Below are 57671 nucleotides of genomic sequence, written 5' to 3'. Positions count from 1 at the left end.
GGGCAGCACCACCATTTCCGGACAGTCCTTGCAGTCCTTGAACACCTTGCCCGGCTGGGGCGAGGCGGCGGCCTGGGCGGCGGTCGGCAGGAACAGGCTCAACAGCAGGGCCAGGGAGAAGCTGGCCAGGGGCGGGCGGAGGGCGGTGCTCAGTGAATGCTGTTTCATCATGACTCTCTTTTTAAAAGTGACGCAGGGCGCAAGGAGGAGCGGTTTCAGACCTTTTTGCGCAGCAGGTCCATGAAGCGATCGATCTGTTGTTCGTCGTTGAGCAGGCCAGGCGCGGTACGGATCACCGGACCGACGTCGCGGTCCACGGCATCGACCACCACCCGATTGGCCATCAGGTAGGCGGCGAATTTGTCGCAGTCCTGATTCTTGATCCGGAAGAAGGTGAAGCCCGCTGACAGCTCGGGGCTCAGGGGGGTGACCAGCTCCACTTGGGGCAGCTCCTGCAGACGTTGCTTGAGGTAGCTGTTGAGGGCGTGGATGCGCGCCTGGACCTGGGCCTTGCCCAATTGCAAATGCAGCTTGAAGGCTTCATCCAGGGCCCAGCGGTGTTCAAAGGCGTGGTAGCCGCCGGGGGTCATGCTGGTGGCGAAATTGTTGTCCTCGGAAAAGGTCGGCACGCTGGGGGTAACGTCCTTGAGCTCCTCGGAACGGGCACAGATGATCCCGGTGCCGCGAGGGCCGAACATCCACTTGTGGGTGCCGGAAATGAAGTAGTCGCAGTGCATGTCGGGGAAGTCCAGGTTGTCCACGCCAAACCCGTGGACCCCATCCACCACATAGATGATTCGGTCTTTGTCGTCGCGGTTGCGGTTGAACTCGTCCACCAACTGGCCGATCTCGCCGATCGGCAGTTTCACGCCGCTGCCCGACTGCACCCAGGTCATGCCCAGGACTCGGGTATTGGGGCGGATACTGCGCTTGATCGAGTCGAGGATTTCATCTTTGGACACCCGGTGCGGGTCCTTGAACAGGCTGATCTTGCGCACCTGGGTGCCTTGCTTGCGCACCCGGTATTCCAGGCTGTACTCGGTGGCGTAGTGTTCGTGCACCGTGGTCAGGATCTCCTGATCGGGCCGCACGTGAAGGCCGCCATAGATCATCGCCAGGCCTTCGCTGGTGCTGCCGGTGAGGGCGATCTGGCCGGGCTTGGCTTGCAGGTAGCGACCCGCCCATCGACGCACCTCGGCCTCGCGTTTCCAGGGTTCCTGCAGGTCCCAGTCCATGGCCAGCCCGGGGTTGCGGTCGATATTGGCGCGATGCCGTTCGATGGCTTCACGCACGGGCCTTGGGTGCGAGGTCACCAGGAAGTTGGAAAAGTGAATGGAGTCCGGGTCCTGGTCGAACAGCAGGCGCAGTTGCGCCCATGGGTCCTTGGGCGTGGGCGCCGGGGCGCTAGCGCTGGTGCCGGACGCGGCCAGGGCGCCGGCGCCCAGAGGCAGGCCGGCGGCGAGGATGCCGGCCTGTTTGAGAAATGTACGGCGATCGGTCATGAGCTCATTTCACTGGTTGGCAAAAGGGGGGATCAGCGATTGGCCAGGGGCTTGGCGGATTTCTGCACCTGCTCCCAGACCCGCAGGAAGTTGCCGCCCCAGAGCTTGGCGATATCTGCTTCGCTGTAGCCGCGCTGCAGCAGTTCGGCGGTGACGTTGCGGCCCTCGCTGACATCCTTCCAGCCGTCCAGGCCGCCGCCGTCGTTGAAGTCCGAACTGATGCCGACGTGGTCGATGCCGATCTTCTTCACGGCGTAATCGATGGCGTCGCCGAAGTCCTTGAGGGTGGCCTTGGGTTCCGCTTCGACAATGCTGTACAGCTCGCCGGCGTATTCGCCGAAACGCTGTTCGGGCCACACGGTGATGATGGCGTCGCCGGGCATCAGGGCCATTTCCAGCCCGGTCAAGGGTTGCAGGTCGAAACGCGCGCGCAGGGCGTTGAGCTTGTCCCGGGTCGCTTGGCTCAGGGGGCGCAGGTAGGTGGGGAAACCGACGATCTGCACCACGCCGTCGCTGTCCTTGATCAGCTGCATTTCCTTGTCGCTGAGGTTGCGCGGGATATCCACCAGGGCCCGGGGCGCCGAGTGCGAAGCGACGAAGGGCGCGCGGCTGAGCTGGCTGACCTGCTCCAGGGCCTTGGTCGACATCTGCGAAACATCGATGATCACCCCCAGGTCGTTGAGCCGGCGCACGGCCTGCCGGCCCAGGTCGGACAGGCCGCCGAGGGCGTCCGGGGTGTCGTTGAAGAACGGCAGCGGGCGCGAGGAGTCGGACCAGGCGTTGTTGCCCACGTAGCTGAAACCGAACATGCGCATGCCCCGGGCCGCCCAGAGATCGAGCTGGTCGAGATCGGTGCCCAGGGGGTAGGCGTTGAGCATGCTGAGGAACACCGCGAACTTGCCTTCACCATTGAGGCGGCGGAACTCTTCCGGGGTGTGGGCAATGGCCACCTGGTTGGGGAAGTCGCGGACCATGCCGGTGAGGATCTTGTAGCGCGCTTCCTGCTCGTTGCGCGCGGCGTCGACAAAGCCCGCCGTGGGACGATGAGGGGCATTTGCGCCGTTCCAGATTTCCGGCCAGCCAAAGATCGCCAGGGCTGCGCCGGACAGGCGCCCGCGTCCGGCCTTGGCTAGGTCGAACTGGCCGCTGCCGTCCTTGTCGGCCTCGTTGCCGGCACTGCCGAAATCGAGGGGCACGGTAATGTGGCTGTCGAAGGAGAGGATGCGCTCCTGCAGTTCTTCTGCCTGCTTCATCACCTTGACCGGGTAGCCCGGGTTGTCCCTGAACCAGTAGTCCCAGGCCAGGAAGCCGGCGCCGGCGCCAATCGCCAGGGCCAGCGGCAGGCCGATGTAAAGAGCCTTCTTCGAACGTGGTTTTGTCATTGCCATCTCAGTCGGTTTCGCCGTCAAGGTGCAGGCACAGGGGCCTTTGCTATCTGGGAAGAACGAGCCAGTGACGAAGAAATTTAAGCCCCCTGCGCGGGCGGTAAATTTCCGTGGGCAATAAACGTTCTAGCTTGGATAAAGCCTGCATCAGGGCTGACACAGGTAGGGCAATGACGATTTCTCGACGAGGGTTCATGGCGGGCTTGGCGCTGACTGGCGCTGCAGTGCCGGCGGCGTTTTATGTGCATCGCGAGTTGACGCGTGAGGAATTCCCGATCACCCCGGGCGAGGCCACAGTGGAGCTGGCGGATACCGCCGGGCAACGCCTGGCGGACCAGTTGCGGGGCATCTGGAGCATTCGCTTTGAAGGTGCCGATGCCGGGCTCGATGGCTTGGGGCGCCAGGACTTGGAAGTGTTTCTCGACATCGCCCAGCGCGGGCGTGGCCTGCGCGGTTACCTGGACACCGCCGAGGGCCTGCGCGGCGCCGCCGAGCCGCGCTACCGGATCGTTGCCGACCTGGTGAACCCGCAGCCGGGTGAAATGTACTGGCGGTTGATTCCTGCCACGGCGGTGGACGGTGCCGCCACTTATGAGTTCAAGATGAGCCTGGATGAAGTCTGGGCCGATTTCGCCAACGCCGGCAGCGGCACCCTGAGCGGCCGGGTCGAGCGCCTGGACCGGCCCCTGGCGCTGCCCGCCTTGGACAACCGCTTTGTCGCCACCAAGCAGATGTTTCCCGAAGCCCGCCAGCGTATCGGCCTGAACCCGACGCTGCAGGCCTGGCTGGTGTCGCCCGAGCATCGGTTGTTCCACCAGCTGTGGCACGCGACCCGGGACAAGTGGCACCGGCTGTCCGAAGAGAAGCGTGACGCCCTGCGCGGCATCGGCTGGCAGCCCGGTCCCCGGGGGCAGGAGCGCGATGCGCGCGGTCCGAAGAAGGATCGCAACGGCTCTGGCATCGATTTCTTCTTCATGCACCGGCACATGCTGGGCACGGCGCGTTCCATGCAGGATTTGCCGTCCTGGCAGCATTTCCCCCTGCCGCAGCCGGAACTGCTGCGTGATCGCCTGGGTTTCGCCCGCTATTTCGACAACCATGACGGCGGTTCCCTGCCGCCGGCGTGGCTGGCTGATGACGATGACGACTACAGCCAGTGGGTCAGCGACATCAAGGCCGGCGAGACCTACCACAGCAACTTCCAGGTCTGGGAGTCGCAGTATCGCAACCCGCGCTACCTGGCGAACCTGACCCTGGGGCAGTTCGGCTCGGAGATTGAACTGGGCCTGCACGACTGGCTGCACATGCGCTGGGCCTCGGTGCCGCGTGATCCTTCCAGCGGTGCACCGGTGCCCATGGCCCGCGATCCGGCGGACTTTTCCCCGCGCTGGTACCAGCCGGAAAACGACTTTCTCGGCGACCCGTTCTCCTCCCATGTCAGCCCGGTGTTCTGGCGTTTCCATGGCTGGATTGACGACCGCCTGGAGGACTGGTTCCGCGCCCACGAGCGTTTCCATCCCGGCGAGCTCAAGCGTCTGGAAGTCAATGGCGTGCCCTGGTTCGCCCCGGGGCGCTGGGTCGAGGCCGGCGATCCCTGGCTGGGGCCGGTGACCCACGGTTGCAGCACTATCCCTGGATTGCAGACCGGCAAGACCGTGGAGATGGACCCGGAAACCATGAAGCTGGCCCTGCGCATCACCTTTATCGAGGATGAAAAGCAGTTGGCCGATCTGCTGCGCAAGGTGCCGCGCCGGCCCTGGTATGCGCGGCATTTGAAGGTCAGGCAGCGGCTGCTGTAGTGGCGCCGGGCTGATCGCGAACTTCGAGTCTGGAGGTCGTTGCTAGGGGTGTTCAGATCGAAAGGGCCACTTCCGCCAGGAAGCTGAACAGTTCTGGGTATCCGGTCTGCTGCCATGCTTGGGTTTCATGATCAAAAAAGCACACCTCTGCCAGGCATTGGTTTTTTTCAATCCGGAATCCGTAGAAGTCGCCGCAGCCGTTCTCTGAAAACAACAGATGACACTTGCCAATCAGTGGGTGTTGTCGATTGATTCTGGCCAGGTTGAAATCGCTGTCTCTGTCCAGTGAGTAGACGATTCCCAAGGCAAAGTAGCCGCCCCCATATTTCTGCAGGAACTGGCTGTACTCGACAGGAAGTTGCAGCGCCAAGTCATTTTGAGTCTCGGTGATGTCCTCCTCGGTGGCGGCGCTGTCCGAAGGGAGCTCAAACCAGATCGGATGGAGGTTCTTCTTGGCATTCAGCAGTTGTTCAAATTCACTGAAGTTCATTGTCCTGGTCTTCTTGAGGGGCGAGGCATCAGGTGTCGGCCAGTGTTTCAGACGCTCCGTGATGGTTCAGGAGCCGAGTTAGCGATGCTATCTCCTGAGCTTTCGGTTTGTTGCTGGTCACGGCCTCGTAGATCTCGTTGAGGACCAGATCCGGGTCCTTGTGGGTGAGCTGTGAGATGACATTCGCCAGGTTTCGATCTGACAGATGTTCATATAGCGCTGCCAGAAGAGGGCGGTAATCGGTTGGGCTGACTCCGTTCGGGAATGCTCTTTTCAGCATCGACAGTACGTCTGCCAGGGAGGCGTCCAGCTCGGTTCCGATGGGCATGGTGGGGGTGTTGCTCGCGTCTGTTGGTGGTCGGACGATTCTAGGTCATCAGCGCCCTGGCCGTCGCTGCGACGATGGCCAGTGGTGATACCGCCGGCCATGCGAGACTTTGGTGATTCATTGATTCCAGCCGCCGCCCAGGGCCTTGTACAGGGCAATGCTCGACTGCAGCCGTGACAGCCGCAGTTGCACGTTCTGATCCTGGGCGGCGTACAGGGTGCGCTGGGTTTCCAGCACGGTCAGCAGGTCTTCGGCGCCGGCCTGGTAGCGGCTCTGGGCAATCTCGAAGGCCCGTTGCGCCTGATTCAACTCCTCGCTCTGCCACTGGCGTTGCTGGTCCAGGCCGCGAATGCTGTTGAGGGCTTTTTCCACATCGGCAAAACCATTGATGATCGCCCCCCGATAGCTTTCCAGCAGTTCTTCTTGGCGGGCCGTGGCTTTGTCCCGTTCGGCGCTCAGGCGTCCGGCGTTGAAGATCGGCGCCACCAGCCCGGCGCCGAGGTTGTAGAAGGGACTGCGCAGCAGATCCGGGGCGTGGCTGGCACCGGAGCCGAGGCTGGCGCTCAGGGTCACGCTGGGCAACATGGCCGCCCGCGCCACTTTGACGTCGGCCTGGGCTGCGGCCAGTTTGGCCTCAGCACTGGCAATGTCCGGGCGCCGGGTCAGCAGGTCGCTGGGGACGCCGGCATTGATGCTCGGCCATTGCAGTTGGGCGAAGTCCTGGTGACCCAGGTTGAGCGCCTGCACCGGTTGCCCGAGCAGGGCGGCGAGGGTGATCCGGGCTTCCTCGGCCTGTTGCTGCGCCAGGGGCAACTGGCGTTGCTGGGCGGCGACCAGGCTGCGTTGCTGGGCCAGTTCCAGGGCGGTGGCCGAGCCCGAGTCGTAGCGGGTCTGCACCAGCTTGAGCACGTTCAGGGCGTTGTCCAGATTCAGCTGGGCGATCCGGCTTTGTTCGCTCAGCGCCAGGGCCTGGGTGTAGCTGTTGGCGACGCCGCTGAGCAGGGTCAGTTCCACGGTGGCCCGGTCGAACTCGCTGGCCTTGACCCCCAGCAGGGCGCTGTCGCGGGCGGCGTGGCGGCCGCCCCAGAAGTCGATCTCGTAGCTGGCGCTGAGGCTGGCGTCGAAATAGTCCACGGCCTGGTTGTCGCTGGTGGCGTCCAACTTGCTGTAGCCCTTGCCGCGCAGCAGTTTCTGCCGGTTGGCGTTGAGCCCGCCCTTGAGCTCGGGCAGCAGTGGCGCGCCGGCGATCACGGCGCTGGCCTGGGCCTGGCGTACCCGCGCCATGGCCGCGGCGAGGTCGAAGCTGCCATCGCGGGCCTGGGCGATCAGGCGGTCCAGGTCCGGGCTGGCGAACTGGCTCCACCATTGCCGGTTGTCGGCCTGGGCGGCGGGGGGGGTGGCTGTTTGCCAGGTGGCGGGTGCGTGCAGGCCGCTGTCCGGGCGCGGTGCGGGGCTGCTGCAGGCGGCCAGCAGGATGCAGGCGGCCAGAAGGCTCAGGGGTGTTTTCATCGATCGATCATTCACTGGTAAGGGCCGTGACCGGGTCGAGCCGGGCAGCTTTGCGGGCCGGCATGAAGCCGAAGATGACGCCGGTGACCAGGGCGCAGCCGAAGGCGCCGAGGACGGCGACCAGGGAGAAGGCGATCGCCACTTCACTGAGGATCAGTACGCCACCGATCAGCAGTGCCAGGGCGATGCCGGTCAGGCCGCCGACCACCGAGAGCATCACCGCTTCGGTGAGGAACTGGCGCAGGATGTCGCGCTGGCGAGCGCCGGTGGCCATGCGGATGCCGATCTCCCGGGTGCGTTCGCGCACGGTCATGAGCATGATGTTCATCACCCCGATACCGCCCACCAGCAGCGAGATCGCGGCAATGGCGCCGAGCATCAGGGACAGGGTGTTCTGGGTGCGGGCCTCGGCCTGGATCATCGCCGCGTTGTTGGTCAGCTCATAGTCGCGCTTGCCGTTGTGCAGGCGCAGCATCAGTTGGTCGATGGCTTGCTCGGCTTCCTTGACCTTGCTGGCGTCCGCCGCGGCGATGGCCACGTACTCTGGATTGCGACTGCCGAACAGGCGGGTGCTGGCGGCGGAGTAGGGCACGGCGATGCGATCGTCGCTGTCCTGGTCGCCGGAGCTGGCGCCTTTGCCCATCAGTACGCCGACCACCTGGAAGGGGGCGTTTTCGATCAGGATGTACTGGCCGATGGGGTTGGCAACGTCCTTGAGCAGTTTTTCCCGGACCTTCTTGCCGATCACCGCGACCGCGGCGCCGGCTCGTTCGTCGGCCTCGGTGAAGTAGCTGCCTTCGACCACCGGCCAGTTGAAAATGTGCGGGAAGTTGGTGTCGTTGCCCCCTACGTAGCTCATGTGATCGGCATTGCCGAAACGCACCACGGCTTCCGATCCATTGACCGGCATGATGCGCTTGACCTGGGGCAGGGTGGCCACGGCGGCGACGTCGTCGAGGCTGATGACGCCTTGCGGTGCGCGCGGGTTGGGCGCGTGTCCGCTGAGGTAAAGGATGTTCGAGCCGAAGGCGCCCATCTGTGCCATCACCTGGCGTTTGCTGCCTTCGCCCACGGCCAGCATCACCACCACCGAAGCGACGCCGATGACGATCCCCAGCAGGGTCAGGGCGGTGCGGAAGCGGTTGATCCACATCACCCGCCAGGCGGCCTGCACTGCTTCCAGCAGCTCGCCTTTCCAGGCGCCGGTGGCTTCGCTGCCGTCGGCCAGGCGCTGGCGCAGGTCCACTGCCTGCAGGGCGCTGGCGTTGGCGCTCTGTTGCACCGACGGGTCGTGGTGGGCGGTGTCGCTGATGATTTCGCCGTCGCGGATTTCGATGATGCGCTTGGCCCGGGCCGCCACTTCACGGTCGTGGGTGATGAGGATCACCACGTGGCCCTGGCTGGCCAGTTCGTCCAGCAGGGCCATGACTTCGGCGCCGCTGTGGCTGTCCAGGGCGCCGGTGGGTTCGTCGGCGAGGATGATGTGGCCGCCGTTCATCAGGGCGCGGGCGATGGACACCCGTTGCTGCTGACCGCCGGACAGTTGATGCGGGCGGTTGCCGCTGCGACTGGCCAGGCCCAGGCGTTCCAGCAGGGCGGCGGCGCGGGCGTGGCGTTCGGCGGTCGGGGTGCCGGCGTAGATGGCCGGCATCTCGACGTTTTCCTGGGCCGAGGCCGAGGGGATCAGGTGGTAGCCCTGGAACACGAAGCCAAAAGCTTCGCGGCGCAGCCAGGCCAGTTCGTCGCTGTCGAGCTGGGCGACGTTCTCTCCGGCAAACAGGTACTCGCCGGACGTCGGACGGTCCAGGCAGCCGAGGATGTTCATCAGGGTCGACTTGCCGGAGCCCGAGGCGCCGACGATGGCGACGAATTCCCCAGCGTGGATCGACAGGTCGATGCCGCGCAGGACATCGACTTGCGGGCTGTCGCCACCGCCATAGGATTTGCGGATGTCTCTGAGGTCGATCAGCGGAGTCTGCATTCAACCCTCGCTGCTGTTGGCCGGGCCGATCAGCAGGTGATCACCTTCGTTCAAGCCGTCGAGGATCTGGATGCGCAGGCGGTCACTGATACCGACCCGGACCTTGCGCTCGTCGATCGAACCGTTCTTGGCCACCACCCGGGCAATCTGCAGGTCCGGCTCAGTACTGCCCTGCAGGGCGGCGATGGGGGCGGTGAGGACATTTTTTGCCTGGTTGGCGACGAAAAACACCTGGGTGGTCATTTCCGCCATCAGCGCGTTGTCGGCGTTGTCCACGTCCAGCAGCACGGTGTAGAGCACCACCCGGCCGCTGCCGCTCTTGCTGGTGCTGGTGGGGCTGCCGCTGCCCTGGCTGGTTTCGTTCAGCGGCTTGGGCGGAATGGGCAGGATCTGCCGCACGGTGCTGGTCCAGCGCCGGTTGCCACCGCTCAGGGTGGTGAAGTAGGCCTGCATGCCGGGTTTGACGTGGCCGATATCGGCTTCCGAGACTTCGGCCCAGACGGTCATGGGCGAGAGTTTGGCGATGCGCAGGATCAGCGGCGTCTGCTGCTGGGCGTTGAGGGTCTGGCCTTCGCGGGCATCCACCGCCACCACGGTGCCGGACATGGGGGCGTAGATGCGCGTATAGCCCAGCTCCGCCTGGTCGCTGCGCAAACTGGCCTGGGCCTGGCGGATCTGCGCCTTGTACATGTCGATGCGTGCCTGGGTGGCCTTGAGTTCGGCCTGTGCGGTCTGTACGTCCTCTTCGCGAGTGGCGCCGCCGGCCGCCAGGTTCTGCTGGCGCTGGTATTTCTGCCGGGCCAGCTGGTTCTGGGCGTACTGCTCCTGCAACTGGGCCTGCAGGTTCTCGATGGCGAAACGGCTGGCGTCGAGCTTGGCCTGTTGGGTGGCGGGGTCGATCTCCACCAGCAATTGTCCTTCCTTGACGGTGTCGCCGGCCTCGACGTGGATCTTGCGGATCTGCCCGGAGGCCTGGGCGCCGACGTCGACATAGCGTCGGGGCTGCAGGGTGCCCAGGGCGGTGACGCTGCTTTCGATATCGCCACGGCTGACTTGCACCGTCGCGAACTGATCGCGTCCAGGGGGAATGAAGGTCCAGGCAGTGATGGCTACAACGGGAATCAAGCAGAGTGCTGCAAGCAGGGCGCGTCGGGTATGTCGGGGACGTTTCATGCAGGGTTCCGGCCAGGGGAAATCGGCCCGTCATCCAGCCGTTGCTGCTTCATGAGGCAAGGCCGGGCGCTGCCGTCGGGGCGGCAGATACGGGGAGCTGTCAGGTAAACGAGAAGCGCGTGGGGGAATTTAACTCCCGACACATGGGGTTACAGCTGCTTGAACACGAAATATCAGCGTATCGCAGCAGCAGTACTTTAAATCTATATGAGAATTACTATAAATTACGTCGCTCCTAAACTGCCATCATTGAATGACTGGATCAGTCCACTTGCCACGGATCTTGTTCAAGGACAGAAATCACCCACCTGGGTCGGGAGTCATGTTGGAAAGTTACTACCGCGAGCTGATGGGCTTCCTCAACGCCAGGCTTGGCAACCGCCAGGTCGCCGAGGACGTTGCCCATGACGCCTTTGTGCGGGTGCTGGAGCGCCCCAGCGCTCCTCCCATCGAGCAGCCGCGGGCCTTCCTTTATCGCACGGCGCTGAATCTGGTGATCGACGACCATCGGCGTAACCAGCTGCGTCAATCCGAACCCCTGGAAGCACTCGACCAGCAAGAGCACTGCTTCAGTCCGTCACCGCAGGCGAGCCTGGATCAGGGGCAGCGCCTGGAGATGCTCCAGCGAGCCCTGGCGGAACTGCCCCGGCTGTGCCGCGAGAGTTTTCTGCTGCGCAAGCTTGAAGGTCTGTCCCATGTGCAGATTGCCGAGCATCTGGGCATTTCCCGCAGCCTGGTGGAAAAACACATCGTCAATGCCATGAAGCATTGCCGGGTGCGCCTGCGTCAGTGGGAAGCTCAGTGACCAGCGGCGCACGCTGGCGGCGCTGAGCCTGGTGTAGTGGCGGCTGACTTTTGTTTGCCGGACCGCCGGGGCAGTGGGTTAAATTTTTTTTCATCGTCCTCGTTCCTACTCAACAGACGACCTGTTGGCCCTCAGGGGCCGGCCAGGTCACCGGCGTAATTCCCCGCGTTGAGGGGCTTCTCCAGAGGACACTGGACATGACACAGGCAATGGCATCGGCCATCGTTCACGATTTGATTGGTATCGGTTTTGGTCCCTCGAACCTGGCGCTGGCCATTGCGCTGGAGGAGCGCGGCCAGGTTCAGGGTCCTCTGGACGTGCTGTTTCTCGACAAACAGGCCGATTATCGCTGGCACGGCAATACCCTGGTGACCCAGAGTGAACTGCAGATTTCCTTCCTCAAGGATCTGGTCACCCTGCGCAACCCCACCAGCCCTTACTCGTTCGTCAACTACCTCAAGCACCATGGACGCCTGGTGGACTTCATCAACCTCGGGACCTTTTATCCGTGCCGCATGGAGTTCAACGACTATCTGCGCTGGGTCGCCGCTCAATTCAAGGACCAGAGCCGCTACGGCGAGGAGGTTCTGGCCATCGAGCCGCTGCTGCACAACCAGCACGTCGAGGCGCTGCGGGTCATCTCGCGCAATGCCCAGGGGGAAGAGTTCATCCGCAGCACTCGCTCGGTGGTGGTCAGCGCCGGTGGAACACCGCGGATTCCCGAGACCTTCAAGGCGCTCAAGGGCGACCCTCGGGTGTTCCACCATTCTCAGTACCTGGAGCGCATGGCTGAACAACCTTGTGTCGCCGGCAAGAAGATGAAAATCGCCATCATTGGTGGCGGTCAGAGTGCGGCGGAGGCCTTCATTGATCTGAATGACAGTTTCCCGTCGGTGCAGGTGGAGATGATGATCCGTGGCTCGGCACTCAAGCCAGCCGACGACAGTCCCTTTGTCAACGAAGTGTTCTCGCCCGAGTTCACCGACCTGGTGTTCCAGCAAGCCAGCAGTGAACGTGAGCGCCTGGTCAACGAGTACCACAACACCAACTATTCGGTGGTGGACATCGACCTGATCGAACGCATCTACGGGATCTTCTATCGCCAGAAAGTCTCGGGGATCGCCCGTCACGCATTCCGCACCCTGACCCTGGTGGAAAAAGCCGTGGCTACCGATCAAGGCATCGAGTTGGTGCTGCGCAACAATGCCACCGGCGCCTGCACCACTGAAAACTACGACGCGGTAGTGCTGGCCACCGGTTATGAGCGCCAGATGCATCGGCAGTTGCTGGCGCCTCTGCAGGAATACCTGGGCGACTTCGAAGTGGACCGCAACTATCGGGTGATCACTGACGAACGCTGCAAGGCCGGTATCTACATGCAGGGCTTCAGCCAGGCCAGCCATGGCCTGAGCGACACCTTGCTGTCGGTGCTGCCGATTCGTGCCCAGGAGATCGCCGATTCGCTGTACGAACATGGCAAGACCCGCGGTCACAGTCGCTCGGTCCGCGACCTGCTGCTGGCCACCGCCAGCTGACCGGCGCCACGGCCGCTCTTGCGTGGCCTGCGCGGACGGGCGCCAAGGCATTCTTGCAGAGCTCTTCGCCGGCAAGCCGGCTCCTGCCGTTCGGGGTTATCCCGGGTGTTTTTTGCAGGAGCCGGCTTGCCGGCGAAGGCGTTCCTGAACCTTGGCTCGAGAATTTTTCGATTCCTCTTGCCGCGTCGTGGTGGCCAGCGGCAAGTTTCGGGTTTGCGGCGTACTGCTTGTAACTTGCTGCTTGTAGCTTGCCGCTAGTCGCCAAGAGGATTTTCGCCATGCAGGCCCTGCACAACATCAACCTGGACTCGCTGATCGATACCCTGGTCAGCCTCAGCGCGGCTTTTATCCTTGGTGGCCTGATCGGCTTTGAACGCCAGTACCGGCAGCGCACCGCGGGCTTGCGCACCAACGTGCTGGTGGCGGTGGGCGCGGCGATTTTCGTCGACATGGCCAACCGCCTGGGCGGTGCCGACGGCGCGGTGCGGGTGGTGGCCTACGTGGTGTCGGGCATCGGCTTTCTCGGCGCCGGGGTGATCATGCGCGAGGAGGGCAACGTCCGCGGGCTGAACACCGCCGCCACCCTTTGGGCTTCGGCGGCGGTGGGCGCCTGTGCCGGTGCCGATCTGGTTCTTGAAGCCCTGCTGGGCACCCTGTTCGTGCTGGCCGCCAATACCCTGTTGCGGCCCATCGTCAACAACATCAACCGCCAGCCACTGGACGTGATCTCCGCCGAGGTCACCAACATCGTCTACGTCATTGCCCAGCGTTCGAACCAGAAGGCCGTGTTCGCCTTGCTGGAAGCCGAGCTGACGCGCAGCAATTACCCGGCCAGCGATGTCGATGTGCATGCTTTTGGCAACGCTGAAGTGGAAATCGAGGCGACTCTGGCCAGCACCTCGGTGGACGGTGAAGAACTGGATGCGCTGGTGGCGCGGCTGTCCACTTCGGCCCTGGTGCAGCAGGCATTCTGGAGCCCGAGCACCACCGAGTGATAGGGGCTCGATGATGGCTGGCCTGTTGTCTTTTGCTGTTCTCAGAGACCTGTGGTGGGTTCTGGGAAAAGCCTTACAAAACAACAAGACCTTTCAGTCTCCTACCCCTCTGCTAAAAAAACCGGGCGGCGATTAAGGTAGTCAGCGACTTAGAAAGAGCTAGCGGTTGTGCTTGTGCAGTAGCTGACTTGTCCGAAAAAACTACGGCAAGAGCATGCTGGGCGTGGTTTTCAGATTAATCCTAGAGAAAACCTACAGGCACTTCCCTAGCCTTCTAGCGACCTAGGAGGAAAGGCCGGCAGCCGCCGGTCGTAGTCTCAAAAGCAGGATCCAGAAATGTCCAATAGAGCGCTGCGCATACTGATTGCCGATGATCAACATTTTCATCGGATGCAGATCGAACGAACCTTGAATCAACTGAGTTACTACCGCATTGCCCCCGTGCACACGCTGGAGGAGCTGCTTTCGCTGGTGGAGTACGCCTGCGATCCGTTCGACCTGCTGATCATCAACGGCAGCCTGGCCATCCACAGCGGTTTCGATCTGCTGGACTTCTGCCTGGACAACCCTCAGCTCGGTCACGCCTTGATCTATGACAGCCAGCGCTTTCCACCCATCCCCAGCAGCCTGCGGCACCGGATCCAGGCCAGCCGCGCCCAGTTGCCCGACAGCGAGGCGATCCGCCGCTTGATGCTGCAGATCGATCCCCCAGTGTTCAGGGGCGCCAGATCAGGCATTCAGTGGCTGCCGGAATTGCAGCACGGCGGCTGGCGCGCCAGTGCCAATTGATTGAACCGCGCTCTATGCAAAACGGCATCCCCAGGGGATGCCGTTTTACGTTGCGCTTCGGGCAAGGCGTCGCTGAGCAGGCGAGGCCGGGTTCAGGCCATGTCGCTATGGCTGAACTCCTCGCCGAGAAAGTCGATCAGGCTGCGTACCGAAGGCAGCAGGCCGCGGCGTGACGGGAAGATGGCGTGGACGATCCCGCAGCGCGGCGCCCAGCCGGGCACCAGTTCCAGCAGGCGCCCGGCGTCCAGGTCCTCGCGGACCACCACCTTGGGCAGATGGGCGATGCCGACGCCCGCCAGCACCGCATGGCGCAGGGCCAGCAAGTCGTCGGTGACCATCCGCGGCCGATGGCGGATCAAGGCTTCGGCGCCGTCGGGCCCCAGCAACTGCCATTGGTATTCGCGTTGCGCCGCTCCCCAGTGCAGGCTCGGCAGGCCACTGAGATCTGCCGGTGTGGCCGGGCTCGACAGGCGCTGGAGAAAGTCCGGATGGCCCACCAGGCTCTGGGTGCTGTTGCCCAGTACCTTCATCACCAGATCGGTGTTTTCCAGGGGCGGGAAGCGCACTCGCAGGGCAATGTCGAAGCCCTCGTGGATCAGGTCGACCCGGCGGTTGGTGCTTTCGATGAACAGCTCGACCAAGGGGTACTTGAGCATGAAGCGGGTAAGCATCGGCCCGACCCAGGAATTGAGCAGGGCCGTGGGGCAGGCCACGCGCACCAGGCCTTGAGGTTCGGAGCGATTGCGTTCGATGACTTCCGCCGCGCCCTCGGCTTCCACCCGCATGGCCAGGCAGCGCTGGTAATACTCCTGGCCGATCTCGGTCAGCGAACAGTGGCGGCTGGTGCGCTGGATCAGGCGCACGCCGAGGCGCTCCTCCAGCTGGGCAATCCGTCGGCTGAGCTTGGACTTGGGCATGTCCAGGGCGCGCCCGGCGGCGGCGAATCCTCGGTGCTCCACCACTTGGGTGAAGTAGTAGAGGGTGTTCAGGTCTTCCAAGATCGTTCTCCAAATAGAACGCTAAGGGCGATTTTTGCAGTCTAGCGCGGCAAAGGTGTGAGTTTTAAGGTGTGTCCATCAGATAGTTCTGGAGGACGACATGAAAAACATCATCGGCATCTACACCAGCCCCCGGCCTCATTGGGTCGGTGACGGCTTCCCGGTCCGCACCCTGTTTTCCTACGACAACCTGGGTCAGCACATCAGCCCGTTCCTGCTGCTGGATCACGCCGGCCCCGCCCAGTTCAGCCCCACCAGCACCCGCCGTGGGGTCGGTGAACATCCCCATCGCGGCTTCGAGACAGTGACCATCGTCTACGACGGCGAAGTGGAACACCGTGATTCCACCGGCAGCGGCGGCAAGATCGGTCCGGGCGACGTGCAGTGGATGACCGCCGCTTCGGGGATTCTCCACGAGGAGTTCCACTCCGCCGATTTCGCCCGGCGTGGCGGCAATCTGGAAATGGTCCAACTGTGGGTCAACCTGCCGGCGAAGGACAAGCTCGCAGCCCCCGGTTACCAGACCATCGTCGCGGCGGATATTGCGCAGCTCCCGCTGCCCGGCCATGCCGGCAGCCTGCGCCTGATCGCTGGTGAGTTCGCCGGCCAGCGCGGCCCGGCGCGGACCTTCACCCCCATTGACGTCTGGGACATGCGCCTGCTGGCCGGCAAACACCTGGAGCTGCCCCTGCACCCGGGGCGCAACACCGCTTTGGTGGTGCTGCGTGGCACGGTGCAGGTCAATGGCCAGGAGCGGGTCGCGCAAGGACAGTTGGCACTGTTGGAGCGCGGGGGCGACCTGATCAGCCTGCAAGCCGACAGCGACGCGATTGTGCTGTTGCTCAGCGGCGAGCCCATCGACGAACCCATCGTCGGTCACGGCCCGTTCGTGATGAACAGCGAAGAGGAGATTCATCAGGCCTTTGTCGATTTTCAATCGGGACGCTTCGGCCAGATGGACGCTACCGGTCACTGACCGGCAGCGCTGGCGCGGCGCGCTTGGCCGACTAGGCTCTGCGAGTCGCGCGCTACCCCCCAATGTCCGCCCTCACGCAGCAGGCGCGGCCATGGGTTTAACCCCAGCCGGGTTACCCGGCATCGATCATTAACGAGGGCTTACCATGACTAACGCCTACAAACGTCTCGACAAGGAAAATGCCGCTGTTCTGCTGGTTGATCACCAGGCCGGCCTGCTGTCGCTGGTCCGCGATATCGAGCCTGATCGCTTCAAGAACAACGTGCTGGCCCTGGCCGACCTGGCCAAGTACTTCAAGCTGCCGACCATCCTCACCACCAGTTTCGAAACCGGCCCCAACGGCCCGCTGGTGCCGGAGCTCAAGGCGCTGTTTCCCGACGCGCCGTACATTGCCCGTCCCGGCCAGATCAACGCCTGGGACAACGAAGACTTCGTCAAGGCGATCAAGGCCACCGGTAAGAAGCAACTGATCATTGCCGGGGTGGTCACCGAAGTCTGCGTGGCGTTCCCGGCACTCTCGGCCCTGGAAGAAGGCTTTGAAGTCTTTGTGGTCACCGATGCCTCCGGCACCTTCAATGCACTGACCCGCGACTCGGCCTGGAACCGCATGTCCAACGCTGGCGCGCAATTGATGACCTGGTTTGGCCTGGCCTGCGAGCTGCATCGCGACTGGCGCAACGATGTCGAAGGCCTGGGCACTCTGTTTTCCAACCATATCCCCGACTACCGCAACCTGATGACCAGCTACAACACCCTGACCCAAGGCCAGTAAAGCCCCGGCAGCGGCGGGCATCGCGCCCGCTGTTGCGTGGCATGGCCTGAGCCCCATGCAGACGGCGCCCTGGCCGGACGATGTGCCGTTGCACCTGGCGGCCATCGGTTTGCAGATCGGCTGGCGGCAGGGGCGGCCAGCGATCACCTGTTCATCATCGAGTCCGGCGTGGTGTCGGTGACCATGCAGCGTGACGGCCAGCCCTTCGAAGCCGGGCCCATGAGCCCGGGTGAAGTGATTGGCGAAGCGGGCGCGGTGGCCGAGAGGGCCACGATCGCGCAGTTCTCGGCGAAGACCTTCTGCAGCCCCCAGGTCTGAAGGCGCGGTTTCTCATTTGAAGTAGGCCCGGGGCGTGGTGCCGGTCATGGCCTTGAAGAAGGCGATAAAGATGCTGTCACTGGCAAAGCCCAGTTCGAAGGCCGTGTAGCCGATGCTGCGGCCGGTGGCCAGCAACTCGATGGCGCGCATCAGCCGCCATTGCTGACGCCATTGCTGGTAACCCAGGCCGGTCTCGCGCTGAAAGATGCGGCCGATGGTGCGGCTGCTGGCGCCGACCCGGGTGGCCAGCACCTTTAGCTCCGGTGGCAGGTGCTGCAGGTCTTCCAGCAGCGGCTGCAGGCGCTTGTCCCGGGGCAGCGGCAAGGACAGCGGCTGGTGCAGCGCAGCGCCGATTTCCTCCAGGCACAGGCCCAGCAGGTGTGGGTAGCGGCCCTGGCTCCAGTCGCAATCGAACGCCGCCAGGGCCATGGGTTCCAGCACGGCGCGCAGCAGGGGACTGACATCGATCACCGCCACGTCCGCCGGCAGGCGCGGACTGAGTTCGACACTGAAATACAGCGAGCGGTAATCCACGCTCTGTTGCATCTGCGCCCGGTGCTGCACCCCACCGGGAATCCAGGCCGCCCGCGAGGGGGGCAGCAGGCACAGGCGGTCGGCGAGGGTGATCCGGGTGCAGCCCTTGCGGGTGTACAGCAGTTGCCCGCGACGGTGCCGGTGCAGGCCGGAGTCATGATCGCCGAGGGTGGCGGCAACGCCGATCACCGGTGCGCTGAAGGGGTCCGGGTCGAAGCGTGCCTGGGGATCGAGCCATGCCATCTTTGTCCGATTTCCACTGTTTATTGGCCGGATTGCGATAATACGCCAGCCGCGCCTGCCTAGAATCGCCGGCATGTTTTTTTGCCGAGCACCCACCTGATGAATCCCCGTTCCCTGTTGCCCCTGGCCATGGCCCTGCTGATGTTCCCGCAGATCGCCCAGACCCTCTTCAGCCCGGCCCTGACCGATATCGGTCGGGCCTTTGGCGTCCCGGCGCAGCAGGCGGCCCAGAGCCTGTCGGTGTTTATCCTGGGGTTCGCGCCGGGGGTGGTGCTCTGGGGACGCCTGAGCGATCGCTGGGGGCGGCGCCCGGCCTTGCTTGGCGGGCTGGCGCTGTATGCCCTGGCGCTGGTCCTGGAGTTGCAGGCCCGCAGCTTTGCCCAGCTGTTGCTGTGCCAGGGCCTGGCGGCCCTGGGCGTGGCTGCCGGTTCGGTGGTGACCCAGACCCTGCTGCGGGACCTGTTCCAGGGTCGCGAACTGATCCGAGTGTTCTCGCTGATGGGCATGGTGCTGGCGGCCAGTCCCGCTATCGGCCTGTTCGCGGGAGCGGCCCTGAGCCGCGCTTTTGGCTATCAGGGCGCACTGACGGGGTTGCTGTTGCTGGCCCTGGCGTTGTTCGGCTGGTGCGCCCGGGCCTTGCCGGAAACCCGTCCGCCTGCGCAGCCTCTGGCGCCCCTGGCCGGCACCTTGTGGCAGATGCTGCGGGACCCCGCGATCTGGCGCTCGGCGCTGCTGGTGGCGGTGTTCAACCTGGCCTTGCTCAGCTATTACAGCCTCGGGCCCTTTGTGTTCCGTAGCCTGGGGCAAGGCGCGCAATGGTTCGGTTACAGCGGCGCGTTGCTGGCCCTGGGCTCCGGCCTGGGCGCCTGGCTCAATCGCCGGCTGTTGGGCCGGGGCTGGTGCAGCGAGCGGCTACTGGTATTGGCAGCCCTGGCGGTGTTGGCCGGAGGTGGCGGGGTCTTGGCCTTGCAGCACAGCCTGTGGTTGGTGCTGCCGATGCTCGGGGTGGTGCTGGGCTTTGGCCTGGCGATCCCGAACATTCTCGGCTCGGCCCTGGCGGCCTACAGCGACCGGCTGGGCAGCGCCGGAGCCTGGTTCGGCTTGTTCTATTACCTGCTGATCGGCGCCGGCCTGCTGCTGGTGGGTTGGGGGCAGGCCCTGGGCCCGCGCCTTTGCCTGTGCGGCGCGGTGGCTCTATTGCTGTGCCTGGGTGCACGCCGCCGCACATGAAAGCCGGGTTTGCGACACGCGGTCGCCGCACCGTCCCTGAAGGGTCCATTGTTTGACCATGATCAAGCCGTTGCCCGGCGCATCCGCGCAGCCTGTTGGCAGATCTGTGCAACGGCGCAGCCCCTTCCCGGAAATGGAGATCGGCAACATGGCCAAGATGAAAGCTGCGGTATTCGTGGAAAAGAACCGCATCGTCCTGGAAGACAAGGACATCCCCGAAATCGGTCCGCTGGACGCCCTGGTGCGCATCACCACCACGACGATCTGCGGCACCGACGTGCACATCCTGCGCGGCGAATACCCGGTGGCCAAGGGCCTGACCATCGGCCACGAACCGGTGGGCGTGATCGAGCGCCTGGGCTCCCAGGTCCGCGGTTTCCATGAGGGCCAGCGGGTGATCGCCGGGGCCATCACCCCCAGCGGCCAGAGCTACGCCTGCCTCTGTGGCTGCGGCTCCCAGGATGGGCCTGACACCCGCCATGGCTTTCGCGCCACGGGCGGCTGGAAGTTCGGCAACACCATCGACGGCTGCCAGGCCGAGTACGTGCGAGTGCCGGACGCCCTGGCCAACCTGTGCCCGATTCCCGACGGTCTGAGTGACGAAGAAGTACTGATGTGCCCGGACATCATGTCCACCGGCTTCTCCGGCGCCGAGCGCGCCGAAGTCAATATCGGCGACAGCGTCGCGGTGTTTGCCCTGGGGCCCATCGGCCTGTGCGCGGTGGCCGGGGCCCGGCTCAAGGGCGCCACCACCATCATCGGCGTCGACACCGTGGCCGCGCGCATGAGCGTGGCGCGCGGGTTGGGAGCGACCCATGTGGTGGACTTCAAGCAGGGCGACGTGGTCAAGCAGATCATGGACCTCACCGACGGCCGCGGGGTCGATGTGTCGATCGAGGCCCTGGGCACCCAGGGCACCTTCGAGTCGGCGCTGCGGGTGCTGCGCCCGGGCGGCAAGCTGTCGAGCCTGGGGGTCTATTCCTCCGACCTGCGCATCCCGCTGGATGCCTACGCCGCCGGCCTCGGCGACCTGAGCATCCTCAGTACCCTGTGCCCCGGCGGCAAGGAGCGCATGCGCCGCTTGATGGAGGTGGTCGCCAGTGGCCAGGTGGACCTCAAGCCCCTGGTCACTCACCGCTTCAAGCTCGATGACATCGAAGCCGCCTACGAACTGTTCGCCAGCCAGCGCGACGGCGTAATGAAGATTGCCATCACGCCATGATCCGAGCACCGGGTGGCCTTGATGCATATCAAGGCGCCCGGGGCCGTCTGCCTCGACACTCAGGCCCATCAACGTCCAAGGAGGTCAACCATGAGCCAGTACCAGCGTCTGTTGCTGATTGCCGATCCCCAACAGCATCAGTCTCCCGCGGCGCGCCGCGCTGCCGCCCTGGCCAAGGCCAGCGGAGCGGCCTTGCATGCCCTGGTGTTCGTCGAACCGCCGGCGCGTACCTACCTGTGGGAAGAGCACCTGGAAGAAAGTGAACGCCAGGCCTACCTGCAACGCCATGAGCGCTGGCTGCAGGTGGAAGCCGAATGGATGCGCGAGCAGGGGGTGGAAGTCACCACCCAGGTGATCTGGAGCACCCAGGTGCTCAAGGACATGCTGGCCTACATCAACGAATTCCAGCCTGACCTGCTGATCAAGGACGTGACCCTGGAATCGGCCCTCAAGCGGGTTTTCGTCACCCCCCTGGATTGCCACCTGCTGCGTGAAGCCCCGGTGCCGGTGCACCTGGTCAACGACGCCCCGCACAAACTGCCCCGGCGCATCGTCGCCGCCGTCGACCCGGCCCAGTCCGACACCCAGATCAGCGGCCTCAACGGCCTGATCATCCAGACCGCCAACGCCCTGGCCCTGCAATGCGATGCGCAATTGCACCTGCTGTATGCCTACGACCTGATGCCGATGCTCGACGGCGTCGCGCCGGTGGCGTCCACCGCCTGGAGCGTCAACTGCCTGGACGAGTTGCGCGATTCCCTGCACAAGGAGTTCGAGCGCCTGGGCGATGAACACAACGTGCCCCAGGAGTTTCGCCATTTCATCATGGGGCCGCCGGTGCCGGGCATCGCCCAGTTCGTCGACGAGTACCTGGTGGACGTGGTGGTCATGGGCACCGTGCACCGCACCGGTTTTGGCCGGCTGATCGGCAGCACCACCGAGCGTGCCCTGTACTCGATGCCGGGCAGCATCCTGGCGGTGAAGGCGCTGAGCCCGAACTGAAATCCCCGCTCTGACCCCGCCAGCGGCGAGCCTCAGCCCGGCTCGTCGCGCTGGCTGCCCGGCAGGTACGGCAGCAGCCGCGCGGTCTCCTTGCGCACCACCGCGTAGCACTCGCAGCTGTGCTGTTCCAGGCGCGGCCGGTCGAGGACGTTGATGCGTCCCCGGCTGTACTCGATGATGCCCTGGCGCTGCAGTTTGCCGGCGGCCTCGGTGACCCCTTCACGGCGCACCCCGAGCATGTTGGCGATCAACTCCTGGGTCATTACCAGTTGGTTGCCCGGCAGGCGGTCCAGGGACAGCAGCAGCCAGCGGCACAGTTGCTGGTCGATGGAGTGGTGGCGGTTGCACACCGCGGTCTGGGCCATCTGGGTGATCAGCGACTGGGTGTAGCGCAGCATCAGCAGGAGCATCTCGCCGTGGCGGTTGAACTCGTCCTTGAGGCGCTGCCCGGGCAGGCGCAAGGCATGCCCGGCGCTTTGCACGATGGCCCGGCTGGTGGTGCTCTCGCCGCCCATGACCAGGGACACGCCCACCAGCCCTTCGTTGCCCACCACGGCGATTTCCGCCGAGGCGCCGTTCTCCATCAGGTACAGCAGCGACACCACCGCGTCCGTGGGGAAATACACGTGGCGCGGGATATCCCCGGACTCGTAGAGCACCTGGCCCAGGGCCAGGGGCACCGGCTTGAGGTGGGGCAGCAGGCGCTCCTGCACCTCGGCCGGCAGTGCGTTGAGCAAGTGATTGGGCCCGAGCCCAAGGTTGTCGAACATCTCAGAACCACCGGATGGCAAGGCGTCAGCGCTCACTCAGGGTAGTCCAGGGCGTTGCCCGGTGTCTGTCATGGCGCCGACTCGGTGATGGCCGCTGTCGGGGAATGCCCGGTCTGCGACGGTGGGACACTGACAGGCCAGGTGAGCAACACCCGGCGCGTGGTGCCGTCGTCCAGCAGCGGGATGGCCAGCCCCGGCAGGGGGCGGCCGTCCAGGCTCAGGCTGAGGCTGGCGCCTGGAGTCTGCTGCACCTCGATGTGGTAGACCGTCGCGCCAAACCGGTAGTCCAGGCTGTAGCCCGGCCAGTGGGCCGGGATCACCGGTTCGATGTACAGCTGCTCGCCTTCGCGGCGCAGCCCCAGCAACGACTCGACGATCAGTCGGTACATCCAGCCCGCCGAGCCGGTGTACCAGCTCCAGCCGCCGCGTCCGGTGTGGGGCGCCACGCCATAGACGTCGGCGGCCATCACATAGGGCTCGACTCGGTAGGTGGCCACCTGCTCGGCGCTGCGTCGGCTCACCGGGTTGATCATGTGCAGCAGCTCCCAGGCCCGGGCGCTGTCCCCCAGGCGGGCGAAGGCCATGCTGGCCCAGATCGCCGCGTGGGTGTATTGGCCGCCGTTCTCCCGCACCCCGGGCACATAGCCCTTGATGTAGCCCGGGTCCAGGGGGCTGTGGGCGAACGGCGGGTCCAGCAGCAGCACCACGCCGCTGTCGCGGCGCACCAGATGCCGGTCCAGGGACTCCATGGCCTGATGCTGGCGGACGTCACTGGCGGCAGCGGAAAGCACCGACCAGCTCTGGGCGATGGAGTCGATGCGGCATTCCTGGTTGTCGGCGGAGCCCAGGATCTGGCCGTCGTCGAACCAGGCCCGGCGATACCACTGTCCGTCCCAGGCCTGGCTGTCGAGGGCGGCGCGCAAGGCCAGGGCCTGCTCGCGACAGGTCCGGGCGAAGGCCGGGTCGTCGTGCTGTTCGGCGGTGACGGCGAACCGCTGCAGCACCTCGTGGCTGAAGAACCCCAGCCACACGCTTTCCCCCAGGCCCCGCTCGCCGACCCGGTTCATGCCGTCATTCCAATCCCCGGTGCCCATCAGCGGCAAGCCGTGGACGCCGCGCCGGCTGCCGTGCTCGATGGCCCGTTGGCAGTGGCGATAGAGGCTTTCCCGCAGCCCGGAGGCCTGGGGCAGGTCGTAGTAGGACTCTTCCCCGGGATTGAGCTGGCGACCTTCCAGGTAACCCACTTCAACCTCCAGCACACTGCGGTCGCCGGTGATCTGCACGTAGCGGCTGGTGGCCAGGGGCAGCCAGAGGAAGTCATCGGAACAGCCGGTGCGCACCCCGCGATTCTGCGGCGGGTGCCACCAGTGCTGGACGTCGCCCTCGGGGTACTGGTGGGCGGCGCACAGCAGCAGGTGCTCGCGGGCCAGGGCCGGCTCGGTGTGGATCATTGCCATGCTGTCCTGCAACTGGTCGCGAAAACCGATGGCGCCACCGGACTGGTAGAAACCGCTGCGAGCCCAGAAGCGGCAGGCGATGGTCTGGTACATCAGCCAGCCGTTGGCCATGACATCGACGGCCGGGTCCGGGGTATGCACTTGCAGTGTGCCCAGACTCTGCTGCCAGTGCTGGTGCACGGCGGCCAGTTCGCTCTGCGCCATCTGCGTGCCGCGGTACTGCAGGACCCGCCGGGTTGCGGCCTTGGCATCCACCTCGGCCCCCAGGCGGAACAGCACTTCCTGGCTCTGGCCGTCCGCCAGCTCCAGCGCCACCTGCATCGCCGCGCACGGATCGAAACCGGCGCCGGAACGCCCGGACAGACGCCCCCGAGTCAACGCGGCCGGCGCCGCGAGACTGCCGTTGCGGCCAATGAACTCGCTGCGGTCGCCGGTGAAACTGCGTACCGCCGAGTCGGTGTCGAGAAACGCCACATGCCCGGAAAACTCCATGTTGTAGGGGTTGCGGGCGAACAGGGCGCCACTGACCGGATCGCTTTCAGTGACCACATGCATGGCCGAGCGGCCGCGCAATTCCCCCAGCACCCATTCCACGTAGCAGGTCACTGTGAGGCGCCGTGGCCGGCCGCTGCGGTTGCGGATCTTCAACCGCGAGAACTTGATCGGCGCCTGCAGCGCCACATAGATCGTCAGCTCGCTGTGGATGCCGTTCTCCTCATGCTCGAACACGCTGTAGCCGAAGCCATGGCGGGTGCGATAGCTGCCGTTGCCGGGGCAGGGCTGGGGAGTGGGTGACCAGACCTGGCCGCTGTCTTCGTCACGCAGGTACAGGGCTTCGCCGCTGGGGTCGCTGACCGGGTCGTCGTGCCAGGGGCTGAGGCGGTACTCGTGGGCGTTTTCGCGCCAGCTGTAGGCGCCGCCGCTTTCCGAGATCACCGTGCCGAACAGCGGGTTGGCGAGCACGTTGGCCCAGGGCGCCGGGGTCGGTTGCCCGGGATTGAGGGTGATCAGGTATTCGCGGCCGTCGTTGCTGAAGCCGCCGTAGGGCGTTTCCAGGATCAGTTCCGGCAGCGGGGCTGGCGGGGCACTGCTGGCCATTTGTGGCAGGCGCACCAGGGGCGCTTCCAGGCGCGGCAGCGACGGATCGGCGCGGCGCCGGTGGACCTGCTCGGCGAGGCTGCCGCGGCTGTCGCTGATCACCAGGCGCGCCACCGCCAGCATCAACACGCGGTCTTCGCCCGACAGTTGCTGGGCCGGACGCACGAAGATGCCCCCGGGACGGTCGATCAGGCTGGCTTCGCTGCCGGAGGTCACCAGGCCCATGATCAGGTCCTGGAGCTGCTGGCGGTAGCCGACCTGATCCTCGTTCCAGATCACCAGGTCCACCGCCAGGCCTTTCTGCCGCCAGTAGGCGTGGGCCTTGATCAGTTGCTGCACCAGGGTGATGTTGGCCAGGTCACCCACTTGCAAAAGGACGATCGGCAGGTCGCCGGAAATGCCCTGGCCCCAGAGCCCGGACTGGCTGCGGCGGTTGGCCAGCAGCAGGCTGCTGTCGGCCCGCAGGCTGGCGTTGGCGTAGAGCAGCGAGGCGGCCATCTGCTGGAACAGCCGGGCTTCGGCCAGCGAGGCGTTGAGCTGGCGCAACAGCACCTGGCTGTGGGTCCAGGCCAGGTCGAAGACCCGGTCCGCCAGGTGCCGGTCACGGTATTTGTGGATCAGTTGCAGGCAGTGTTCGCGGCTCTCGGCGACCCCGGTCACCAGGTCGATGGTGGCGCTCTGGCCGGGGTCGAGGGTGATCCGGCAGCGGATCGCCACGATCGGGTCGAGCACCGGTCCATCGCTCCCCGAGAGCCGTTCGACCTGCGGGTCCAGGGCCTGGGGCGCGGCCAGATCCCGGCCGCGGCCGATAAAGCGTGCGCGGTCGGTTTCATAGGAGATGGCGTCGATGTCCACGCCGTGGGCCGCCAGCAGGTGGCACAGCCACGGCACTGGCTGCTCCTGGGCCCGTGGCCGGCGGCTGCAGACGATGGCCTGCAGGCTGGGCAGCAGTTCGGTTTCGATGAACAGGTTGCTGAAGGCCGGGTGGGCCGCATCGCTCTGGGCCGGGGCCAGGACCACCTCGGCGTAGCTGGTGAGCTCGATGCTGCGGCGCCCCCGGGCCCGGTTGCACAGGTGCAGGCGGCGCAGTTCGATGGGGTCCTCGGGGGACACGACGATTTCCAGGTGGCTGTCGAAGTCCCGTTCACGCACGCGGAATTCGGCCCGGGCATCGGTGAAGATCGCCTCGAAATGCTCTGGGCGGTGGCGGGTTGGCTGGTAGGCCGCGGACCAGAAGTCGCCGCTGGCCACGTCCCGCAGGTAGCAGAACTGCCCCCAGTGATCGCGGGTCGGGTCTTCGTGCCAGCGGGTCACTGCCAGTTCGTTGCAGCGGCTGTAGCCGCCACCGGCACTGCTGAGCATCAGGTGGTAGTGACCGTTGGACAGCAGTTGCACGGCCGGGCGCTTGCGGTCCGGGTCGGCGAATACCCGCAGTTTGTTTTCATGGGCCCGGGCCGCTTCGTCGGCTTCCGGAGCACCGGCGGCGTGCAGGTACTGGGCGGCGGTTTTCGGCACCCGTTCCTGCAGCAGCAGGGCGATGGCCTGGAACTGCGGATCGGATTCGAAGCGCCGTTGCATGGGTTGATCCAGCAGCAACCAGGCCAGGGCCAGCAGGCTCATGCCCTGGTGGTGAGCCATGAACGACCGCACCACGGCATGGTCCTGGCCCCGGGGCAGGCGCGACTCGGTGTAGTCCACGGCTTCATAGAGGCCGAAGCGTCCACCCAGCCCCAGCTGTGCCAGGCGCTGCAGGTTCTGGCAGGCGGCCTGGGGCGCCACCATCAGCGCCAGGACACTGGCGTAGGGCGCCACCACTCGTTCCGCACCGAGGCCACGCTTGAGCCCCAGGCCCGGCACGCCGAACGCCCGGTACTGGTAGTTGAACTGACTGTCGAGGGTGTTGTAGCCCGACTCGGACACGCCCCAAGGCAGGCCCAGTTGCTGGCCGTGCTCGATCTGCAGGGCCACCGCGGCGCGGCAGGTCTGGTCCAGCAGGGTGCCCTGGTAGCTGGGCATTACCAGCATCGGCATCAGGTATTCGAACATCGAACCGGTCCAGGACAGCAGCACCGGGGTGCCGGCGCTGCTGGTGAGCAGGCGGCCCAGGGCGAACCAGCTTTCCTGGGGCAACTGTCCCTGGGCGATGGCGACAAAGTGGGTCAGGCGCACTTCCGAGGCCAAGAGGTCGTAGTAACCGGCATCCAGGCGGTGTTCATCGGCGTTGTAGCCGATCACCAGCAAGTGACGACGGGTGTCGTAGAGAAAGCCGAAGTCCATCTGCGCCATGCTGGCTACCGCTTCCAGCAATCGACTGAGGCAACTGATGCGCTCTAGGGCCAGCTCGCGCACGGCGGCGATCCGCTCGTGGTGCATCGGCAACCAATACCCGGCGTCCAACTGGGCCAACTGGCGCCAGCTCAGGGTGCCGAAGCGGCGGCCATCGGCCATGGGCGGCAGGCAGCGCCATTGCAGTTCGTCATGCAGGTCACGGCATTGCGCGGCCAGTGCCTGGCGCCAGAAGTCCACATCGTCCGTTGTGCCGGTCTGCGCCTGCTCGACGCTGTCGGCAATCCGTTGCAGCAGCCCGAGCAAGGCATCCGGAGCCACATCGGCATGCAGGCTCAGGTGCTCATGCACGGCGCGGGTTTCCAGGCGCCAGCGCAGCACTGGGGCGGTGTCCTGGCCGGCCGCCGTGAGGGCGTCCTGGAACACATCGAGGCTGTCCAGCAGGCCGTTGGCGATCTGCAGCAGCGCCGGAGGACTGTCCACCAGGGCTTGCAGGCCGGGGCGCAGGGTCAGCAGCATGCCCACCAGGTTGCCGCTGTCCACGGTGGACACATAGCGCGGCGGCAAGGGTTGCAGGCTCTGGGTGTCGTACCAGTTGTAGAAGTGCCCGCGATAGCGTTCCAGCCGGCCCATGCTGGCCAGCATCTGCTCCAGGCGTTGCATCAGCCGGCGGCTGCTCAGGTAGCCGAAGTCGTGGGCCGCCAGATGGGCCAGCAGGGCCAACCCGAGGTTGGTCGGCGAGGTGCGATGGGCGATGCGCTGCTGGGGCTGTTCCTGCAGATTGTCCGGGGCCAGCCAGTTGTCATCGGGGCCGACGTACTGGTCGAAAAAGCCCCAGGTGCGGCGGGCCAGGCTCTGCAGGAAACGCCGTTGGCCGCTGGAAGGCTCGAACGCCACCTGGCTTGCCGGGCGGCTGAGCCACCAGGCCAGGGCCGGGCCGGCCAGCCAGGCCAGGAGCAAGGGCGCGGCCATCAGCAGTTGCGGCCGCGGCCACAGCAGCCCTGTCAGCAGCAGGGCCAGCAACGGGCCGATCCACATCCGCCGGTACAGCTGCAGCAGGTTGTCATCCGGGCCGCGCTCGGCTTCCCGGGACGGTTGCCACTGCAGGCGATGAGCTTTGCTGATGCCCATGCGCCACAACGCGCGGGCCATGGCGTCCAGGCTGTAGGCGACCTCATAGGGCAGCCAGGCCAGGGGCAACAGGGCCCGGGACAGGTGCTGGCCGGCGCTGCCCAGGGCGGCGTTCAGTTGTTGCAGCAACGGCACTTCCGGGGTGTTGTGCACCAGCTCGCGCAAGGCGGCGGACAGGGGTAGCACCAGCAGCACAATCAGCACCGCCAGGGTCCAGGCCAGGGGCTGGGTGGAGCCCAGCCAGCCCCACAGCAGCATGCTCAGCAAGGCCAGGGGTTCGAGGCTGCGACGCAGGTTGTCGAGGATTTTCCAGCGTGCCAGCGGGCTCAGGCGATTGCTTTCCAGGCCGCCGGCGGCCTTGGGCGACCAGGGCAGGAGCCAGGGCAGCAGTTGCCAGTCGCCGCGAATCCAGCGCTGGCGGCGCTTGACGTCGGCGCTGTAGCGCGCTGGGTATTCCTCGAACAGCTGCACATCACTGAGCAGCCCGGAACGGGCGTAGCAGCCCTCGATCAGGTCGTGGCTGAGAATCCGGTTGTCGGCAAAGCGCCCGCCCAGGGTCTGCTCGAAGGTGTCCAGGGCATAGATGCCCTTGCCGACGAAGGAGCCTTCCTGGAACAGGTCCTGATAGACGTCCGACACCGCGCGGGTATAGGGATCGATCCCGGCATCGCTGGCGAACAGTCGGGAATAGGCGCTGCGCGCGGTGCTCGACAGGCTGATGCCGACCCGCGGCTGGAGAATCCCGTAGCCGCTGACGATGCGCCCGCTGAGCGGGTCGGTCTGTGGGCGGTTCAGCGGGTGGTCCATGGCGCCCACGCATTGCTGGGCCACGTCCCGGGGCAGTTGGGTGTCGCTGTCCAGGGTGATGACGTAGGTGATCTCGGGCAGGGCCTGGATATCGCCGACGATCAGCGAGAAGCGTTCCTGGCCCCGGCCGCGCAGCAGGGCGTTGAGGTCTTCGAGCTTGCCGCGTTTGCGCTCGTGGCCCATCCAGCAATGTTCGGCGGCGTTCCACAGCCGTGGCCGGTGCAGCAGGTAGAAGCGATCCACCGCCTCTTCGGGGTACTTCAGGTTCAGCGCCTCAATGCCTTGTCGGGCCAGTGCCAGCAGGGCGGTGTCGCCGTCCTGGGTTTCGCTCGGGGCGTCGAGAAAGTCGCTGAGCAGGGCGAAGTACAGCTGGGCATCGCGGTTGGCCAGAAAGCGCACTTCCAGGCCTTCCACCAGCTCTTCGACATCCGCCGCGTTGCCGAACAGGCAGGGCACCGCCACCAGGGTCCGGGCCCGGGGCGCAATGCCTTCGCTGTAGTCCAGGCGCGGCAGAATGCCCGGGGCCACGGTCAGGGTCACCAGGCCGTTGATCAGGCCGATGGCCAGGCGGCTGGCCAGCAGCAACGCCGGCACCGCCCACAGTGCCAGCCAGTAATGGCCGGGGCTGGCTTCCTGATACAGGGCATCGAGAAACGGCCAGGCGAACAGCGCCGAGAGCAGCATCACCGGCCCCAGGAAAAAGCCCAGGGGCGCCTGGGTCAGCAGGCGCCGGCCGCGTTCGGCCAGGGGCACTCGGGCGCCGATCTGTTGTTCCAGGGTGCGGCGTCCGGCGCCGATCAGGTAATGCCCGACATGGCCGGCCACGGCTTCCGGGGCCTCGGCGCGGTAGTGGGCCCGGGCCAGTTCGATGCACTGGCGGGCCACCTGGTCTTCATTCAGGGGGCAGTGGCGGGTCAGGCGTTCGAGCACATGCCGGTAATGGTCGCGGGTGGCGAAATCCATGCGCCTGTAGACCTTGGCCGGGTCGTCCTGGAGCACCTGTTCGACCCGGCTCATCAGTTCGACGAACTCGCGCCAGTTGCTGGCCGAGAGCAGGCGCAGGCTGGAAATGCTGTTGCTGATGGACACCTGATCGGCGGCTTGCTGTTGGGCGTCGAGCTGCACCAGGCGTTCGATGTTCAGCCCGGTTTCCCCCAGCAGTTGCTCGATCCAGGCCAGGGGCAGCACCAGGGCGGCGTTCTGGCCCTGCAGGCGCCGCGCCAGTTCAGCGACGAAGGCGGCACTCATGGGCGGTGCCGAGCGGGCCATGTCGGCCACCGCCAGCACCACGCTCTTGGCGTCCTGCTCGGCGGTTTCCATCAGGCGGTCGGCCCAGTCGTTGGCCAGATTGCGCTCGCTCCAGTTGGCCATGACCCGGAAGGCCACGCGCCGCAGGTTCTCGATCAAGGCCAGGCGCAGCATGATGGGAATGGCCCACAGCTCGCCGAGCTTGAGCGGGGTGACGCTTTGGTAGCTGTCGACGAAACGCCCCAGGCTTTCGCTGTCGACCCGGCCGTCGCCGTGGGAAATGGTTTCCAGGGCGATGTCGTAGACCCGTGGCAGGCCCGCCGACTGGCCGTTGGCCAGGCGCGGCAATTGCCGACTGTAGCCCCGGGGCAGGTGAGTGCGGGTGATGCGGATCTGTTCTTCCAGCAGGTAGTAGTTGTCCAGCAGCCATTCGGCGGCGGGGGTGGCCCGGGGCGAGCTGCCGGTGGCGGCCGTCAGGCTTTTGCAGCAACTGGCCAGGGCGCTGGCGTTGTCCGACAGGCGTGCCAGCAGCCAGTCGGGGTTGCGGCTTTGGCTCAGGCGGTGCTGGTGCGCCAGCAGGGTGCCGTGGCTGGCCATCTGTTCACTGCTGAACAATTCCGAGCGCAGCGGCGCTTCGTATTCGACGCTGTTGCGCGAGGCCTTCCATTGGCCGTATCTGGCGGCGGGCAGACGGCAGAACCTCAGGAATGTGTGGGTCCAATGACTGTCCATGTTTTCCTTGGCATAACAGAGCCGTCCCTCGGCACGGGGTGCGAGGGAGGGCCGGGAGCGGGGCGTGCGGTCAAATCGATGCACCGTCGCGACGAACGTTTCAGGCAAAAAGCTGCAACCTTGACGGTGGCGGGCGTGGGGGAGGGTGTCTGTGCGTTGGGGCACATAGGCGGGCGATAGGCATTTCTGTTGGGTGGGGGGCTTGTTGTGGTGAGGGGTGGGGGCCTGTTTGGGGGCGTGGTGGTCGTGGAGCATGAGGGGGCGGTCTTGTTGGTGGGCATGTCCGTTGCTGCGGTAACGACCACTTATGGTTTCGCTCTTACAGCGACTCACTTTTGAAAAGCGCAAAAGTAAGCAAAACGCTCTGCCCCTCCACTCGGTGCCTCGCCTAGGCTCGGCATGCCCTCACTCCGGCATTGATCCGTGGGCCGCCGCCACCGGCCATCCATGGCCGGGTGGCGGCTAACCCGGCATCCCTGCCGGGTTACCCACGGCTCAATGCCTGCGTTCGGCCATCGTGGTTAACGGGGCGTTCAGATCAAGATCAAGATCAAGAGCCAGACGGCGGCCTTGCGGCCGGCCTGGAGCGGGAATGGGGGGAGCACCTTCCCTTGTAGGAGCTGCCGAAGGCTGCGAACGGGCGAGCATCGCCCGGCCAGTTGGCGCGGTGCATCAGGTACATCGCAGATACGAAAACAATGCGGCGGGACGGTGAGCGGGCTGGTTGCTGACAAGCTAACCCGCCGGGGGAAAACGCTATCGCCACAAATCTTTGGCTGTTTCAGAGAGTGCTGAAAGGTGCTTGGAACTACGCCCATTCGCTTTCTTTTGTAAGGCAAATCCGAGAAACTGCCGGCCGCTTGAATGCGCCTGATGGGCGGGCTAGGGTGCTGGAGCCATCGCCAAATCGATGGCTCGGATGTGCAAGTCCGAACTCTGCAAAGGCGCACAAACGATCAGCACTGATTGGTCGTTTTCATGTCCGCTGCGTTATGGCGGCCGTGCGTGGGAGATCTTCGGATCTGCCGGGTGTCCTTGCAGACTCGGTCTTGCACACCTGCGTACGGCTGCCACCTTATTCGTGTGCAAGCGAACGGTGTTGGCTCCTTTTATCTGCAAGGAGTTAGACCATGAAAAAGCTCGTCCCCGATCCACCCACTTCCTATCGCGATCCCGAACTCAAGGCCGCCAACGCCACCTTGCGCGTGGCTCTGGCTCGACAACCGCAGGACCCCGTGTTGTTCCAGCGCAACACCCAAGCCAAACCTGTTTCTGCCGACTCGCTGTTCAGCGTGCGCCCAGGCGTCAGTGCTGAAGAGGCGTTGGCGCATGTGTCGTTGTTACTCAAATGCGCCGAAGAGGTCTGCGATGAAATCACCCAGCAGGGCAGCGGCATCGAGCGCGGGCTGATCTGGTCCATGGTGCATTCCGTGGAGATGGCCCGCCCGGGCGGTGGTGGAGGCGTTGCTGGACGCTAGCCCGCGAGGTGTCTGCTCATGCTCGGACGAGCCGCGCTCGTAAAGCCCGAGTCCCCCGGTCTTCTTGAACTTAGAGTGTGGTGGCCGTCGGCGAAGTGGCGACAAGGATGGGGAGACATACCCGTTGCTGCGGTAACGCCGGCTTAAGATTTCGCCGCTAAGGCCAGCCCTTTCAGGGGCTTTGCTCAAGGCTGCTTCTGCAGTATTGCAGCCTTGAGCATCCGGTCATTGCCATCGCTGTAAGGCGTCGATACCGGACGCAGGCGAATTGAATCGATGATGGCATCCCACAGCGCAAGTGCTGCTTTATCAGACTTGAAAGCCGGATCTGGTAGGGTGCCATCGTCATCGACGTCAGCTTCCTCCACGCTCAGTTCCGCCTTGAGATGGGGCTCGTAGACCGACTCGTCCTTACCCTGGGCTTCCCAGAGGAAGGTGTAGGTGCGTTGCCCCTTTGCGCTGCCTGCCAGCAGGTACTCATCGGCGGGAATGGCGCCGCCACGCTCTCTTTTGCGCAGGGTCTCGATGCCCGCAACCATCTTCAGCGCGCCCATCAGAAAGCCACTCACTCGATCCAGTAACCGATCTTCTTCGGCTCCGGTGCTGGATCTGAATGACAAAAAGGTTCTAGGGTGTTCCGGGAAGGTCACGCCTATATCGAAGTCTTCACTTTGAAAACTGTCACCCGCGATATAGGCCCGGTCGATACAGAATCCTGGTTCGATGGGGATTTCGTTGGGGGCACGAGAGCGTAGGTTGCGGGCTAAATCATTAACTATTTCTAATCCTCTTTTCTCTCTGTCATAAGTAACTTCTCCCGAATAGTAATAGACAGAGCCTTTTTGTGGTGTCACCAAATATGAATCAACTCTGTATGACAAGGTGCTAGCCGTTGAATCCCATGACCATAGGCTAACTGAACCATTTTGATGTTCAGTCCGCCTTAGAAACATGCCCTCTTGTGTTTTGCTATGGCGTTCACTTTTCAGCTTCTGCTCACGCTTGTCGATTCTGGCTGCTAAGGCCTCAGGGCTATCGTCGAGCGCTTCGATGTTGTCGCCCCACAGATAATATCCAGCATTGATCTTTGCCTGTGGCGGCAGATCGATCAGAAAGCGTCCGTAGCAATGAGTAATCCATCCACTCTTGTCCATGGCCGGGCTCCGAGAGGAAAAAGTCGATGTGCAACTGATAACGTTAGTCATGGCGATAAGACCAAGGGTCGTTAGTAGGCAATGAGTGCGCTTCATAAACCCTCCTTGGCACCCAGCTGGCAGTCAGCCAATTGAGTGATCTTGATCACGTCAGATAATGCGGCCCATTGGCGAGTGTGCTGTGGTCGCGCGCTCTTCCTTAGGAAAATCACAAATCATCCATCCAGTTATCTTTAGGCTTCAGCTCAGCGAGGAACTCTTCCAGGGCGTAGTCATCATCTACCGATGGATTGTTGGCCATCCGTTGCGGACCATTAGGCGGGGAGGGGAGGCCGGCATTGTTGTCGCGTCCAGGAGCCGATACCGGGCGCAGGCGAATCGAATCGATGATGGCATCCCACAGTTCCAGTGCGGCTTTATCGGACTTGAAAGCGGGAGCCGCTGGCTTGCCATCGTCATCGTCATCAGCTTCCTCCACGCTCAGTTCTACCTTGAGATGGGGCTCGTTGATCGACTCGTCCTTGCCCTGAGCTTCCCAGAGGAAGGTGTAGGTGCGCTGGCCCTTTGCGCTGCCTGCCAGCAGGTACTCATCGGCGGGAATGGCACCGCCACGCTCTCTTTTTCGCAGGGTCTCGATGCCTGCAACCATCTTTGCCGCACCCATCAGAAAGCCACTTACTCGATCCAGTAACCGATCTTCTTCGGCTCCGGTGCTGGATCTGAATGATAAAAAGGTTCTAGGGTGTTCCGGGAAGGTCACGCCTATATCGAAGTCTTCACTTTGAAAGCTGTCACCCGCGATATAGGCCCGGTCGATACAGAATCCCGGTTCGGTGGGGATTTCGTTGGGGGCACGAGAGCGTAGGTTACGAGCCAGAGAGGTAGCGATCTCAATGCCACGGTGCTCTCTATCAACTGATATTTCTCCTTTTCGGTAGTATGTCCGCCCTTCTGGTTTAGACACCAGGTAAGTGTCTAACCGATACATTTCCGTGCTGGCATCTGAGCTCCAAGAGAGTAGTCCTGTAGCTCCTTCACCAAGATCTACTCGGCGAAGAAACATGCTGCTCTGTATCGTTTTATGTCTTTGATTCTTCAGCTCTATCTCGCGTTGATCGATCTTGGCCGCTAAGGAGGTAGGAGTGTCTTCAAGCCCCTCAATTTCTATTCCCCATAAGTCATATCCAGCGTTGATCTTTGCTTGTGGCGGAAAATCGATCAGGAAGCGTCCGTAACAGTGGGTGATCCATCCACTTTTATCCATGGTGGGGCTCCGAGAAGATGAGAACGAAGTACAGCTGGCCACACTGGTTAAAGCGACCAGGCCAAGAACGGTAAACAAGCGACGAGTGAGTGTCATAAGCCCTCCTTGTCATCAGGGTGCCAGTCAGCCAACTGAGCGATCTTGATTACGCCATAAAGCGCGGCCCATTGGGCTCGTTTGTCGTTGTAGCTTTCTTGGTGTTCGTAGCCCTTTTCGGTGTTGTACTGTCCCGCGCCTTTGCTGCCCTGGCGGAAGCTGGCCTTGATACCCGCCTTCTTGTGGGCCTGCCCGGAGTCGGTTGGCACCGTGCCGTCGCCACCACTGCCAGACTGGTCCTCTTCTTTGTCTGTCCAGTTTTCGAGCGTTGGCACAATGGTTGGCAAGCCACGGCGAAACCAACTGCTGTAGCTGCCAGTCTCGTCATCCTTGAGCGCGGAGCCTGGTGTTTCCAGAGGAGTGGGATTGCCTTGCCAAATCATGTTTCGCCAGCTGTGACGAGCATCATCTGCCGCATAGTGGGCATAGGTTTCAGGGTGGTAGCTTGCTGCAGTTAGTTCACGATGGAACACAGCAACCGCATCAATCCGCTTGCTGAATTCATGTCGAGGGCTTTTTTCAGTATTGGTATTAGTCTTTTCCGACATATCCAAATACTTAGTGTTCTGCTCCGGCACCAACCCATACCAGGCGGTGCTCTTATAGATTTCCTCGTAGGGGTCCTGGTTCTGCGGATAGGCGCGGGGTTTACCGTCCATATCCTTGATGACCTGCCCCTGGGCATCGCACAGGAACAACCAGGGGCGACCTTCCCGATACTCGTTGCTAGGCGTCAGTTCCAGCGCCCCTGGGGCATTGGCCACCACCGCGGTCACTTCGCCTGCGTTGTAGCCAAGGATGATGCTGGCAATACCTTCATAGCCGCAGCGCATGTGGTGGTAGATGGCCGATGAACCGATTGACGGTTGCACGCCATGGACCACGCCAAGCACTCGTTTGTAACCGTGCAATTGGGTCAGGGAGCGTGCAACCAGCCCGCCCATTGAGTGGGTGACCAGGATGACCTTCATCTGATCCGCCTGCTCAGGGCTGACGCTTGCGTGTTCGCGGTAGTGGGCGAGGACGGTGTTCTCGATGTAGTCACGCACATCCAGGGCGGACTGCCGGTTGGATTGCAGCCAGTTGTAACCGGCGCACCAGACGTCGAATTGATACTTGCCCGCCTGTTTCAGTTCATCTTCGCTGAGGGGCGTCGCCTGCCCCAGTTCTTCGCCATAGGCTGCGGGTTCATGCAGGCTTTCAGTGTTCCACCATTGCTGGATCTGTTGTCGGCTGACGATGCTGTCCAAGCGGCCCTCCATCAGGGCCATGAACGGGTTGTAGGCGCTGCGCATCACCGTCCCCCAGCCACGAATGCGCGCCGCCTCTTTGCTCAGGCCGGATGAGCACGTATCAATCGAGCCTCGATCATCCACCTCGACTTTTTCCGGCTTTAGCAGCTTCTGTCGATCCTTGGGGCCGCGGCCCCACCAGACAGCCAAGGCTGCGAGAGCGGGGAGGGCATCAGTGGGCCAAAAGCTGGCATTCGGCGGACTCCAGATCTTGTTCTGGTTCTTCTTGTTGCGCAGGTTGCTGCCCATGATGCCTGGAATGAAGATCACCGGAATCGGCGCGGCCTGCCTCGCCAGCAGGACCTTTTCACGCTGGTCCTCGGTACGGGTCAGTTGGGTCTTGTAGACCGGTCGCCCCAGATTGTCGCGCGAGCGAGGAATGATGACGTCCTCAGTGTTATCGGCTGCTTGGCTGCTCATGCAGTGGACTCCCTGTCGTCGTTGGAGCTATTTCCCTTGGCCAGAATGCGCATCTGGACTTGATCCATGGCCAGGTCCTGCTGCCTGGGCAGACGGCCTTGTCCATCGGTCGTGAGGGTGGTGACCCCACCGTCGCCGCGCCGCAGTTCTACGGTGGTGTTTGCCAGAGGCTCAAGGGTGATTTCATCACGCAGCACATAGGCGTCATTGAACGGGGTCGACTCCCATGAGTTGAACGTGGTCGAGGCATGTGCGGGACCGATAGAAGAGTGCTTGGCTGCCTTGACCGTAAAATTCCCCGGCATGCCCAACTCGATATTGCCGCCCTTGAGCGTCAGGTAAGCCCCGCCGCACATCAGGGTGATGTGCTCCTTGGCAGACACCAGTACGTGCTGCTGGCCCGCGCTGACTTCCACGCTCTGATCCGCTTCCAGGCGAATGCTGTTCTGTTGCGCCTGCAGCAACATCGGCCCCTGGTGGGTGATGTGGCGCATCTCGCCGCTCTGGGCGAACAGGCCCAGGTCGCTACCGGCGTTGACCACAAATTTCTGCCCCGAGGTGAGCTGCTGATTCTGCTGGGCGACGCTGTCGATATGCTCGCCCGCCGCCAGGGTGACGCTCTGGGGAGACACCGCGGCGATGCCCGCCTGGCCACTCAGGGCGATGGCCGGGTTGCCGCCGTTACTCTGCTGCGACTCGTCGTTGGCGCCATGCCCCAGGTCGCGCACCGCCTCACTGAGGGTTTGCTGCGGTTGGGTGTCGTGCCCGACGCCTTGGTGGTCTTCGGCGTAGTCGCCCAGCCCCTTGGCCAGTTGCAGCGCGGCTTCCAGCACCTGGATGGCCGCGCCACGCTGCAGCTGCCCGGCATTGGCCTGCAGTTGCGCTTCAGTGCTGAGCAGCAGTCCCCTGGCCGCGCGCAAGGCGCCGCGCTCGTCGGTGCGCAGTTCAAAGCCTTCGCCACGGGGTGCGCCCCCTTCGGGCCGGGGATGGGTCAGGTACCCCAGGTGCAAGGCGCTGCTGCCGTGGTCGCTCATCAAGGCTGCGCTGATCTGCTGGGTGGTGTCATCGATGCGCAGTTCGTTGGCCCGGCTGCCCTTGTGTTCCTTGCTCTTGAGGGTGTTGAGCGTCTTGTGATCCGGCAGGCGGTAGGGCGGCATATGGCTGGCCCGATAGGTGCGTCCGGTGATGATTGGCTGGTCACAGTCGCCATCCAGGTAGTCGACTATGACTTCCTGGCCAATGCGTGGGATTGCCATATGGCCCCACTGCGCCCCCGCCCAGTTCTGTGAGACCCGCACCCAGCAGGAACTGAAGCCGTTGTGCTTGCCCTCGCGGTCCCAGGGGAACTGAATTTTCACCCGGCCATATTCATCGGTGTGGATTTCCTCGCCTTCCGGGCCCACCACCGTGGCTATCTGCGGGCCGTCAATGACCGGTTTGGGCAGTGGCCTCGGCCGCCATTCGCAGTCCTCGGCAATGATCTGGGCGCGGAAGTCGTAACTCACGCCCATCTCGGCGCCAGCGGCCTCTTCTTGCTGGCTGGCGTGCTGTATCCCTTTGTGGGTGATGCGCACCGAGCGCCACCAGCGGTTGAAGTCGCCCCGCGGGTGCCCGGTCAGTTGGAAGGAAAACCCCGGAATCAGCCGTGGATCATCCCCTTCCACCGTCGCCACCCGGGCATCGCGACGATGGCCCAACAGGCGGTTTTGGGTAAAGGGTTGGCCGACGGCGCTGCTCTTGTAGCGGCCTGGGTAATCGTAGCGCTCATAGTGCTGGGCCTGATGTTCAAGGTCATCGCCGAGCATGCGCTGCTGCTGGTCGAAGGCCGGGCGCTTGAAGCTGTAGTCGCGCTGCGTCTGCTCGGCGGTACGCACGTTTTCCGTGTAGCTGAAGGCGTACAGCACCGGTTGCGGGGCATCCCCGGCCGGTTGGGTGGAGTACAGCACCGGCCCGCCCTGGATGCGCTCCTGGACGTACAACTTGTCACCCTGGACCAGGGTGTGGGCGTTGGCATCGTGTTTGAAGAAATAGAACAGGCCTTCCTCGGTGGACAGGCGGTCGAACAGATAGAGGTCGGTGTCACCGGCCTGGACGCAGTATTCACGCGGCGCATGCGGGGTGTGGATGTAGGGCTGGTAATCAAGAACGCCGTGCTCGTCGAGCACCGACTTGAGGATCTCGGGCACCGTTTTCTGCTGATAAATACGCCAGTCGGAACTCAGGGCCAGCCGAGCCAGTTGCGGCTCCACCAGCAGGCGGTAACGGGTGCGACGAAACCCGGTTTTACCCTGGGTGAAGCTGCTGACCAAACCATGAACATGCCGCACCTGCAGGCCGCCTTGCCAGATCGTCAGCAAGGCCGGCTGGTCGAGGATCTGGCCAAAATCGATGGCACCGTTGTCGCTGGCCAGTTCGAGCGTCAGGCGAAAAGGCTCGGACAAGGCTTCTTCCAGGGTGAACTCGACAACCTCGAACGCCACCTGTGCGGTCAGCACGGAAAACGTGAACTGCAAATCCCTTTGACGCATGACACACACCTCCACTTCGTGAAGTGCTCATCCCCCCTGACAGCACGAGCGATCAGGGAGTGTGCAGTCGGTGCTCGGTTTTCCCGAGCCTCATCCCATCCAACGGATGACCGGTGTGCCTCCTCAGGCGTGCCTGGGAGCGCGAACCCCATCGATCAGCCCGGCTGACCGATGGGTTGGAACCTGCCGCTGGATTTAACCGGCGACCGGGGTACGCCAGTCATCGGAGCCGGAAGTGCCCGACACTTCGTGGGTCCAGGTGATCTTGCGGTAGGTGAACTCGACGTCCTCCAGGTGGGTGAAATGCGCGTTCGACGGGTCCTGGCAGTTGTGCATGTAGTCCTTGATGTCGACGATGATCGCGTCTTCCAGGGTGGTGGTGAAGTAATGCTCCTGGGTGCCGGCGGCGGAGGTGCGGAACCACTGGATTTCGATCTTGCTCAGACGCTCACCGGAGGTCAGGGCCGCGAGCAGCAGCGGTGAAGCCTTGTCGAAAACCTTGGTGATCTTCACCGGTTTGTGTACCCGCTGGCCGGTGGGCTGACCGGACTGCGGATCGCGGGGGATGATCACTTCATGGCTGAAGCCCTGGACCATGACCTGATCTTCGTGACCTTCCTGGTAGGTGTTGCCAACGGAGTCAGCGGTGAAGGCACCGGCGGTGATCAGACCTTGTTTGGTACCGGTGACGGACATGTACGCTGGGGTTGCCATTGTTGCTCTCCTTGCTTGGATATACGGAAAACCCGGAGGCCTGAATGGCCGGCCGGGCTCCAGGGATATCTCAAGAGTCATGCCAACTTGCCAATACCCTTTGCCAATCAATCACTTGATGGAAATTCAAGGTTCAACAGGCTGTTTCCAGCCTGAATTCCTATAGAAAGTGCGCAAGAAGTTGCGCAGTACTGCGCAACTTCTTGCGCACTCCTCTGTAGAGCCCTGACCGTCATGCTTACAGCGATGTGCCCACAGGCTTACTCACATTTGAGTGCGCAACTTCTTGCGCATCAAGGCTAAAAGCCATCATGGGCATAGGCGGCATTGTTCCGCCCAGGCGCGGGCTCACCTGGCGACTTTAGTTCTGGTCCGATCCTTCGCGCTTCGCGAGTCGGCTATAAAGCTCGCCACAACCTCACCGCAGGCGGGCCCATGAGTTTCGCTCGCCATGCATGGGTGATTTTCCAGTGCGTTTTTCACTGTTAACCTTGCCGCCATGACCCATTCTTCCGCACATCGCCCTCACATTGCCTGGACGCTGTATTTCTGCGTGCTGTTCAACGTGTTCGTCTGCGGTCTGGGTCATGGACAGATGGCTGCACTGGAAATCACCGGCGTGGGTGGGCAGTTCTGTCACGCCCTGGGCGAATCTGCATCGACCCTGGATGACAGCTCCAGCGACAAGACTGGCCCCAGCACCATGGGGGCTTTTGTCTGCCCCCTGTGCTCGGCGGTGAGCCTGGGCCTGGGGCTGCTGTTCTGTCTGGCCTGGCTGCTGCTGGGGCGGCACTCGGCGCGGGTCAAGGTCGAGCGGGGCAGCAAGGCGCCGCCGCGTTACTCCTGGCCGTCACTCAATCCTCGGGCTCCCCCTCTGAGCGCCTAGCGCTGCTTCGCGATTGCCTTGGCGTCGCGTCTTTTTCATCTCCCGGTACTTAAGTCTGCGGTCACGATGGCGACGGTGGCCGGGGTGTTTGATGATTTTTTCGAGTCCGAGTCCATGAAGTTCCTGTATCGCTCCCCCAGTTGCGCGGCGCTGTGCTGTGCCCTGTCGTTCAATGCCCTGGCCGAGGGCACGCTGCAATTGCCGCAAACGCGCATCAGCGCCGATGAAGTGCAACCCACTGGTCTGCAACTGGATACCCAGACCACCACCGGCTCGCGCCTGGGCCTGACCCCGCGGGAAACCCCGGCCACGGTCAATGTGGTCAACCGCCAGCAGATCGAGCAGCGCGGCGCCGCCAACACCCAGGACATACTGGCCAGCGTGCCGGGGATGAACGCCGCGGCATCCCCGGGCATTCCGGGGTTCGTCTCCTATCGCGGGTTCTCCGGGCCGCAGATCACCCAGCTGTTCAACGGCATCAGCGTGCAATACGACTCCATCGCCGCCCGTCCCGTGGACAGCTGGATCTACGACCGGGTCGAGGCGGTCGGCGGGCCGTCGAGCTTTCTCTACGGCACTGGCGCGGTGGGCGGTTCCATCAACTACATCACCAAGCTGCCTTCGCGTACCGAGTCGTTCAATGAAGGGCGGGTCAGCTATGGCTCCTTCGACAGCCGCGAAACTTCCTTGGGTTTCAACCATGCGCTGAACGACGGCGCCGGGCCGCGCCACTACGCGCGTTTCGATGTCAGCCACACCACCAGCAACGGTTATGTCGACCGCGAACAGCGCGATGCCTGGACCACGGCGTTTTCCCTGCTGACGGATTTCAACGACCAGCTGTCCCACACCCTGGCCTACGAGTACCAGAACGAAAGCGTCGACAGCCCTTACTGGGGCACGCCGGCGCTGAACCCGCTGGGGGGCAAGATGGAGGTGGACAAGAGTCGGCGCTTCGAGAACTACAACGTCAGCGACGGTCGCTATGAACAGCGGGTGCAATGGCTGCGTTCGATCATCGACTATCAGGTCAATGACCGCACTTCCGTGCGCAACACCCTGTACCACTACAACGCCGATCGCGAATACCGCAACCTGGAAAACTACGCCTACAAGAGTGACAACAGCCAGGTGGTGCGCTCTGGCATTCTGCTCCAGCGCCACGCCCAGGAACTCAACGGCAACCGTTTCGAACTGCTGCACCACAACAGTCTGTTCGGCCTCGACAGCCAGTGGTCGGCGGGCATCGACTACAGCCACAACGTGATGAGCAACTACCCGCGCTCGGTATCGGGCTCACTGCCTGGGGTCGATCCGGACGCTTTTGCTCCGGGCAGCTTCTGGGACTTGCCAGGCATGCAGCGCGGCTTTGAAAAAAACCGCCGCAACCAGGTGAACACCTGGGCCCTGTTCCTGGAAAACCGCCTGCAACTGACCGATCGCCTGTCCCTGCTCAGCGGCCTGCGCCACGATCAGATCGACCTGCAAGTGACCAATTACCGCGCCGTCACCGAGGCCAATCCGGCGTTCTTCCAGCGTAAATACCGGCCCACCACCGGGCGCCTGGGGCTGGTCTATGAGTTGACCCCGGCGGCCAACGTCTATGTGCAATACAGCACCGCTGCCGATCCGCCGGCAGGCATCCTGACCACCGCCAGCTACGGTCAGGTGCGCGACTTTGACCTCAGCACCGGCAACCAGTGGGAGATCGGCAGCAAGTTCGATTTCCTCGACGGCCGTGGTTCGGCGACCCTGGCCGCCTACCGCATCGAACGTAAGAACCTGTCCACCGCCGATCCGAGCAACCCCGGCAGCAGCCAGCCGGTGGGTCAGCAATCGTCCCGGGGCGTGGAGCTGGCGGGCTCGTTGCAGGTCACGCCCAAGCTGTTGGCCGAAGGCAACTTCGCTTACGTCGACGCCCAGTACGACGAGTTCTATGAAAACGTCGGCGGCCGGCCGGTGTCGCGCAAGGGCAACAGCCCCACCAACACCCCGGACAAGGTAGGCAACCTGTGGCTGAGCTATGACATTGCGCCGTCCTGGCAGGTCGGTAGCGATGCACGCTACGTGTCGTCGATGTACGCCAATGCGGCCAACACCCGCTATGCGCCGGCCTATACGATCTTCGGCGCCTTCGTCGGCTACCAGTTGAATGCCGATACGCGGATCACCGGCCGGGTGCGCAACCTGACCGATCAGGTTTACGCCCGTACTACCGCGCCCACCCAGCTCTACCTGGGGGCGCCGCGGACCTTCGAGCTGGCGCTGCAAACGCGCTTTTAACCTGAGACCGCGGGGCGTCCGATGGCGCCCCGCGCATTTGCGAGCAGCCTGTGATGAAGCGTTATCTGTACCTCTGGCACCGCTGGTTGGGCATTGTTGCCTGCCTGTTCATGGCCCTGTGGTTTATCTCCGGGGTGGTGATGCTGTATGTCGGCTACCCCAAACTGACCCCCGCCGAACACTGGTCACGCTTGCCTGTGCTGCAACTGGACGATGCACCCATTGAGCTGAAACAGGTGCTGCACGCTGCTGATCCCGAGCTGGCGCCGTCAAGCATTCGCTTGACCACGGTGGCCGGCGCCCCGCGCTATATCCTCGAATACCCAGGACCGCGCAAGGTGGCGATCGAGGCCGATAGCGGCCTGCGGGCGCTGCCCACTGACCGGGTCGAGGCCCTGGCCGCGGCCCGGCAGTTTGCCCCCGGTGTGGCGGTGCGTGATCGCGGGACAGTGAATGGCGACATGTGGAGCCAGTCCCGGGCCTTGGACGCCTACCGCCCCTTGCTGCGGGTGGCCACCGCCGATGCCGAACGACGCCTGCTGTATGTCTCCGGCACCACGGGCGAGGTGGTGCGCGATGCCACTGCCACCGAGCGTGGCTGGAACTGGATCGGTGCTTGGCTGCACTGGCTGTACCCGCTGCGGGGCATCGGCATCGATGGCGCCTGGGGGCCGATCGTCACTTACCTGTCCCTGGCCGCGACCCTGATGGCCGTGCTCGGCCTGGCGGTGGGCGTGCTGCGCTGGCGTTTCAAGCGCACCTATCGCAATGGTTCGCACTCGCCGTACCAGGGCTTTGCCCGCTGGCATCATGTGGGCGGCATGCTGTTCGGCGTGCTGCTGATCACCTGGATCTTCAGCGGCCTGATGTCGATGAACCCGTGGAAAATCTTCAGCAGCTCCCAGCCCCTGTCGGTGGCGGCCTATCAAGGCGCACCGCTGCACGCCGCGGCCTTTCCCCTGAACGCGGCCCAGGCCCTGCAACGCTTTGCCGATGACGGCCTGCAGGCCCGGGAACTGGAGTGGCGGATGATCGGCGGCAAGGGTTATGTGATCGGCTACGACGGTGCCGGACGCACGCGGATTCTGGCCATGGACGATCAGCAGGTGCTGCGCCAGTTCAACCCCGACACCTTGCGCCAAGCGGCCTGGGCCATTCGCCCCGAGCGGCCGATGGTTGTCCAGCAATTGGCTGCCTACGATTTCTATTACTACGCCCGCGAGCCCCACAGCATGATGGGCCACTTGCAGCAGCGCCTGCCGGTACTGCGGGTGCGCTTCGACGACCCGGCCCAGACCTGGCTGCACCTGGACCTGCACACCGGCGCCATCGTCGGGCAACTGGACCAGCCGCGCCGCGCCTCGCGCTGGCTGTTCGGCCTGCTGCACAGCTGGGACTGGCTGCCGCTGCTGGCCAACCGCCCCTTGTGGGACCTGTGGATGATCCTGTTCAGCGCCGGAGGCTTGCTGATCAGCGTCAGCGGTGTGGTGCTGGGCTGGCGCCGCCTGGGGCGTGCATTGCGTGCGCGTCGGCGTTGAGGCGGGGGAGGGCGCAATACCGCGACCTGGATCAGGGTTATGCAGTATTTCTGCCCTTCGCCGACGATTTAAGCCACCGCTCCCGGTCCCAGCGGTGATAATGCCCGCCTGCTCATTTCCCTACTGCTTCCGGAGCCCATCGCACCCATGTTCGTCATCACCCCGCAGGACCCCGAACTCTACCGTCGGCAAACCCGCCGCAGCACCCTGATCATCGCCCTGGTGTTCATCGCCCTGGCCATGCTGTTTTCCAGCGCTGCGGTGGCGGTGTTCGGCCAGCCCGGTGGCGATAACCTGGTGTGGAATGCCGGCGGCGTGTTCACCGGGCTGGTGATCAGCGCCGTGCTGTTGCGCACGGTGTTCTGGACCCAGCCGTGGATGGCCTCGGCGGTCTATGGCTGGCGCCTCAAGCGCAGCCTGATGCGGGTGACCAATGTCATGCATCATGTCACCGCCGGGGTGGCGGCGGGCGATCCGGCGGCCCTCAAGCTGCTGCGTTTCTATCACCTGGGGTTGACCCAGATGCATCAGCTGGACGCCAACTCCAGTGCCCACGGACAGATGCTGGGTGAAGTGGAGCGCCACCTGGCGTTGCTGGCCGAGCAGGGCATCGACCCACAGCAGGAGCGCCTGGAGGCGCAGTGGCTGGAAGCGGTCAAGGTGCACCAGCCGCGCTGAGGTTCAGGTTGATCCGCTGGCCCTTCCTCAAGGCTGCGGATCATCCAGGTAACGCCACAAGGCCTCGGCCATTTCGTTGGACTGGCCACTGCGGCCAAACAGCTGCTGGCCGATATGCAGCCCCAGCTGGCGATAACTCTCGAACTGCGCCTCGTCGAAGAACTGATCCACCGTGCTCTGGTTGGGAAAGCCCGGGTTGGCCCGGGCGTAGTTGACGACGTCCGGTGTCAGCCCGGCGATCAGCCGCGGCTTGAGCACCAGGATCCGGCAGTGGGGCGTGGCCGCGATGTCCGCCTGGGTGTCGGGGCTATGGGCGTAGACGTTCAGCAGCAAGGCGCACTTGTGACTGTCGGCGCTCGGTGGCTGGCGAAACTCTTCCAGGCTGCCGAACAGCGCCTTGAGTTGGGGGTGGGCCAGTACCCCCGGGTCTTCGCGGATCTCCAGGGCCTGGTCGATGCGCGCCAGGCGCACCAGATTGGCCAGGTCGTCGAACTGGTAATCCGGATCGCAGCCGCTGTCGCAGGTGACGATCAGTTCCACCCCGCGCCCCTCACGCAGCAACTCGTAGGTGGCGGTGTTTTCGAAATGCCCGCCGTCGGACAGGTACTGGTAGTCGCGTCGATGTCCATGAAACCGCGAGGTCAGCTCATAGAACAGGTAGGCCTGGGTGCCGAAGTAGGTCCAGGGCTTCAGGTCACGGGGCTTCCAGTGCTGTTGCCCGGGATCGAGGAAGTGGCTGGGCCACCAGATGCCCAGGCGTATGTTGGCCAGCCCCAGGATCAGCGACATGCCCAGGCTGTTGGCTCGCCCCAGGCCGGTGCTGAAGGCGGCGCCGGAGACGCCGATCCACTGGCCCAGGCTCAGGGGGCTCATGATTTCCGAGGCCGGGCCCTGGCTCAGGTCACGGCGGTAGGGCTTGCCATCGAGGGTGTAGCGTTCCGCCGGACCGTCGCTGGCGACGCTGCCTTCGGTTGACGGGGCCCAGTTCGGCGCGATGCACAACGGCTTGCCCTTGCGGTCGCGCTGCACCAGTTGCTCGGCGGGGTCCACCGTCAGGTTCATGGTGACGTTGATCAGGTGCACCGGCCCGGCACTGGGGGTGGCGTAGTACTGCTGCAGCGACAGGTCGTCGCTGGACATCGGCTCGGCCACGCTGAGGTAGGTGCGGCGCTGCTGTGGCGGGCCGTTGAAGCGCCGGCCATTGGACGCGCCGAGGTAGGCGCGGGTCAGCCGGGCGCTGTAGAAGGCCTGGAGCGACGAGGTGTTGAGAAAGCCGATGAAGCGCCCGCTGACGCAGACCAGCAAGGCGGTCACCAGGCTCAGGGCCAGCAGGCGCCAGGCAGCGGCGGCGCTGTAGCTGATGGCGCCAGCGTCATGGGCGACCCATTGCACCAGCAGCGCCCAGCACAGGCACAGCAGGCTCATCAGCAGGCATCCGGCAACCAGCGCCAGGACATCCAGGGGCAGTTTGCGCATCCAGTCGGGCAGCGGCTTTTCATCCTTGAGCAGCACCAGGCGGCGCACCAGCCACATCAGCAGCGCCAGCAGCAGGGGCGTGGCCAGGGCCTGATAGTCCAGCAGGTAGCGATACAACGCTTCGGCACCGGTCACCAGCAGGGCCAGGAAAGCGAGAATGGCCACTGCCGCCATGGCTCGCCCCAGGGCGCGGGTGATCTGCACCCGGTAGTTGCGCACGCAGTTGTTGCAGGTGCTGTCCTTGGCCGGGTCTCGGTGATCCGCCAGCCGACGGACCAGCCGGTGGGTGATCAGCAGCGCGTTGCTGCCGACCAGGGCGGCCCCAAGGGCCAGGGTGCCCACCACCTGCCATTGGGCCACGTCATAGGCCAGGGCGCCGCCGATCCACAGGCCGGTGACGATCGCCAGCATGAAGCGCAAGGCCGGGTTGCCAAGGTTTGGCGGCTGGTCCAGATCGCCTTGGGGGATCACCAGCCAGTACGCCACGGCGCAGGGCAGGGCGAACAGCAGGGCGGCCATCAGCGGCCACAACAGCAGGCTGGCCTGACTCAGCACCTGGAACAGGGTCAGCAGGCTGAGCATCAACAGGATCGGCATGCCGATCATGGCGTGCAGCGACAGCCAGTTGCGCCAGGTCATGGCCAGGGCATAGAGCATGTCGCCGGAGCCGGTGGGCGTCAGGTAGCGGCCGTTTTCCCGCAGCCAGGCGCCCGGGCCCTGGCCCACGGGCTGCTGGGCGTAGTCGACGCCGGTGCTGATACGTCCCGGCGGCTCGAAGCGCAGCGCCTGGTAGGCATCGCGGGCGGCCTGGCCCACCGGGTCCTGGGGATCGGGCTCACGCAGGCGGCCGGGAAGGAACAGGCTGGAGAAGAAGCTGCCGATATAGCCGCCGCCACTGACCGTGGACAGGTAGTCGATGCGTGACAGCAGACTGTGCTCGGTGGCGGTTTCAGGCGCGGGCTGGAGTGGGGCCGTGGAGGCCGTCGCCGGTGCCGGCGCCCGGGCCATGGCTTGCAGGACGCCGAGGCAGAAGGTGGCGCTGCGGATGCCGCCCCCGGACAACGCCAGGCCCCAGTTGCCACGCTGCGGCGTGCTGGGTCCGGGGGCTTGCTGATGCAGGCTCAGGCGTCTGAAACGGATGCGCTGTTGCTCGATCTGGTAGAGGGTCGAGTCGGGTGTCATGGGCCTTCCTTGGAAAACGAAAGGGGCGGGACCTGAGTGAGCTCAGGATCGGTTGCCCCGGCGAGCGCCCAGCAGAATACCGGATGCGCAGGTTGCGGTGTATGTCACCGGGGGGTCAGGGAGGGCTGGATGGGTATGTGGCGGATGCAAGGGCAGCGGGCGCTGGATGCGTCTGGTGCATGGAAAAAATGGCCCTGGTTATAACGTTAGATTTTATTCATATAAATGGACATAAGCTTTAGCCGCTATGCTGCCGCCAGTTTTTTACCTGGCCGTGTGATTTGTAGGGTTTTATTGATGGATGTGGGTAATTTCGGTTTTGTCATCGCAGGCCTGGTAGTGGGATTCATCGTGGGCATGACAGGGGTGGGCGGCGGCTCGCTGATGACCCCGATCCTGCTCTGGTTCGGCATCAACCCGGCCACCGCCGTGGGCACTGACCTGCTGTACGCCGCCATCACCAAGTCCGGTGGGGTGCTGGTACATCAGAAGAACCGCAATATCGACTGGCGCATCACCGGCTGGCTGACCCTGGGCAGCGTACCGGCGGTACTGGCCACCCTAGGGTTCCTGAACAACCTGGACTCCGATCCCCAAGCCTTGAACTCGGTGATCAAGCAAGGGCTGGGCTTCGTCCTGCTGCTCACGGCCCTGGCCATCGTCTTCAAGAAGAAGCTCATGGCCTTCGCCCAGCGTCACGGCAGCGACTATCAGCCAAGCCCCCGCGGCCTTAACGGCCTGACCGTGGTCACCGGGCTGATCCTCGGCACCATGGTCGCGCTGACCTCCATCGGCGCCGGCGCCCTGGGCACTGTGGCGCTGTTCATCCTCTATCCGTTCCTGGCCACCAAGCGCCTGGTGGGCACCGAAATCGCCCACGCCGTGCCCCTGACCCTGGTGGCCGGCCTGGGTCATGCCAGCATGGGCAACATGGACTGGCACCTGCTGGGGTTCCTGTTGATGGGCTCACTGCCGGGGATCTGGATCGGCAGCCACATGACCGGGCGGATCTCCGACGAGATCCTGCGCCCATGCCTGGCGGTCATGCTGTTCTCCATCGGCTACAAGCTGGCCTTCTGAGGCCCACAGCTGGGCCATGCTCGCCGTCACCTGCTAACTTCCGTGGATTCCAGGGGTCAGTTATCCTGCGCAGGCCTTTGATGGGCGGCGCAGCCCCTTTTCCCCTTGTGTGATGCAGTCCATGACTATTTCCTCTGCTGATGGTGCCGCCCCCCAGACCTGGCGCGGCGGCGAGACCGGTGCCGCCATCCGCCAGTTCGATTGGTCGCAGACCTCGGTGGGCCCTCGGGAGCACTGGCCCAGCCTGCTGCACAGCACCTTGAGCCTGGTGCTCGAATCCCCTGAAAGCCTGTACCTGCTATGGGGCCCGCAGAAGCAGTTCTTCTTCAATGACGCCTATCGTCCGGTGCTGGGGCCGCGCCTGGCCCATGCCCTGGGGCAGACCATCGAGACGCTCTGGGCCGATGCCTGGCCGGATGTGCAGCCCATGGTCGAGCAGGCGTTTCGCGGCCAGGCCTGCCGTCATGAAGACCTGCCGGTGAACATGCAGCGCTATCCCGGAGAGGAACTGACCTGGTGGTCGTTTTCCATGAGCCCGATATTCGACGAGCGCCAGGAGCAGGTGCTGGGGGTGCTTTGTCACACAGTGGAAACCACCGCGCGGGTGCGCCTGGGGCTGCACGCCCGGCTCACCGAGTCGCGCCTGCGCGAGACCCGCGAGCTCAATACCCGGGTGCTGGCCAGCAGCAATGACTGCATCAAGGTGCTGGATCTCGATGGTCAGTTGTCGTTCATGAGCGAGGGTGGCCTACGGGTCATGGAGGTCAGCGACTTCAACGCCATTGCCGGCTGCCCCTGGCCGGACTTCTGGCAGGGCCAGGGCAACCTTGACGCCCAGGCCGCCATCGCCGCTGCCCAGGCCGGGGAATCGGCGCGGTTCCAGGGCGCCGCCAACACCCTGGCCGGCAACGCCAAGTGGTGGGATGTGCAGGTCACGCCGATGCTCGATGAGGCCGGTCAGCCGGAGAAGATCCTCTGCATCTCCCGGGACATTACCGCCACCCGCGAGGCCGAGGAGCAATTACGCCGCCTCAACGAGTCCCTGGAGCAGCGGGTCCAGGAGCGCACCCAGGAGCGCGACCGGATCTGGCAACTGTCCACCGACCTGATGCTGGTGGCGGATTTCAACGGGCGCATCGTCGCCGTGAATCCGGCCTGGACCCGACTGCTGGGCTGGCAGCGGCACGAACTCGAAGGCAGCAGCTTCTACGATTTCATCCACCCCCAGGACAGTGTGGCGGCGGTCAACGCCTGCACCGAACTGGCGCTGGGTCAGAGTTTTTCACGGGTGGAAAACCGCTTTCGGCACAAGGACGGCAGCTATCGCTGGGTGTCCTGGAGTGCCGTGCCCGACCCCCAGCACCTGCATGCCGTGGGGCGTGACATTCAGGCCGAGCGTGAAGCCGCGCAGGCACTGCGCAAGACCGAAGACATCTTGCGTCAGGCACAGAAGATGGAGGCGGTGGGGCAACTGACGGGTGGGGTCGCCCACGACTTCAATAACCTGCTGACGGTGATCCGCTCGTCCACCGACCTGTTGCGACGCAACCTCAGCGAGGAGCGCCGGCAGCTGTACATCGATGCGATTTCCGACACCGTGGACCGCGCCAGCAAGCTCACCGCCCAGCTCCTGGCCTATGCCCGCCAGCAGAATCTGCGCCCGGAAACCTTCGACGTCGGCGTCAGCGTGCAACTGCTGGCACAGATGATCAATCCGCTGATCGGCGCCTGCATCGAACTGCGTATCGAACTGCCGCAGCAAGCGTGCTGCATCCATGCCGACGCCGGCCAGTTCGATACCGCGCTGATCAACATGGCGGTCAATGCCCGGGACGCCATGCAGGGCGAGGGCCTGCTGGTGATTGCCGTGGAGCGGGTGGCGCAGATTCCCGCCAGCGCCAGCCAGGGCGCCCAGAACGGCGACTTTGTCGCGGTGTCCCTGACCGACACCGGTGCCGGCATCGACCCGCAGCAGATCGAGCGGATCTTCGAGCCCTTCTTCACCACCAAGGAGGTGGGCAAGGGCACTGGGCTGGGCCTGTCCCAGGTGTTCGGTTTTGCCAAGCAGTCTGGCGGTGGCCTGGTGGTCCACAGTCAGCCGGGGCAGGGCACGCGCTTTACCTTGTACCTGCCGCGCTCCGAAGCTGTGGTCAGCCCGGTAGCGGCCCCTCGCCCGGGGCCGCTGCAGGTGGATGGCCAGGGGGCCACGCTGCTGGTGGTGGAAGACAATCCCGAGGTGGGCGTGCTGCTGGCCCAGGCCTTGAACGAGCTGGGCTACCAGACCGAATGGGCCACCAGCGCTATCGAGGCGCTGCGTCGCCTGAGCCAGGAGCCGGGGGTGTTCCAGGCGGTGTTTTCCGATGTGGTGATGCCCGGCATGAGCGGCATCGAACTGGCCACTCGCATCCGCAGCGATTACCCCGGGTTGCCGGTGATCCTCACCAGCGGCTATAGCCCGGCCCTGGCCCAGGGCCAGACCCGGGAGTTCGTGTTCCTGCAGAAACCCTACTCGGTGGCGGCCCTGGCCCAGGCCTTGAGTGCCGCGATCGGCAACGACCCGCCGCTGTGATGCGGGCCGCCGCCGTCTATGGCTGGTGGCTGCCCTTCATCCACTCCTGGGCCGAGCGCCACAGGCAGATCCCCAGGAAGTAGGCGGAAGCCGCCAGCCACAGGCCCATGATCGACGGGCTGTGCAATGGGTGGCTGAGGATCAGCAGCGCGCCACTGAGCAGCCAGACGAAGGTCACGATGATGTTCAGCCCCATCCACTTGCGCACCCGGAACGGATGCAGGAACTGCACCCGAGTGGCGGTCAGCAGGGCCAGGGCGAAGATGCTCAGCAAGCTCAGCCAGGGGCCGGGCTCGATCAGGTAGAAGCACAGGGCGACCACGTTCCAGGCGGCGGGAAAACCCTGGAAGTAGTTGTCGTGGCTCTTCATGTTGACGTTGCAGAAGCACAGCAGCGACGACAGCAGGATCAGCGAGGTGGCCAGCAGCGCGCTGTACTCCGGCAGGGGAATGTAGCGGTAGATGAACAGCGCCGGGATGAACACATAGGTCAGGTAGTCGATCACCAGATCCAGCACCGAGCCGTCGATATTGGGCAGCACCGAGCGGGTGTTGACCTTGCGCGCCAGGGAGCCGTCGACGCCATCCACCAGCAGCGCCACCCCCAGCCACAGCAGGCAGGCCTTGGGCTGGTTTTCAAACAGTGCCAGGGTGGCGAGCAGGGCGCTGACCACGCCGGTGGCGGTGAAGCCATGGGCGCCCCAGGCTTTGATTCTGGCGATTTGCAGGGTCGATATCACGGGGCATTTCTCCGGCGGCTGTGGTTCCCGGACACCCCGCGGTGTGCAAGCGGCGGCGTTGGTCCAGGTTGCAGTTATCGACCGGAAAGCCTGGCAGAAGGTTCAGCCCCACCCCTGAATCAGGCTCAATGCGGGCCTTGTCGCCCTCCAGGGAATCGGGTGTTGCACAGCTGGCTGAGGTCAACGGTCGAAGGGGATTTCCTGAGTCTAGGCGCCATCGCCCAAGCAACAAGAAAAACGCCACCTGGCGTTGCAAGCCGGTGGCGTTTTTTATCGGGCGCCCCTGGGGACACGCTGCTGTGCAGCTCGGTTACTTTGCCGCCTCCAGGGCGCTGAGCAGCGCATGGGCGGCCTTGATCCGTTCCTCGTTGGGGTAGTTCTTGTTGGCCAGCAGGACGATGCCGATCTGCTGGCTGGGGACAAACAGTACATAGGCGCCGAAGCCGCTGGTGGAACCGGTCTTGTTGTACAAGGCGTCGGCCTGGGGCGGTTGGGCCGGAGTCAGCCATTCTACCGGGTGCGGTTCGAGGGCCATTGGCGTCGAGTTGCCCGCCACCAGCCGCGCCAGCGGCACCGGGTAGGCGTAGCGCTCCCAGCCCAGGCCCTGGGTCAGGTCGCCGACCCGGTAATAGCCGCTCTGGGTGCTGGCGATGGCTTTTTGCAGCGTGTCGTCCAACGGCTGCGGTTGCAGGTTGTCGGCAATGAACTGCAGCAGGTCCGGGGCACTGGTCTTGACCCCGTAGGCCTCGGCGTCCAAGGGGCCTGGGCTGACCCGGATCGGCTTGTTCTGCTTGTCATAGCCCTGGGCGTAGTGGGCCTGCTGGTCCTTGGGCACCTTGATGTAGCTGTGCTTGAGCCCCAGTTTGGGGAACAGGCTCTTTTCCAGCAGTTGATCGTAGGGCTGGCCCAGGCTGCGGGCGGCGAGGTAGCCGAGCAGGCCGATGCTGGGGTTGGAGTACAGGCGCTGGGTGCCCGGGCTGAAGGTGGGCTTCCAGGTGTTGTAGTAATCCAGGATCTTGTCTTCGCCCTGGACCTCATCGGGGAACTGCAGCGGCAGGCCACCGGCACTGTAGGTGCCCAACTGCAACAGGCTGATGCCGTCGAAGGCGCTGCCGCGCAGGGCCGGCCAGTACTGGCTGGCGTGGTCCTCGAGGGCCAGCTTGCCGCTGGCCTGGGCGTAGCCGGCCAGGGTCGCGCTGAAGGTCTTGCTCACCGAACCCACTTCGAACAGGGTGTCGTTGTCCACCGGCTGTTGATTGTCCTTGGAGGCAAGGCCGTAGTTAAAGTAATGTCGCTTGCCGTTGGCGATGATCGCCACTGCCATGCCGGGAATGCCCTGCTGCTGCATCAGCGGACGGATGGTGGCATCCACGGTGGTTTTCAGATGGCTGTCCTGGGGGTTCTCGGCCAGGGCGTCGACGCTGCCGAGGAGCAGTACGCAGGCGCTGATGATGCCTAATCCGGTTGAGGTTTTATGGCGCATGATGGGCTGTTTTCCATGGGTTCTGATTTTTTTGCCGCCTATTCCCAGCAGCTTTCCGGCTTCGGGGTTCTTTGCGGGAACCCCGGGGCGCAGTGCTCGCGAAGTCTTCCCGACAAGGGAGAACGTGGTCAGCGCTGCGCGAGCGAGGCCAATGTAGGCAGTCTGCGCAGGATCGGCAAACGACGATATTTCGCAGGAGCCATTAGAAAAACTAGGGAATGCCCATGCTCCGTCCACACCTGCCCTTGAACGCGCTGCGGGCTTTCGAAGCCTCGGCCCGTCATTTGAGTTTCACCCGCGCCGCCATCGAACTCTGTGTGACCCAGGCGGCGGTCAGCCATCAGGTCAAGAGCCTGGAGGCCCAGCTCAACGTCACCCTGTTCAAGCGCTTGCCCCGGGGGCTGATGCTGACCAGCGAAGGCGAGACCCTGCTGCCGGTGCTGCGTGAGTGCTTTGATCGCATCGCCCAGACCCTGGGGCGTTTCGAGGGCGGGCACTACCGCGAAGTGCTGACGGTGGGGGCCGTAGGCACCTTTGCCGTGGGCTGGCTGTTGCCACGCCTGGGGGATTTCCAGGCGCGCTATCCCTTTGTCGACCTGCGCCTGAGCACCAACAACAACCGTGTCGACGTGGCCGCCGAAGGCCTGGACTACGCCATCCGTTTTGGCACGGGAGCCTGGCACGGCATCGAGGCCCTGGAGCTGTTGCAGGCGCCGCTGTCGGTCTTGTGCATACCGCAGATCGCCCACCAGTTGCACAGCCCGGCGGACCTGTTGGGCCAGACCCTGTTGCGCTCCTATCGCACCGATGAATGGCCGCAATGGTTCCAGGAGGCGGGACTGGGCGGCGGCAGTCCCTTGCCCCAGAGCATTGTCTTCGACTCCTCCCTGGGCATGCTCGAAGCGGCCCTGCAAGGCCTGGGAGTGGCCCTGGCGCCGCCGCTGATGTTCGAGCGGCAACTGGCCAGCGGGGCGGTGGTGCAGCCGTTCGACATCGGCATCGTCACCGGCAGCTATTGGCTGACGCGCTTGCAGTCGCGGGCGCAAACCCCGGCCATGAGCGCCTTCAAGGCCTGGCTGCTGGAGGCGGTGGCCGCAGGCCCTCATCAATAGCGCCAATGCCCCGGCGTCCAGAGCCGCTGGCCGGTGTGGCCAGTGGCTTGGCTCAGCCCCGTGGGCCCGGCACAATCCTCGACCTTGCAGGGCAGGCGCCGGCATCGTGCCGATGGCCGGCATGCCCTGGGAGTGTGGAGGAAGGTGGATGCCCGTCTTGAAACAGCAGGACCAGGACCCGGACGCGATTGCACGTCCGGTATGTGCCCTGCGCATCTCGATGCAAGAAGAGCGCTGGGAACGGCCGTGGCACAGCCATCGCAAGGCCCAGTTGCTGTTTCCCGCGGGTGGTGTGCTCAGTTGCGAGAGCGCCGAGGGCCTGTGGCTGGCGCCGCCGCAGTGCGCGGTGTGGATTCCCAGCGCGATCGAGCATCGGGTCCAGGGGCTGGAGAACGCCCAGGGTTATTGCCTGTTGGTCGAGCCCGAGCACGCCCGGTCGTTGCCGCAGGCCTGCTGCACCCTGGTGATGTCGCCGCTGTTGCAGGAGTTGCTCAAGCGCTGTGCGCAACTGCCGTTCCTGTATGACCAGGACGGCGCCGCCGGGCGCCTGGTCGCGGTGACTCTGGATGAGCTGGCGGTCGCGCCCCGTGAGCAGATCCACCTGCCCATGCCCCGGCACGCACAGCTGCGGCGTCTGGCCCAGCAGATCCTTGAACAGCCGGAACGGCGCCTGAGCCTTGGGCAATGGGGCGAGCAGATCGGCCTCAGCGAACGCAGCCTGAGCCGCTTGATCGTGGCCGAGACCGGCCTGAGTTTCGGCCGCTGGCAGCGCCAGTTGCACATCCTCCTGGGACTCAAGCAATTGGGCCGGGGCGACTCGGTGGAGTGTGTGGCGCTGACCCTGGGCTATGACAGCGCCAGCGCCTTTATCCGCATGTTCAAGAAAGCCGTGGGCCAGCCGCCGGGGCGATTTTTTGCCGAGCGTCGCCAAGCCCTGGAAAACCAAGCCCTGTAGCCGCTGCCGAGCCCGCGAGGCTGCGAAAAGGCCCGCAGGGCCTTGCCTGGCGATGCCTCGTCAAACTCAAGATCGCGGTGGCCGCGACGTCGGAGTACCGCCCAACCCGTTCGCGGCCCAGGCGGTGGTGACATTTGGCTGGATTAATCAATCTCTTGTCGATCTCGGCTGATGCGGACAATGGTTGGCGGGAAGATGATAAGCATTCTTGTTTGTCAGCTTCTGGAGGTGTTCCCATGTACTTCGATCATCAGCATTTTCCCCTGGTCTGGATGCGTCGCGCCGAAGGCGCAGGACAGCCGGTAGTCGACCCTTACCAGCAGTTGGAGGCGCTGACGCAGCGTGCCCAGGCTTTTGTCCTGATGAGCGATCTGATACCTGAGCCCGAGCAGCGCAACAGCGCTCAGGGCAAGGCGTTGCTCAAGCAGGGCTCGATATGGACCAAGTGCAACAAGGCGGCGATCCGTCGCTGGATCAAGGCGATGATCGTCATCGCCCCGCAGCCGGAGAACCAGGCGCAGGTCGAGGCTTTTGCCAGGACCTATGAACAGTTCTGGGGCTACCCACTGCTGCACAGTGCCTCGCCGCTGGCCGCCGTCAGTCTGGCCCAGCAACTGCTGGCGCCGCCGCGCAGCAACCTGCACAACTGGTGAAGGCGGCGAGGTTGCCGTCAGCCGCTCCGGTGCTCGGGGAGGTTGGCGGTGATCACCTTGCCCATGCTGACCCGGGGTTCAATCTTGGTGGCCCGGCCAGGTTTCGGTTGGGAAATACGCCTCCAGGCCCGGCTCGCGGTGGTCCACCCCGTCCTTGGTCCAGTAGCAAGACAAGCGCGAGTAGTTGTCCAGGTCACCGCGCACCAGGCAGGTGGCGGCGTGCCCTGGCCAGTTGAAACGCAAGACATCGGCCTCGGCCATGCGGGCACGTTCCACTTTGCCGATGGCGGTGGTGGTCTTGCCGTTGACGGTCTTGACCAGGGTCAGGGCCTGGTTCTCGTAGCGGATCTGCGCAGTGCCGGAGTAGGTCGGGCCGCCGTCCGGCTGCTTGCCGATCAGCATGAACTGGCCGGGCACCATGCTGTAGTAAATGTGCGGCTCCTGGTCCTGCTTTGGCGCGGCCTGGGTCGCGAGGCTGGCCAGCAGCAGGCCGAGAAGGGGGGCGCGGGAGAACGGCGGCATCGGTGCTCACTCCTGTTGAGGCGGGGGGCCATGATTCCAGACTTGGCGTGGCAGATAAATGCCTGGGCGGTTAGCGATGTTCGGTAGGTGTTCCACGGTGCACGGCAAATGAGGCTTAGCGGCAAGCGGCAAGCTTGGAGTCTGGAGTCTGGAGTCTGGAGTCTGGAGCTTGCGGCTGAGGCGGGCTTAAAGGTTGTTAGGGCGGGGTTTGGTCGCTTTCTTTTGTAAGGCAAATCCGAGAAACTGCGGGCCGCTTGAATGCGCCTGGTGGGCGGGCTAGGGTGCCTGGGCCATCGCCAAATCGATGGCTCGGATGTGCAAGTCCGAATTTTGCTAAGGCGTAGAAACGCTCAGCCATGCTCGGGCGTTTTTCATGTCCGCTGCGTTATGGCGGCCGTGCGCGGGAGATCTTCGGATCTGCCGGGTGTCCTAGCAAACTCGGTCTTGCACACCT

40 protein-coding genes and 2 pseudogenes (1 of these 42 only partly in view) are annotated in these 57671 nt (G+C 64.2%); 21 read left to right on the top strand and 21 right to left on the bottom strand.

Translation table 11 applies throughout. The annotated features are described in order from the left end of the window. The 3 genes in view from WIN67_RS20830 to pvdM are tightly spaced (at most 47 nt apart) and all read right to left on the bottom strand, a layout consistent with a single transcriptional unit that may run on beyond the window. A protein-coding gene (locus tag WIN67_RS20830; RefSeq protein WP_268561690.1) for a formylglycine-generating enzyme family protein crosses the window boundary here: on the bottom strand, nucleotides 1-168 show its 5' end (the start). 723 nt of this gene lie to the left of the window's left edge; 168 of the gene's 891 nt are visible here — the first part of the coding sequence; it begins with the start codon at nucleotides 166-168; its stop codon lies off the left edge, out of view. A gap of 47 nt (nucleotides 169-215) precedes the next feature. Beyond that, a complete protein-coding gene (locus WIN67_RS20825; RefSeq protein WP_110653649.1) occupies nucleotides 216-1502 on the bottom strand; it encodes an aminotransferase class V-fold PLP-dependent enzyme in 1287 nt (428 codons plus the stop codon). Nucleotides 1503-1534: 32 nt separating this feature from the next. Next, nucleotides 1535-2884, bottom strand: a complete 1350-nt coding sequence (pvdM, locus tag WIN67_RS20820) for a pyoverdine-tailoring dipeptidase-like protein PvdM (RefSeq protein WP_339069981.1) — start codon at nucleotides 2882-2884, stop codon at nucleotides 1535-1537. 173 nt (nucleotides 2885-3057) lie between these two features. Between pvdM and WIN67_RS20815 the strand changes: the two genes are divergently transcribed. Continuing rightward, nucleotides 3058-4686 (top strand): PvdJ/PvdD/PvdP-like protein, encoded by a 1629-nt coding sequence (locus tag WIN67_RS20815; protein ID WP_265073490.1) that lies wholly within the window; start codon nucleotides 3058-3060, stop codon nucleotides 4684-4686. Between the two features lie 52 nt (nucleotides 4687-4738). Here WIN67_RS20815 and WIN67_RS20810 read toward each other — a convergent pair whose 3' ends face one another. The 5 genes from WIN67_RS20810 to WIN67_RS20790 all read right to left on the bottom strand — a co-directional run bounded on the left by WIN67_RS20810 (nucleotide 4739) and on the right by WIN67_RS20790 (nucleotide 10167). After that, nucleotides 4739-5176 (bottom strand): SMI1/KNR4 family protein, encoded by a 438-nt coding sequence (locus WIN67_RS20810; protein WP_213665704.1) that lies wholly within the window; start codon nucleotides 5174-5176, stop codon nucleotides 4739-4741. A gap of 28 nt (nucleotides 5177-5204) precedes the next feature. After that, nucleotides 5205-5504, bottom strand: a complete 300-nt coding sequence (locus tag WIN67_RS20805; protein WP_213665703.1) for a DUF3349 domain-containing protein — start codon at nucleotides 5502-5504, stop codon at nucleotides 5205-5207. Nucleotides 5505-5621: 117 nt separating this feature from the next. After that, the gene (locus tag WIN67_RS20800) at nucleotides 5622-7013 is read right to left on the bottom strand and encodes an efflux transporter outer membrane subunit (RefSeq protein ID WP_213665702.1); all 1392 of its coding nucleotides are present in this window, start codon (nucleotides 7011-7013) and stop codon (nucleotides 5622-5624) included. A 7-nt stretch (nucleotides 7014-7020) separates the two neighbouring features. Next, nucleotides 7021-8994 carry a MacB family efflux pump subunit gene (locus tag WIN67_RS20795; protein WP_110653644.1) on the bottom strand — a complete coding sequence of 658 codons (1974 nt, stop codon included), beginning with the start codon at nucleotides 8992-8994 and terminating at the stop codon, nucleotides 7021-7023. After that, entirely contained in the window at nucleotides 8995-10167 is a 1173-nt protein-coding gene (locus WIN67_RS20790; protein ID WP_102880152.1) for an efflux RND transporter periplasmic adaptor subunit, read from the bottom strand. Nucleotides 10168-10489: 322 nt separating this feature from the next. On the opposite strand from WIN67_RS20790, the gene WIN67_RS20785 reads away from it, so the two are divergent. The 4 genes from WIN67_RS20785 to WIN67_RS20770 all read left to right on the top strand — a co-directional run bounded on the left by WIN67_RS20785 (nucleotide 10490) and on the right by WIN67_RS20770 (nucleotide 14291). Then, nucleotides 10490-10972 carry a sigma-70 family RNA polymerase sigma factor gene (locus WIN67_RS20785; protein WP_102880153.1) on the top strand — a complete coding sequence of 161 codons (483 nt, stop codon included), beginning with the start codon at nucleotides 10490-10492 and terminating at the stop codon, nucleotides 10970-10972. A gap of 197 nt (nucleotides 10973-11169) precedes the next feature. After that, entirely contained in the window at nucleotides 11170-12507 is a 1338-nt protein-coding gene (locus tag WIN67_RS20780; RefSeq protein WP_339069980.1) for a lysine N(6)-hydroxylase/L-ornithine N(5)-oxygenase family protein, read from the top strand. A gap of 278 nt (nucleotides 12508-12785) precedes the next feature. Continuing rightward, complete coding sequence (locus WIN67_RS20775) at nucleotides 12786-13502, top strand: MgtC/SapB family protein (RefSeq protein WP_339069979.1); 717 nt, start codon at nucleotides 12786-12788, stop codon at nucleotides 13500-13502. Between the two features lie 336 nt (nucleotides 13503-13838). Continuing rightward, nucleotides 13839-14291, top strand: coding sequence for a response regulator (locus WIN67_RS20770; RefSeq protein WP_306399334.1), 453 nt, complete (start codon nucleotides 13839-13841; stop codon nucleotides 14289-14291). 92 nt (nucleotides 14292-14383) lie between these two features. On the opposite strand, the gene WIN67_RS20765 is transcribed toward WIN67_RS20770, so the two are convergent. After that, nucleotides 14384-15292 carry a LysR family transcriptional regulator gene (locus WIN67_RS20765; protein WP_102880157.1) on the bottom strand — a complete coding sequence of 303 codons (909 nt, stop codon included), beginning with the start codon at nucleotides 15290-15292 and terminating at the stop codon, nucleotides 14384-14386. A gap of 97 nt (nucleotides 15293-15389) precedes the next feature. Between WIN67_RS20765 and WIN67_RS20760 the strand changes: the two genes are divergently transcribed. From WIN67_RS20760 to WIN67_RS20750, 3 genes and pseudogenes are all read left to right on the top strand, one after another. Then, nucleotides 15390-16265: a pirin family protein gene (locus WIN67_RS20760; RefSeq protein WP_339069978.1), complete on the top strand. Its 876-nt coding sequence runs from the start codon at nucleotides 15390-15392 to the stop codon at nucleotides 16263-16265. A 145-nt stretch (nucleotides 16266-16410) separates the two neighbouring features. Further along, nucleotides 16411-17037 carry an isochorismate family cysteine hydrolase YcaC gene (ycaC, locus tag WIN67_RS20755; protein ID WP_102861744.1) on the top strand — a complete coding sequence of 209 codons (627 nt, stop codon included), beginning with the start codon at nucleotides 16411-16413 and terminating at the stop codon, nucleotides 17035-17037. A 120-nt stretch (nucleotides 17038-17157) separates the two neighbouring features. Beyond that, nucleotides 17158-17343: pseudogene (locus WIN67_RS20750) on the top strand (cyclic nucleotide-binding domain-containing protein); the annotation flags it as partial. Between the two features lie 24 nt (nucleotides 17344-17367). Here the strand turns inward: WIN67_RS20750 and WIN67_RS20745 are convergent. Further along, nucleotides 17368-18132 carry a helix-turn-helix transcriptional regulator gene (locus WIN67_RS20745; protein ID WP_339069977.1) on the bottom strand — a complete coding sequence of 255 codons (765 nt, stop codon included), beginning with the start codon at nucleotides 18130-18132 and terminating at the stop codon, nucleotides 17368-17370. Nucleotides 18133-18231: 99 nt separating this feature from the next. Between WIN67_RS20745 and WIN67_RS20740 the strand changes: the two genes are divergently transcribed. The 3 genes from WIN67_RS20740 (at nucleotide 18232) to WIN67_RS20730 (ending at nucleotide 21586) form a co-directional block, all read left to right on the top strand. Then, complete coding sequence (locus tag WIN67_RS20740) at nucleotides 18232-19362, top strand: MFS transporter (RefSeq protein ID WP_339069976.1); 1131 nt, start codon at nucleotides 18232-18234, stop codon at nucleotides 19360-19362. A gap of 148 nt (nucleotides 19363-19510) precedes the next feature. Beyond that, nucleotides 19511-20584, top strand: coding sequence for an NAD(P)-dependent alcohol dehydrogenase (locus tag WIN67_RS20735; protein ID WP_053152835.1), 1074 nt, complete (start codon nucleotides 19511-19513; stop codon nucleotides 20582-20584). 90 nt (nucleotides 20585-20674) lie between these two features. Next, nucleotides 20675-21586 carry a universal stress protein gene (locus WIN67_RS20730; protein ID WP_102880161.1) on the top strand — a complete coding sequence of 304 codons (912 nt, stop codon included), beginning with the start codon at nucleotides 20675-20677 and terminating at the stop codon, nucleotides 21584-21586. A 32-nt stretch (nucleotides 21587-21618) separates the two neighbouring features. On the opposite strand, the gene WIN67_RS20725 is transcribed toward WIN67_RS20730, so the two are convergent. Beyond that, on the bottom strand, nucleotides 21619-22356 hold the full coding sequence (locus tag WIN67_RS20725) for a Crp/Fnr family transcriptional regulator (protein WP_102880162.1): 738 nt from the start codon (nucleotides 22354-22356) through the stop codon (nucleotides 21619-21621). 68 nt (nucleotides 22357-22424) lie between these two features. Continuing rightward, entirely contained in the window at nucleotides 22425-31115 is an 8691-nt protein-coding gene (locus WIN67_RS20720) for a GH36-type glycosyl hydrolase domain-containing protein (RefSeq protein WP_339069975.1), read from the bottom strand. A 1130-nt stretch (nucleotides 31116-32245) separates the two neighbouring features. Here WIN67_RS20720 and WIN67_RS20715 point away from each other — a divergent pair. Next, nucleotides 32246-32636: pseudogene (locus WIN67_RS20715) on the top strand (hypothetical protein). A 142-nt stretch (nucleotides 32637-32778) separates the two neighbouring features. Here the strand turns inward: WIN67_RS20715 and WIN67_RS20710 are convergent. The 5 genes from WIN67_RS20710 to WIN67_RS20690 form a co-directional block, all read right to left on the bottom strand. Continuing rightward, on the bottom strand, nucleotides 32779-33747 hold the full coding sequence (locus WIN67_RS20710) for a T6SS immunity protein Tli4 family protein (RefSeq protein WP_339069974.1): 969 nt from the start codon (nucleotides 33745-33747) through the stop codon (nucleotides 32779-32781). 208 nt (nucleotides 33748-33955) lie between these two features. Further along, nucleotides 33956-35107 (bottom strand): T6SS immunity protein Tli4 family protein, encoded by a 1152-nt coding sequence (locus WIN67_RS20705; protein ID WP_339069973.1) that lies wholly within the window; start codon nucleotides 35105-35107, stop codon nucleotides 33956-33958. Next, nucleotides 35104-36819 (bottom strand): hypothetical protein, encoded by a 1716-nt coding sequence (locus WIN67_RS20700; protein ID WP_339069972.1) that lies wholly within the window; start codon nucleotides 36817-36819, stop codon nucleotides 35104-35106. The genes WIN67_RS20705 and WIN67_RS20700 overlap by 4 nt, the downstream gene beginning before the upstream one ends. Then, on the bottom strand, nucleotides 36816-39347 hold the full coding sequence (locus WIN67_RS20695; RefSeq protein ID WP_339069971.1) for a type VI secretion system Vgr family protein: 2532 nt from the start codon (nucleotides 39345-39347) through the stop codon (nucleotides 36816-36818). The genes WIN67_RS20700 and WIN67_RS20695 overlap by 4 nt, the downstream gene beginning before the upstream one ends. A gap of 195 nt (nucleotides 39348-39542) precedes the next feature. After that, the gene (locus WIN67_RS20690) at nucleotides 39543-40061 is read right to left on the bottom strand and encodes an Hcp family type VI secretion system effector (RefSeq protein ID WP_025129830.1); all 519 of its coding nucleotides are present in this window, start codon (nucleotides 40059-40061) and stop codon (nucleotides 39543-39545) included. 499 nt (nucleotides 40062-40560) lie between these two features. Here WIN67_RS20690 and WIN67_RS20685 point away from each other — a divergent pair, with 499 nt between their 5' ends. The 4 genes from WIN67_RS20685 (at nucleotide 40561) to WIN67_RS20670 (ending at nucleotide 45446) form a co-directional block, all read left to right on the top strand. Beyond that, nucleotides 40561-40947, top strand: a complete 387-nt coding sequence (locus WIN67_RS20685; RefSeq protein WP_306399327.1) for a DUF2946 domain-containing protein — start codon at nucleotides 40561-40563, stop codon at nucleotides 40945-40947. Nucleotides 40948-41061: 114 nt separating this feature from the next. Further along, a complete protein-coding gene (locus tag WIN67_RS20680) occupies nucleotides 41062-43230 on the top strand; it encodes a TonB-dependent receptor (RefSeq protein WP_339071732.1) in 2169 nt (722 codons plus the stop codon). Between the two features lie 53 nt (nucleotides 43231-43283). Further along, entirely contained in the window at nucleotides 43284-44768 is a 1485-nt protein-coding gene (locus tag WIN67_RS20675; RefSeq protein ID WP_339069970.1) for a PepSY-associated TM helix domain-containing protein, read from the top strand. 147 nt (nucleotides 44769-44915) lie between these two features. Further along, nucleotides 44916-45446 (top strand): DUF3087 domain-containing protein, encoded by a 531-nt coding sequence (locus WIN67_RS20670; protein WP_102881875.1) that lies wholly within the window; start codon nucleotides 44916-44918, stop codon nucleotides 45444-45446. 27 nt (nucleotides 45447-45473) lie between these two features. Here WIN67_RS20670 and WIN67_RS20665 read toward each other — a convergent pair whose 3' ends face one another. After that, the gene (locus WIN67_RS20665; RefSeq protein ID WP_110651332.1) at nucleotides 45474-48104 is read right to left on the bottom strand and encodes a hypothetical protein; all 2631 of its coding nucleotides are present in this window, start codon (nucleotides 48102-48104) and stop codon (nucleotides 45474-45476) included. A gap of 297 nt (nucleotides 48105-48401) precedes the next feature. On the opposite strand from WIN67_RS20665, the gene WIN67_RS20660 reads away from it, so the two are divergent. Both WIN67_RS20660 and WIN67_RS20655 read left to right on the top strand, forming a co-directional pair. Continuing rightward, nucleotides 48402-49184, top strand: a complete 783-nt coding sequence (locus tag WIN67_RS20660; protein ID WP_102864605.1) for a sulfite exporter TauE/SafE family protein — start codon at nucleotides 48402-48404, stop codon at nucleotides 49182-49184. 121 nt (nucleotides 49185-49305) lie between these two features. After that, the gene (locus WIN67_RS20655; RefSeq protein WP_110651511.1) at nucleotides 49306-51753 is read left to right on the top strand and encodes a hybrid sensor histidine kinase/response regulator; all 2448 of its coding nucleotides are present in this window, start codon (nucleotides 49306-49308) and stop codon (nucleotides 51751-51753) included. 16 nt (nucleotides 51754-51769) lie between these two features. Here WIN67_RS20655 and pcsA read toward each other — a convergent pair whose 3' ends face one another. Next, nucleotides 51770-52492, bottom strand: coding sequence for a phosphatidylcholine synthase (gene pcsA / locus WIN67_RS20650; protein ID WP_102864606.1), 723 nt, complete (start codon nucleotides 52490-52492; stop codon nucleotides 51770-51772). A gap of 310 nt (nucleotides 52493-52802) precedes the next feature. After that, complete coding sequence (gene ampC, locus WIN67_RS20645) at nucleotides 52803-53975, bottom strand: class C beta-lactamase (RefSeq protein WP_339069969.1); 1173 nt, start codon at nucleotides 53973-53975, stop codon at nucleotides 52803-52805. 224 nt (nucleotides 53976-54199) lie between these two features. Between ampC and WIN67_RS20640 the strand changes: the two genes are divergently transcribed. The 3 genes from WIN67_RS20640 to WIN67_RS20630 all read left to right on the top strand — a co-directional run bounded on the left by WIN67_RS20640 (nucleotide 54200) and on the right by WIN67_RS20630 (nucleotide 56695). Next, nucleotides 54200-55087 carry a LysR substrate-binding domain-containing protein gene (locus tag WIN67_RS20640; RefSeq protein WP_102864608.1) on the top strand — a complete coding sequence of 296 codons (888 nt, stop codon included), beginning with the start codon at nucleotides 54200-54202 and terminating at the stop codon, nucleotides 55085-55087. A 148-nt stretch (nucleotides 55088-55235) separates the two neighbouring features. Next, the gene (locus tag WIN67_RS20635) at nucleotides 55236-56042 is read left to right on the top strand and encodes an AraC family transcriptional regulator (protein WP_268561669.1); all 807 of its coding nucleotides are present in this window, start codon (nucleotides 55236-55238) and stop codon (nucleotides 56040-56042) included. Between the two features lie 236 nt (nucleotides 56043-56278). Further along, a complete protein-coding gene (locus WIN67_RS20630; protein ID WP_265073479.1) occupies nucleotides 56279-56695 on the top strand; it encodes a hypothetical protein in 417 nt (138 codons plus the stop codon). A 78-nt stretch (nucleotides 56696-56773) separates the two neighbouring features. Here WIN67_RS20630 and WIN67_RS20625 read toward each other — a convergent pair whose 3' ends face one another. Next, nucleotides 56774-57217: a hypothetical protein gene (locus WIN67_RS20625; RefSeq protein WP_339069968.1), complete on the bottom strand. Its 444-nt coding sequence runs from the start codon at nucleotides 57215-57217 to the stop codon at nucleotides 56774-56776. Nucleotides 57218-57671 lie beyond the last annotated feature (454 nt).

Origin of the sequence: Pseudomonas idahonensis, from assembly GCF_037903935.1 — a bacterium.
GTDB classification, from domain to species: Bacteria; Pseudomonadota; Gammaproteobacteria; order Pseudomonadales; family Pseudomonadaceae; genus Aquipseudomonas; species Aquipseudomonas danubii.
The sequence above is the reverse complement of the archived record's forward strand: the minus strand, read 5'-3'. Positions and strand labels throughout refer to the sequence as shown.

What these genes read in the sequence shown, in the direction of transcription:
- WIN67_RS20825 (WP_110653649.1), bottom strand. Translation starts at nt 1,502, where the DNA reads ATGACCGATCGCCGTACATTTCTCAAACAGGCCGGCATCCTCGCCGCC.
- pvdM (WP_339069981.1), bottom strand. Translation starts at nt 2,884, where the DNA reads ATGACAAAACCACGTTCGAAGAAGGCTCTTTACATCGGCCTGCCGCTG.
- WIN67_RS20815 (WP_265073490.1), top strand. Translation starts at nt 3,058, where the DNA reads ATGACGATTTCTCGACGAGGGTTCATGGCGGGCTTGGCGCTGACTGGC.
- WIN67_RS20810 (WP_213665704.1), bottom strand. Translation starts at nt 5,176, where the DNA reads ATGAACTTCAGTGAATTTGAACAACTGCTGAATGCCAAGAAGAACCTC.
- WIN67_RS20805 (WP_213665703.1), bottom strand. Translation starts at nt 5,504, where the DNA reads ATGCCCATCGGAACCGAGCTGGACGCCTCCCTGGCAGACGTACTGTCG.
- WIN67_RS20800 (WP_213665702.1), bottom strand. Translation starts at nt 7,013, where the DNA reads ATGAAAACACCCCTGAGCCTTCTGGCCGCCTGCATCCTGCTGGCCGCC.
- WIN67_RS20795 (WP_110653644.1), bottom strand. Translation starts at nt 8,994, where the DNA reads ATGCAGACTCCGCTGATCGACCTCAGAGACATCCGCAAATCCTATGGC.
- WIN67_RS20790 (WP_102880152.1), bottom strand. Translation starts at nt 10,167, where the DNA reads ATGAAACGTCCCCGACATACCCGACGCGCCCTGCTTGCAGCACTCTGC.
- WIN67_RS20785 (WP_102880153.1), top strand. Translation starts at nt 10,490, where the DNA reads ATGTTGGAAAGTTACTACCGCGAGCTGATGGGCTTCCTCAACGCCAGG.
- WIN67_RS20780 (WP_339069980.1), top strand. Translation starts at nt 11,170, where the DNA reads ATGACACAGGCAATGGCATCGGCCATCGTTCACGATTTGATTGGTATC.
- WIN67_RS20775 (WP_339069979.1), top strand. Translation starts at nt 12,786, where the DNA reads ATGCAGGCCCTGCACAACATCAACCTGGACTCGCTGATCGATACCCTG.
- WIN67_RS20770 (WP_306399334.1), top strand. Translation starts at nt 13,839, where the DNA reads ATGTCCAATAGAGCGCTGCGCATACTGATTGCCGATGATCAACATTTT.
- WIN67_RS20760 (WP_339069978.1), top strand. Translation starts at nt 15,390, where the DNA reads ATGAAAAACATCATCGGCATCTACACCAGCCCCCGGCCTCATTGGGTC.
- ycaC (WP_102861744.1), top strand. Translation starts at nt 16,411, where the DNA reads ATGACTAACGCCTACAAACGTCTCGACAAGGAAAATGCCGCTGTTCTG.
- WIN67_RS20745 (WP_339069977.1), bottom strand. Translation starts at nt 18,132, where the DNA reads ATGGCATGGCTCGATCCCCAGGCACGCTTCGACCCGGACCCCTTCAGC.
- WIN67_RS20740 (WP_339069976.1), top strand. Translation starts at nt 18,232, where the DNA reads ATGAATCCCCGTTCCCTGTTGCCCCTGGCCATGGCCCTGCTGATGTTC.
- WIN67_RS20735 (WP_053152835.1), top strand. Translation starts at nt 19,511, where the DNA reads ATGGCCAAGATGAAAGCTGCGGTATTCGTGGAAAAGAACCGCATCGTC.
- WIN67_RS20730 (WP_102880161.1), top strand. Translation starts at nt 20,675, where the DNA reads ATGAGCCAGTACCAGCGTCTGTTGCTGATTGCCGATCCCCAACAGCAT.
- WIN67_RS20725 (WP_102880162.1), bottom strand. Translation starts at nt 22,356, where the DNA reads ATGTTCGACAACCTTGGGCTCGGGCCCAATCACTTGCTCAACGCACTG.
- WIN67_RS20720 (WP_339069975.1), bottom strand. Translation starts at nt 31,115, where the DNA reads ATGGACAGTCATTGGACCCACACATTCCTGAGGTTCTGCCGTCTGCCC.
- WIN67_RS20710 (WP_339069974.1), bottom strand. Translation starts at nt 33,747, where the DNA reads ATGGACAAGAGTGGATGGATTACTCATTGCTACGGACGCTTTCTGATC.
- WIN67_RS20705 (WP_339069973.1), bottom strand. Translation starts at nt 35,107, where the DNA reads ATGACACTCACTCGTCGCTTGTTTACCGTTCTTGGCCTGGTCGCTTTA.
- WIN67_RS20700 (WP_339069972.1), bottom strand. Translation starts at nt 36,819, where the DNA reads ATGAGCAGCCAAGCAGCCGATAACACTGAGGACGTCATCATTCCTCGC.
- WIN67_RS20695 (WP_339069971.1), bottom strand. Translation starts at nt 39,347, where the DNA reads ATGCGTCAAAGGGATTTGCAGTTCACGTTTTCCGTGCTGACCGCACAG.
- WIN67_RS20690 (WP_025129830.1), bottom strand. Translation starts at nt 40,061, where the DNA reads ATGGCAACCCCAGCGTACATGTCCGTCACCGGTACCAAACAAGGTCTG.
- WIN67_RS20685 (WP_306399327.1), top strand. Translation starts at nt 40,561, where the DNA reads ATGACCCATTCTTCCGCACATCGCCCTCACATTGCCTGGACGCTGTAT.
- WIN67_RS20680 (WP_339071732.1), top strand. Translation starts at nt 41,062, where the DNA reads ATGAAGTTCCTGTATCGCTCCCCCAGTTGCGCGGCGCTGTGCTGTGCC.
- WIN67_RS20675 (WP_339069970.1), top strand. Translation starts at nt 43,284, where the DNA reads ATGAAGCGTTATCTGTACCTCTGGCACCGCTGGTTGGGCATTGTTGCC.
- WIN67_RS20670 (WP_102881875.1), top strand. Translation starts at nt 44,916, where the DNA reads ATGTTCGTCATCACCCCGCAGGACCCCGAACTCTACCGTCGGCAAACC.
- WIN67_RS20665 (WP_110651332.1), bottom strand. Translation starts at nt 48,104, where the DNA reads ATGACACCCGACTCGACCCTCTACCAGATCGAGCAACAGCGCATCCGT.
- WIN67_RS20660 (WP_102864605.1), top strand. Translation starts at nt 48,402, where the DNA reads ATGGATGTGGGTAATTTCGGTTTTGTCATCGCAGGCCTGGTAGTGGGA.
- WIN67_RS20655 (WP_110651511.1), top strand. Translation starts at nt 49,306, where the DNA reads ATGACTATTTCCTCTGCTGATGGTGCCGCCCCCCAGACCTGGCGCGGC.
- ampC (WP_339069969.1), bottom strand. Translation starts at nt 53,975, where the DNA reads ATGCGCCATAAAACCTCAACCGGATTAGGCATCATCAGCGCCTGCGTA.
- WIN67_RS20640 (WP_102864608.1), top strand. Translation starts at nt 54,200, where the DNA reads ATGCTCCGTCCACACCTGCCCTTGAACGCGCTGCGGGCTTTCGAAGCC.
- WIN67_RS20635 (WP_268561669.1), top strand. Translation starts at nt 55,236, where the DNA reads ATGCCCGTCTTGAAACAGCAGGACCAGGACCCGGACGCGATTGCACGT.
- WIN67_RS20630 (WP_265073479.1), top strand. Translation starts at nt 56,279, where the DNA reads ATGTACTTCGATCATCAGCATTTTCCCCTGGTCTGGATGCGTCGCGCC.
- WIN67_RS20625 (WP_339069968.1), bottom strand. Translation starts at nt 57,217, where the DNA reads ATGCCGCCGTTCTCCCGCGCCCCCCTTCTCGGCCTGCTGCTGGCCAGC.